The organism is Actinoplanes palleronii, from assembly GCF_016862315.1.
Taxonomy (GTDB): Bacteria; Actinomycetota; Actinomycetes; order Mycobacteriales; family Micromonosporaceae; genus Actinoplanes; species Actinoplanes palleronii.
On sequence record NZ_BOMS01000157.1, the window covers coordinates 1 to 57116 of the forward strand.

General features: G+C 72.5%; 53 protein-coding genes (1 of these 53 running past the window's edge). 23 read left to right on the forward strand and 30 right to left on the reverse strand.

Annotation, left to right across the window (positions count from 1 at the left end):
• The first annotated feature begins 610 nt into the window (after positions 1-610).
• The 3 genes from Apa02nite_RS44005 (at position 611) to Apa02nite_RS44015 (ending at position 1966) form a co-directional block, all read left to right on the forward strand.
• Entirely contained in the window at positions 611-916 is a 306-nt protein-coding gene (locus tag Apa02nite_RS44005) for a GlsB/YeaQ/YmgE family stress response membrane protein (RefSeq protein ID WP_203830429.1), read from the forward strand.
• A 94-nt stretch (positions 917-1010) separates the two neighbouring features.
• On the forward strand, positions 1011-1472 hold the full coding sequence (locus Apa02nite_RS44010) for a YdeI/OmpD-associated family protein (protein WP_203830430.1): 462 nt from the start codon (positions 1011-1013) through the stop codon (positions 1470-1472).
• 62 nt (positions 1473-1534) lie between these two features.
• Entirely contained in the window at positions 1535-1966 is a 432-nt protein-coding gene (locus tag Apa02nite_RS44015; RefSeq protein ID WP_239164984.1) for a response regulator, read from the forward strand.
• Here Apa02nite_RS44015 and Apa02nite_RS44020 read toward each other — a convergent pair.
• The 4 genes from Apa02nite_RS44020 to Apa02nite_RS44035 form a co-directional block, all read right to left on the reverse strand.
• Positions 1963-2943, reverse strand: coding sequence for an acetamidase/formamidase family protein (locus Apa02nite_RS44020; RefSeq protein ID WP_203830432.1), 981 nt, complete (start codon positions 2941-2943; stop codon positions 1963-1965). The genes Apa02nite_RS44015 and Apa02nite_RS44020 overlap by 4 nt on opposite strands.
• Complete coding sequence (locus Apa02nite_RS44025) at positions 2936-4345, reverse strand: APC family permease (RefSeq protein ID WP_203830433.1); 1410 nt, start codon at positions 4343-4345, stop codon at positions 2936-2938. Before Apa02nite_RS44025 ends, Apa02nite_RS44020 begins: the two co-directional genes overlap by 8 nt.
• A gap of 89 nt (positions 4346-4434) precedes the next feature.
• Positions 4435-4773 (reverse strand): hypothetical protein, encoded by a 339-nt coding sequence (locus Apa02nite_RS44030; protein WP_203830434.1) that lies wholly within the window; start codon positions 4771-4773, stop codon positions 4435-4437.
• Positions 4774-5133: 360 nt separating this feature from the next.
• The gene (locus Apa02nite_RS44035; protein ID WP_239164985.1) at positions 5134-5706 is read right to left on the reverse strand and encodes a TetR/AcrR family transcriptional regulator; all 573 of its coding nucleotides are present in this window, start codon (positions 5704-5706) and stop codon (positions 5134-5136) included.
• Between the two features lie 89 nt (positions 5707-5795).
• On the opposite strand from Apa02nite_RS44035, the gene Apa02nite_RS44040 reads away from it, so the two are divergent.
• Positions 5796-6641 carry a CE1 family esterase gene (locus tag Apa02nite_RS44040; RefSeq protein ID WP_203830436.1) on the forward strand — a complete coding sequence of 282 codons (846 nt, stop codon included), beginning with the start codon at positions 5796-5798 and terminating at the stop codon, positions 6639-6641.
• A gap of 614 nt (positions 6642-7255) precedes the next feature.
• On the opposite strand, the gene Apa02nite_RS44045 is transcribed toward Apa02nite_RS44040, so the two are convergent.
• Positions 7256-8122 (reverse strand): alpha/beta hydrolase fold domain-containing protein, encoded by an 867-nt coding sequence (locus Apa02nite_RS44045; protein WP_203830437.1) that lies wholly within the window; start codon positions 8120-8122, stop codon positions 7256-7258.
• An 82-nt stretch (positions 8123-8204) separates the two neighbouring features.
• Between Apa02nite_RS44045 and Apa02nite_RS44050 the strand changes: the two genes are divergently transcribed.
• On the forward strand, positions 8205-10403 hold the full coding sequence (locus Apa02nite_RS44050) for a putative bifunctional diguanylate cyclase/phosphodiesterase (RefSeq protein ID WP_203830438.1): 2199 nt from the start codon (positions 8205-8207) through the stop codon (positions 10401-10403).
• A 35-nt stretch (positions 10404-10438) separates the two neighbouring features.
• On the opposite strand, the gene Apa02nite_RS44055 is transcribed toward Apa02nite_RS44050, so the two are convergent.
• Positions 10439-12358, reverse strand: coding sequence for an FAD-dependent oxidoreductase (locus Apa02nite_RS44055; RefSeq protein ID WP_203830439.1), 1920 nt, complete (start codon positions 12356-12358; stop codon positions 10439-10441).
• 244 nt (positions 12359-12602) lie between these two features.
• On the opposite strand from Apa02nite_RS44055, the gene Apa02nite_RS44060 reads away from it, so the two are divergent.
• Positions 12603-14438, forward strand: coding sequence for a sensor histidine kinase (locus Apa02nite_RS44060; protein ID WP_203830440.1), 1836 nt, complete (start codon positions 12603-12605; stop codon positions 14436-14438).
• Positions 14439-14486: 48 nt separating this feature from the next.
• Here the strand turns inward: Apa02nite_RS44060 and Apa02nite_RS44065 are convergent, their stop codons facing one another.
• The 6 genes from Apa02nite_RS44065 to Apa02nite_RS44085 form a co-directional block, all read right to left on the reverse strand.
• Entirely contained in the window at positions 14487-16241 is a 1755-nt protein-coding gene (locus Apa02nite_RS44065) for a hypothetical protein (RefSeq protein ID WP_203830441.1), read from the reverse strand.
• A 220-nt stretch (positions 16242-16461) separates the two neighbouring features.
• Positions 16462-17013 carry a hypothetical protein gene (locus Apa02nite_RS44070; RefSeq protein WP_203830442.1) on the reverse strand — a complete coding sequence of 184 codons (552 nt, stop codon included), beginning with the start codon at positions 17011-17013 and terminating at the stop codon, positions 16462-16464.
• 276 nt (positions 17014-17289) lie between these two features.
• Positions 17290-20589: a SpoIIE family protein phosphatase gene (locus Apa02nite_RS44075; RefSeq protein WP_239164986.1), complete on the reverse strand. Its 3300-nt coding sequence runs from the start codon at positions 20587-20589 to the stop codon at positions 17290-17292.
• A 3-nt stretch (positions 20590-20592) separates the two neighbouring features.
• The gene (locus Apa02nite_RS51625; RefSeq protein WP_239164987.1) at positions 20593-21060 is read right to left on the reverse strand and encodes a PAS domain-containing protein; all 468 of its coding nucleotides are present in this window, start codon (positions 21058-21060) and stop codon (positions 20593-20595) included.
• Between the two features lie 148 nt (positions 21061-21208).
• Positions 21209-23017, reverse strand: coding sequence for a Xaa-Pro dipeptidyl-peptidase (locus Apa02nite_RS44080; RefSeq protein WP_203830443.1), 1809 nt, complete (start codon positions 23015-23017; stop codon positions 21209-21211).
• Between the two features lie 22 nt (positions 23018-23039).
• A complete protein-coding gene (locus Apa02nite_RS44085; RefSeq protein WP_203830444.1) occupies positions 23040-23426 on the reverse strand; it encodes a hypothetical protein in 387 nt (128 codons plus the stop codon).
• Positions 23427-23748: 322 nt separating this feature from the next.
• Here Apa02nite_RS44085 and Apa02nite_RS44090 point away from each other — a divergent pair, with 322 nt between their 5' ends.
• A complete protein-coding gene (locus tag Apa02nite_RS44090) occupies positions 23749-24885 on the forward strand; it encodes an FUSC family protein (protein WP_203830445.1) in 1137 nt (378 codons plus the stop codon).
• 328 nt (positions 24886-25213) lie between these two features.
• Here Apa02nite_RS44090 and Apa02nite_RS44095 read toward each other — a convergent pair whose 3' ends face one another.
• Positions 25214-25537, reverse strand: coding sequence for an STAS domain-containing protein (locus Apa02nite_RS44095; protein ID WP_198171339.1), 324 nt, complete (start codon positions 25535-25537; stop codon positions 25214-25216).
• A 196-nt stretch (positions 25538-25733) separates the two neighbouring features.
• Here Apa02nite_RS44095 and Apa02nite_RS44100 point away from each other — a divergent pair, with 196 nt between their 5' ends.
• Complete coding sequence (locus tag Apa02nite_RS44100; protein WP_203830446.1) at positions 25734-26489, forward strand: SigB/SigF/SigG family RNA polymerase sigma factor; 756 nt, start codon at positions 25734-25736, stop codon at positions 26487-26489.
• 2 nt (positions 26490-26491) lie between these two features.
• On the opposite strand, the gene Apa02nite_RS44105 is transcribed toward Apa02nite_RS44100, so the two are convergent.
• Positions 26492-27184, reverse strand: a complete 693-nt coding sequence (locus tag Apa02nite_RS44105; protein ID WP_203830447.1) for a GAP family protein — start codon at positions 27182-27184, stop codon at positions 26492-26494.
• A gap of 116 nt (positions 27185-27300) precedes the next feature.
• On the opposite strand from Apa02nite_RS44105, the gene Apa02nite_RS44110 reads away from it, so the two are divergent.
• The 3 genes from Apa02nite_RS44110 to Apa02nite_RS44125 all read left to right on the forward strand — a co-directional run bounded on the left by Apa02nite_RS44110 (position 27301) and on the right by Apa02nite_RS44125 (position 30120).
• Positions 27301-28464 (forward strand): sensor histidine kinase, encoded by a 1164-nt coding sequence (locus Apa02nite_RS44110; protein WP_203830448.1) that lies wholly within the window; start codon positions 27301-27303, stop codon positions 28462-28464.
• Positions 28461-29099 carry a response regulator gene (locus tag Apa02nite_RS44115; RefSeq protein ID WP_203830449.1) on the forward strand — a complete coding sequence of 213 codons (639 nt, stop codon included), beginning with the start codon at positions 28461-28463 and terminating at the stop codon, positions 29097-29099. The genes Apa02nite_RS44110 and Apa02nite_RS44115 overlap by 4 nt, the downstream gene beginning before the upstream one ends.
• A 400-nt stretch (positions 29100-29499) precedes the next feature.
• Positions 29500-30120 carry a TetR/AcrR family transcriptional regulator gene (locus tag Apa02nite_RS44125; protein ID WP_203830450.1) on the forward strand — a complete coding sequence of 207 codons (621 nt, stop codon included), beginning with the start codon at positions 29500-29502 and terminating at the stop codon, positions 30118-30120.
• Here the strand turns inward: Apa02nite_RS44125 and Apa02nite_RS44130 are convergent.
• A complete protein-coding gene (locus tag Apa02nite_RS44130; protein ID WP_203830451.1) occupies positions 30114-30794 on the reverse strand; it encodes a response regulator transcription factor in 681 nt (226 codons plus the stop codon). The two genes, Apa02nite_RS44125 and Apa02nite_RS44130, sit on opposite strands and share 7 nt — an antisense overlap.
• Before the next feature lie 118 nt (positions 30795-30912).
• Here Apa02nite_RS44130 and Apa02nite_RS44135 point away from each other — a divergent pair, with 118 nt between their 5' ends.
• From Apa02nite_RS44135 to Apa02nite_RS44145, 3 genes are read left to right on the forward strand one after another with little or no spacing between them, the layout of a single operon-like run.
• Positions 30913-32682, forward strand: coding sequence for a flavin-containing monooxygenase (locus Apa02nite_RS44135; RefSeq protein ID WP_203830452.1), 1770 nt, complete (start codon positions 30913-30915; stop codon positions 32680-32682).
• Positions 32670-34157: an NHL repeat-containing protein gene (locus Apa02nite_RS44140; protein WP_203830453.1), complete on the forward strand. Its 1488-nt coding sequence runs from the start codon at positions 32670-32672 to the stop codon at positions 34155-34157. The genes Apa02nite_RS44135 and Apa02nite_RS44140 overlap by 13 nt, the downstream gene beginning before the upstream one ends.
• On the forward strand, positions 34154-35611 hold the full coding sequence (locus Apa02nite_RS44145) for an MDR family MFS transporter (protein WP_203830454.1): 1458 nt from the start codon (positions 34154-34156) through the stop codon (positions 35609-35611). Before Apa02nite_RS44140 ends, Apa02nite_RS44145 begins: the two co-directional genes overlap by 4 nt.
• A 129-nt stretch (positions 35612-35740) precedes the next feature.
• On the opposite strand, the gene Apa02nite_RS44150 is transcribed toward Apa02nite_RS44145, so the two are convergent.
• The 6 genes from Apa02nite_RS44150 to Apa02nite_RS44175 all read right to left on the reverse strand — a co-directional run bounded on the left by Apa02nite_RS44150 (position 35741) and on the right by Apa02nite_RS44175 (position 42402).
• Positions 35741-36745 (reverse strand): hypothetical protein, encoded by a 1005-nt coding sequence (locus Apa02nite_RS44150; protein ID WP_203830455.1) that lies wholly within the window; start codon positions 36743-36745, stop codon positions 35741-35743.
• On the reverse strand, positions 36742-37098 hold the full coding sequence (locus Apa02nite_RS44155) for a GntR family transcriptional regulator (RefSeq protein WP_203830456.1): 357 nt from the start codon (positions 37096-37098) through the stop codon (positions 36742-36744). The genes Apa02nite_RS44150 and Apa02nite_RS44155 overlap by 4 nt, the downstream gene beginning before the upstream one ends.
• A gap of 79 nt (positions 37099-37177) precedes the next feature.
• Positions 37178-37924 carry a L,D-transpeptidase family protein gene (locus Apa02nite_RS44160; RefSeq protein ID WP_239164988.1) on the reverse strand — a complete coding sequence of 249 codons (747 nt, stop codon included), beginning with the start codon at positions 37922-37924 and terminating at the stop codon, positions 37178-37180.
• Between the two features lie 34 nt (positions 37925-37958).
• The gene (locus Apa02nite_RS44165; RefSeq protein ID WP_239164989.1) at positions 37959-38792 is read right to left on the reverse strand and encodes an SAM-dependent methyltransferase; all 834 of its coding nucleotides are present in this window, start codon (positions 38790-38792) and stop codon (positions 37959-37961) included.
• A gap of 712 nt (positions 38793-39504) precedes the next feature.
• Entirely contained in the window at positions 39505-41322 is a 1818-nt protein-coding gene (locus Apa02nite_RS44170; protein WP_203830457.1) for a rhamnogalacturonan lyase, read from the reverse strand.
• Between the two features lie 138 nt (positions 41323-41460).
• Positions 41461-42402, reverse strand: coding sequence for an RNA polymerase subunit sigma-70 (locus Apa02nite_RS44175; RefSeq protein WP_203830458.1), 942 nt, complete (start codon positions 42400-42402; stop codon positions 41461-41463).
• A gap of 102 nt (positions 42403-42504) precedes the next feature.
• On the opposite strand from Apa02nite_RS44175, the gene Apa02nite_RS44180 reads away from it, so the two are divergent.
• The 3 genes from Apa02nite_RS44180 to Apa02nite_RS44190 are packed head-to-tail and all read left to right on the forward strand — an operon-like array spanning position 42505 to position 44691.
• A complete protein-coding gene (locus Apa02nite_RS44180; RefSeq protein ID WP_203830459.1) occupies positions 42505-43062 on the forward strand; it encodes a dihydrofolate reductase family protein in 558 nt (185 codons plus the stop codon).
• Positions 43063-43120: 58 nt separating this feature from the next.
• Positions 43121-43492: a YciI family protein gene (locus Apa02nite_RS44185; protein WP_203830460.1), complete on the forward strand. Its 372-nt coding sequence runs from the start codon at positions 43121-43123 to the stop codon at positions 43490-43492.
• Positions 43480-44691: an RNA polymerase sigma factor gene (locus Apa02nite_RS44190; protein ID WP_239164990.1), complete on the forward strand. Its 1212-nt coding sequence runs from the start codon at positions 43480-43482 to the stop codon at positions 44689-44691. The genes Apa02nite_RS44185 and Apa02nite_RS44190 overlap by 13 nt, the downstream gene beginning before the upstream one ends.
• A gap of 174 nt (positions 44692-44865) precedes the next feature.
• Here Apa02nite_RS44190 and Apa02nite_RS44195 read toward each other — a convergent pair whose 3' ends face one another.
• Positions 44866-45630 carry an alpha/beta fold hydrolase gene (locus Apa02nite_RS44195; RefSeq protein WP_203830461.1) on the reverse strand — a complete coding sequence of 255 codons (765 nt, stop codon included), beginning with the start codon at positions 45628-45630 and terminating at the stop codon, positions 44866-44868.
• A complete protein-coding gene (locus Apa02nite_RS44200; RefSeq protein ID WP_203830462.1) occupies positions 45627-46367 on the reverse strand; it encodes an SAM-dependent methyltransferase in 741 nt (246 codons plus the stop codon). The genes Apa02nite_RS44195 and Apa02nite_RS44200 overlap by 4 nt, the downstream gene beginning before the upstream one ends.
• A 91-nt stretch (positions 46368-46458) precedes the next feature.
• Here Apa02nite_RS44200 and Apa02nite_RS44205 point away from each other — a divergent pair, with 91 nt between their 5' ends.
• The 3 genes from Apa02nite_RS44205 (at position 46459) to Apa02nite_RS44215 (ending at position 49818) form a co-directional block, all read left to right on the forward strand.
• A complete protein-coding gene (locus Apa02nite_RS44205; RefSeq protein WP_203830463.1) occupies positions 46459-48168 on the forward strand; it encodes a metallophosphoesterase in 1710 nt (569 codons plus the stop codon).
• A 325-nt stretch (positions 48169-48493) separates the two neighbouring features.
• Positions 48494-49150: an SRPBCC family protein gene (locus Apa02nite_RS44210; RefSeq protein ID WP_203830464.1), complete on the forward strand. Its 657-nt coding sequence runs from the start codon at positions 48494-48496 to the stop codon at positions 49148-49150.
• Positions 49147-49818, forward strand: coding sequence for a DUF4166 domain-containing protein (locus tag Apa02nite_RS44215; protein ID WP_203830465.1), 672 nt, complete (start codon positions 49147-49149; stop codon positions 49816-49818). The genes Apa02nite_RS44210 and Apa02nite_RS44215 overlap by 4 nt, the downstream gene beginning before the upstream one ends.
• A 9-nt stretch (positions 49819-49827) precedes the next feature.
• Here Apa02nite_RS44215 and Apa02nite_RS44220 read toward each other — a convergent pair whose 3' ends face one another.
• The gene (locus Apa02nite_RS44220; RefSeq protein ID WP_239164991.1) at positions 49828-50790 is read right to left on the reverse strand and encodes an aldo/keto reductase; all 963 of its coding nucleotides are present in this window, start codon (positions 50788-50790) and stop codon (positions 49828-49830) included.
• 105 nt (positions 50791-50895) lie between these two features.
• Between Apa02nite_RS44220 and Apa02nite_RS44225 the strand changes: the two genes are divergently transcribed.
• Positions 50896-51504, forward strand: a complete 609-nt coding sequence (locus Apa02nite_RS44225; RefSeq protein WP_203830466.1) for a TetR/AcrR family transcriptional regulator — start codon at positions 50896-50898, stop codon at positions 51502-51504.
• Here Apa02nite_RS44225 and Apa02nite_RS44230 read toward each other — a convergent pair.
• The 3 genes from Apa02nite_RS44230 to Apa02nite_RS44240 form a co-directional block, all read right to left on the reverse strand.
• Positions 51480-52028: a GerMN domain-containing protein gene (locus Apa02nite_RS44230; protein ID WP_239164992.1), complete on the reverse strand. Its 549-nt coding sequence runs from the start codon at positions 52026-52028 to the stop codon at positions 51480-51482. The genes Apa02nite_RS44225 and Apa02nite_RS44230 overlap by 25 nt on opposite strands.
• Positions 52029-52099: 71 nt before the next feature.
• Complete coding sequence (locus tag Apa02nite_RS44235; RefSeq protein WP_203830468.1) at positions 52100-53467, reverse strand: sensor histidine kinase; 1368 nt, start codon at positions 53465-53467, stop codon at positions 52100-52102.
• Positions 53464-54141: a response regulator transcription factor gene (locus Apa02nite_RS44240; protein ID WP_203830469.1), complete on the reverse strand. Its 678-nt coding sequence runs from the start codon at positions 54139-54141 to the stop codon at positions 53464-53466. Before Apa02nite_RS44240 ends, Apa02nite_RS44235 begins: the two co-directional genes overlap by 4 nt.
• A gap of 121 nt (positions 54142-54262) precedes the next feature.
• Here Apa02nite_RS44240 and Apa02nite_RS44245 point away from each other — a divergent pair, with 121 nt between their 5' ends.
• Both Apa02nite_RS44245 and Apa02nite_RS44250 read left to right on the forward strand, forming a co-directional pair.
• Positions 54263-54550 carry a GlsB/YeaQ/YmgE family stress response membrane protein gene (locus tag Apa02nite_RS44245; protein WP_203830470.1) on the forward strand — a complete coding sequence of 96 codons (288 nt, stop codon included), beginning with the start codon at positions 54263-54265 and terminating at the stop codon, positions 54548-54550.
• Positions 54547-54921: an STAS domain-containing protein gene (locus Apa02nite_RS44250; protein WP_203830471.1), complete on the forward strand. Its 375-nt coding sequence runs from the start codon at positions 54547-54549 to the stop codon at positions 54919-54921. The genes Apa02nite_RS44245 and Apa02nite_RS44250 overlap by 4 nt, the downstream gene beginning before the upstream one ends.
• Positions 54922-54946: 25 nt before the next feature.
• On the opposite strand, the gene Apa02nite_RS44255 is transcribed toward Apa02nite_RS44250, so the two are convergent.
• The 3 genes from Apa02nite_RS44255 to Apa02nite_RS44265 form a co-directional block, all read right to left on the reverse strand.
• Positions 54947-55213 carry a hypothetical protein gene (locus Apa02nite_RS44255; protein WP_203830472.1) on the reverse strand — a complete coding sequence of 89 codons (267 nt, stop codon included), beginning with the start codon at positions 55211-55213 and terminating at the stop codon, positions 54947-54949.
• 1045 nt (positions 55214-56258) lie between these two features.
• Positions 56259-56822, reverse strand: coding sequence for a copper resistance CopC family protein (locus tag Apa02nite_RS44260; protein ID WP_373873093.1), 564 nt, complete (start codon positions 56820-56822; stop codon positions 56259-56261).
• 125 nt (positions 56823-56947) lie between these two features.
• Positions 56948-57116, reverse strand: the final stretch of a protein-coding gene (locus tag Apa02nite_RS44265; protein WP_203830482.1) for a Dyp-type peroxidase. It continues 1019 nt past the right edge of the window; 169 of the gene's 1188 nt are visible here — the last part of the coding sequence; the start codon falls outside the window, past its right edge; the stop codon is at positions 56948-56950.

The following is a 57116-nucleotide window of genomic DNA, read 5'->3' on the forward strand; positions in this document are numbered from 1 at the left end:
CCCCCGGCCGGGGCCGGTTACATCCCGGCCGGGGCCGGTTACATCCCGGCCGGGGCCGGTTACATCCCGGCCGGGGCCGGTTACATCCCGGCCGCGAGCGCACGGCCGGGTACTCGCCGGTAGCCGATCACCCGCGCCACTGCCCGGACCGGGATGACCTCGCGGGCCGGGCAGTTCCGGCCGCCAACGGCCCATCAAGATCAACTTACGCTGAGCGGCATTGACGCATCGCCAGCTGGCACTTGGAGCTGTCACAACAGGCGGGACACACCCCTCACCACCAGCTGGCGCTCAGCGCCGTTTGGACGGGCGGGAGGCGGCTGTCAGCGCCAGCTGGGATCGCTTGCGGCAGGTTGCCGAGGCCGACTGGTGGGACAGGGCCGTCTGGTGGGACAGGGCCGGCTGGTGGGATTGCTTGCCGGCTGGTGGGACGTAAAGGGGAACGGCGGGCCAGGGACTGCTGGCTGGGCTGGGTGGCTGGTCCGGTGTCGGTGCATCAGACCGTGCGGGTAGTGGTGACGGCGGTCTATCGGCTCGTGGTGGCTGGGAGACCGCGTTTGACTCGGGCGTCACCATGGGCATGGTCAAGAGGCGACATCGGGAGGACGTAGTGGACGCTCAGGATTATCTGGTGGCGATCGTGTTCGGCGCGATCATCGGGGTGGTGGCACGGATCGTGCTGCCGGGGCGGCAGAGCATCGGGCTGATCCCGACCGTGTTGATCGGCATGGGCGCGGCGGTCGCCGGGACCTGGGCCGCTGATCGGTGGGACCTGCACAGTGACAAGCTGTTCACGGTGACCGGTCGCACGTTCGACTGGGCCGTGGTGGGGGTGCAGGTCGGCATCGCGGTCGTCGGGGTCGCCATCGCGGCGGTCATGACCAAGGCGTTCTCGACCGACCGCGACCGCGACTGAGCACCGACGGCGAGAAGTGGTAACGACCCGCATCCGGAGACCGGACGAGCGGAGACCGGCAGCGGGCTCGGCTGCGACTGACTACCGTGTCAGCGTGGCAGAGACTGTGAAGCTGAGCCTGACCCTGGAGTCGCGTGGGCCCGCGGGTGCCTTCGTGCTCTCCGACGAGCAGGTCACCGCCGTCGGTGACGGGCGTAAGGCGTTCCCGGTGCAGGTCACCGTGAACGGGGTGACGCTGCCGCTGCGGCTGGCCCGGATGGGTGGGGAGAACCTCATCGGGCTGGCCAAGGCGGCGCGGGCGCAGGCCGGGGTGGAGATCGGCACGACCTACCAGGTGGAGATCTCCGCCGAGTCCGGCGAGCGGACCGTGGAGACTCCGGCCGAGCTCGCGTCCGCGCTGGCCGGCGACCCGGAGGCGGCCGCCGCGTACGAAAAACTGGCTTATTCGCACCGCAAGGAGTTCGTCCGCTGGATCACCGGGGCGAAGCGCGACGCGACCCGGGCCCAGCGGGTCACCAAGACCGTCGAGATGCTCCGGGCCGGCGAGCACCGATAAAAGGTGGAAAACGACTGGAGTTGGGTACTACAGCGGCCGTGGTAGGCCCTCGACCCCTGCATGTGCTCATCGTCGACGACGACGAGGCTGACGTCCTGCTGATCGAGGAGGCTCTCGAGACCGCTCTCGTCCCGCCGGTCACCTCCCGGGTCGCCGACGGGCGGCAGGCTGTCGACTTCCTGCGCCGGCGTGGCTACTACGAGCAGGCGCGCCGGCCCGACCTGGTGCTGCTCGACCTGAACATGCCGCGGATGAACGGCCACGAGGTGCTGGCCGAGCTCAAGGGCGACGCCGATCTGTGCTCGATCCCGGTCGTGGTGCTGACCACCTCCAGCGCGGCCGAGGAGATTCAGGCCAGTTATGCCGAGCACGCCAGCGCGGTGGTCACCAAACCGCTCGATCTGCCGTCGTTCGAGGCGGTCGTCCGTACGATAAATGATTTTTATCTGGACGTGGCCGCCCTCCCGCACCGCTACCCGCTGCGCCTGGCCTAGACAGCCCGGAGCCGGTCGTGGACGCCGCCGTAGGCCACCGCGCCGTTGAGGTAGCGCTTGTCGATGGCCCCGCTCATCACGTACTGCGGGTCGACGACGTTGCCGGCCCGGGCGTGCGTGGTCTGCGAGACCAGCTGGTACGCGTCGAGCAGGTCCAGCCCGGTCAGCTGCGCCACGTGGCGTACCAGATCTTCTTGACTGATCCGGAACGCGTCCTCGAGCGGCCGCGCCGCGCCCAGCGACACCAGCTGCGTGTCGGTCTCCAGCCGCGGCGTGCCGGTCGGGACTCCGGAGATCACCTCGACCACGATGGTCACGTCCATGGCCACCTCGACCGCGACCCCGCAGACCTCGCCGTCGCCCTGCCGGGCGTGCCCGTCGCCGAGCGCGAGCAGCGCGCCGGGCACGTTCACCCCGAGGTAGAGCGTGGCGCCCGGGCCGAGCAGCGGCGTGTCCAGGTTGCCGCCGTGCACGTCCGGGACGATGGTCTGGCGGACCTCGCCGGCGGCCGGCGCCACCCCGACCGTGCCGAGCATCGGGGCCAGCGGCAGGTCCACCGCGTAGGCACTGTTGCGGGCCTGGTAGCGAACCGTCTGCCGGTCCAGGTCGATGTCGTAGAGCCAGACCCGCTCGTCGAGAGGAGCTTGCAGGGTACGGGTGAGCCCGGTCGACGTGAGCGCCCCGAAGTGCGGGAACGTCGAGGAGATCCCGACCGGCGCGGACGGGGTCAGCGACACCACGTGCACGGCCAGGGTGTCCCCCGGCTGCGCCCCCTGCACGTGCAGCGGCCCGGTGACCGGGTTCAGGTACGGGAACTCGCACACCCGGCTGGGCAGGTCGTCCACGGTGCGCACCTTGCCGCCGAAACAGTCCAGCGTGCGCAGCGTGATCGGGGTGCCCGGCTTGACCTCGCCGATCGCCTCCCGGCCGCCGAACGTGTAGCCGTAGTGACCCGGTTCCGCGTCGAAGTCAGACATGTTCCGTCACCGCCCGGTTCGTCGGAGTGTTGTCGTCGCCGGCCGGAACCTCCGGCAGGGCCGGCCGGCGCCCGGTGGCGAGCAGGAAGATCAGTACGAGGGCGCCGATCCCGAGCCAGATCAGGCCGACCTTCTGGGCCAGCAGCTGGGCGTGCAGGATCACCGCGATCAGCACCCCGGCGCCGAGCACCGGGATGACCACGTTACGCAGCACGCCGCCCTGGCGGCCGTTCTTGACCCAGTCCCAGATCACGCAGACGTGCAGCACGATGAACGCGATCATCGCCCCGAAGTTGACCATGGCGCTCATCAGGGTGATGCCGTCGTCACGGCCGGCCATCCAGACGCCGATGCCGAGCGAGACGACCGCGGTGGCCAGGATCGCGTTGGTCGGCACCGAGCGGGACACCGACACCCGGGCCAGGAACGCGGGCAGCTGCCGGTCGCGGGCCATCGCCATCAGCAGCCGGCTGGTGGCCACCTGGGCGACCATGTTGTTGGCCACGCCCCAGGCCAGCGCGGTGGCCAGCGCGGTCAGCGTGCCGAGCCAGGGCCCGCCGGCCACCTCGGCGGCGTCGTAGAAGGCCGAGCCGGCCGGGTCGCCGTTCGCGATCAGCCCGGCCGGGTCCGGCACCAGCAACGCCGCGACCCAGGTCTGCGCGATGAACAGGGCGGCCACCAGGAGCAGCGAGGCGTACATCGCCCGGCGGACCGTGCGGGCCCCGTCGGCGGCGTCCTCGGCGAGCAGCCCGAGCGCGTCGAAGCCCAGATAGGACAGCATGCCGATGGAGACCGCGCCGAGGATCAGCGACCAGCTGAAGGTGGTGCCGTTGTAGAACGGGTCGAGGCTGAAGCCGTGACCCTTGCCGTCGGCGATCGCCGCCAGGCCGAAGCCCAGGAAGATCAGCAGGACGACCAGCTCGGCGGCGAGGAACAGCCAGTTGAGCAGCTTGGTGGTCCTGATGCCGAACACGTTGATCACGGTGTTCGCGACCACGAAGATGATCACCCAGGCCCCGATCGGCACACCCGGCACGATCGAGTTCATGCTCGCGCCGGCGACCAGGGACAGCAGCAGCGGGATGCACACGTAGTCGAGCAGGATGGCCCAGCCGGTCAGAAATCCGACGGCCGGAGCGATGGCCCGCCCGGCGTAGCCGTAGACCGACCCGGCGACCGGGTACTTCTCGACCATCACGCCGTACGAGGAGGCGGTGAGGATCATGGCGGCGGCGCCGACGACGTAGGCGAGCGCGATCATGCCGGCGCTGGCCTGGTAGACGCTGCCGAAGATGCCGAACGGCGCGATCACCACCATGAAGATCAGGCCGTAGGCGATCAGGTCACGTATGCGCAGCTCACGGCGCAACTGCTGCGGGTATCCGAACGTGGTGACGGGCATCCGGGCCGACGCTCCATGGGAGTGATGACGACAATCCAAAAGATCGACGTCAGTAAATACCCCGACGGCTCCGTCCCGCAAGGTCGGCGTCAGATGCTGCGCCGCCGCCAGGGCCAGCGGGCCGGCCGGCGGTAGAGCTCGTCGAGGCGGTCGTCGACGACGGTGCGGACCCCGGCGAGTGCGATGATCAGCATCTCCCGGATCCCGGCGCAGGTGCGGCAACTCTCCCGGTCGCACTCCTGGCGGTGCTCGAGCGCGGTCATCACCAGGCGCTGGGCGATCATCGCCGAGATGTGCGCACGCTGCGCCCACGGTGGGCGCTCGGCGATCGAGGCCCGCCACCGCTCGACGTCGGCGTCGGTGACGCCGTACTGCTCGGCTGCCGCACTGACCTGTTTCAACGAGTTCTGAACGTCAGCATCCGCCACACCGGCATCTTATCCGCCACAGTGGATTTAAAAGTTAACAGTTCAGAGCACCCGGCCGAGCTGGCGCCGCGAGCCGGCGCCGCGCGGTCTCCCCGGCCCGGCGCCGGACCGAAGGCCACCGCCGGCGCCGCGCCGCGAGACCGGCAAACCATCAAGACCTTTCGGGTACGCGATGAGCAGCCCGCGGGGCGGTCGCGAACACCGCCGGCCGGCACGACGAGGCGCAGTGGCCGTTCACGTCCCACCGCACGGTCATCGCACCTCCAACCGGAGCCGGGCCCAGCTGCGCGCCGCGTTGGAGGCGCTGCCGCGCGGCTGACGCAGTCAACATCGGCTGGAGGGGGCGCCGGCGCACGCCCGCTAGCGGGTTCTCAGGCCCTCCAGCAGGACGGTGAGGTAGCGCCGGGCGGTCGCCGCGCGCTCCTCGCCGTCCGCGGCCGGGTGCACCTGCGCCGCGAACATCACCCCGCACATCAGCGGCACCATGTCGGCCGTGGTCACACCGGGATCGGCGGCGCCGCTCGCGTGCGCGCGCCCCAGCAGCTCCCCGAACGCACCGGTCAGGCGCTGCTTCACCGCGGTCGTCTCGGGCAGCGCGTCACCCGGCGCGGCGAACACCGGCGACAGCGCCGGGTCGCCGACCTGGGCGTCGACCGCCGCGAACAGGAAGTCCCGCAAGGCCGTCCACGCGTCGTCGGCGGCCAACGCCCGGTCGGCGTGCCCGGCGAGGGCGGCGAGCCCTGGCGCCGCGACCGTCTCGAGCAGCGCCTCCGGGGTCGGGAAGTGCCGATAGACGGTGGCCACCCCGACCACGGCGATCCGGGCGACCTCGTTGAGCTGGATCGGGGTGCCCTCGTCGACGAGCCGGCGGCCGACCTCGACGATCCGGTGCCAGTTGCGGGCGGCGTCCTTGCGCAGCGGAGCGGTGGTCATGGTCACCAGGATAACCGGATGAGCTATCCGGTTGTGTTACGTTGAAACGGATGAGTCATCCACTTCAACGTGCCACCGGGAGACCGCAGATGCAGGACAGTGTCGAGATAGACGGCCGGACCCGGACGTACACCGTGCTCGGCCCGGCCGACGGCGCCCCGGGCCGGGCCCTGGTGCTGATCTACCACGGCTCGAAGCAGACCGGGACCAAGCACCGCGCGTTCACCGGCCGGATCTACGACCGGCTGGCCGACGGCGGCGGCGCGGTGGTGGTCTACCTGGACGGGTACCGCGGCAACTGGAACGACGCGCGCCGGTTGAGCTCGTTCCCGGCCCGTACCGCGAACGTCGACGACGTCGCCTTCACCCGCGCGGTGATCACCAAGCTGGCCGCCAGCCACCGGATCGACACCGCCCGGGTGGTCGCGGTCGGCTACTCCAACGGCGGCCAGCTGGTGATGCGCCTGGCCCACGAGGCCCCGGAGCTGCTCGCCGGGGCCGCGGTGATCGCCGCGACCATGCCCGGCCCGGACGACTTCCTGGCCGCCGGCGCGCCGCCGTCACCGCTGCCGATGCTGCTGATCCACGGCACGAAGGACCCGATCGTCGCGTATGCCGGCGGCGAGATGCGCTGGTGGGCGCGCACCCTGTTCCAGGTCGGCGGACGCAGCCGGTCCGCGCCGGACACCGCGGCCTACTTCGCCGCCCGCAACGGCATCACCGCCGACCCGGTCCGCACCACGCTGCCGGGCACCGGCCCCACGTCGGTCTCGCTCACGTCCTACCAGCAGCCGGGCCGGCCACCGGTCGCCCTCTACACCGTCCACGGCGGCGGCCACACCATCCCCGGCCCGCGCAACACCCCCGCGATCATGGGCCGCACCACCCACGACATCAACACCGCCGACCTCCTCGCCACCTTTTTCACCCCATAAACCCCTTTCTTGTACGCCGGGGAGCGCCCGCCCGCAGGCCACGAGGCAAGCCCCGCCCGTGCGGCCCCGCGACACCCCGGCCCACCCCGGACCGCGACGCGCCCCGCGGCCCCCGGCTGGTGCTGAGGGGTGTCTCCAGGGGTGCGAGGCACCCCTGAGCACCAGCCGAGGCCCGGAGCCACGCCGGCCCCCGGTGCGGCAGCGGTCTCGCGCCGCGCGCACCACGCATCGAGACACGTCACCGGCCCGGCTGGCGGTGAGGGGTGCCTCGCAGGCATTGAGGCGCCCCTGAGCACCAGCCGCCGACGCCCCGGCTGGCGGTGAGGGGTGTCTCGCGGCCCCGGAGACACCCCTGAGCGCCAGCCGGGGTCGTGAGGCGCGTTGTGGCCCGGGGTGGCAGCGGTCTCGCGCCGCGCGCACGGCGAATCGGGAGACGGCGGTGGGCCGGCTGGTGCGCAGGGGTGCCTCACATTCCTGGAGACACCCCTGGGGGCCAGCCGGGGACCGCGGGGCGCGCTGCGGCCGGGAGTGGGCCGGGGTGTTGCGGGGCCGCACGGGCGGGGCTTGGCTCGTGGCCTGCGGGCGGGCGCTCCCCGGCGTACCGAAAAGGGGGTTCAGGTGGACATGGTGGTGCGGATGTGGGTGAGGATCGCACGGCGGGCGGGGATGGCTTCCGGGACCGGGAGCAACGGGTAGACGTGCAGGGCGCCGGGCTGCTCGTGGTAGGTGAGCGGGGTGCCGGGTGGGAGGCGGTCGCGCAGGGTGCGGCAGTCGGCGAGGGTGATGTCGCGGGTGCCTACCAGGATCTGCAGGGGTGGCAGGTTCGACAGGTCGCCGTGCAGGGGGCTGAGGCGGGGGTCGGTCAGGTCGAGGCCGCCGGTCCAGGCGGCGGCGATCGGGCGCAGGCCGGGGCGGGCCAGCCATGGGTCGTGGGGTTCGATCGCTGCGATGCCCGGGTTGCTCATCGACAGGTCCAGCCACGGCGCGAGCAGGGTCAGCCCGGCCACCTGACCCGGGCAGGCCTGGGTGGTGAGCAGGGCCAGGCCGGCGCCGGCCGAGTCGCCGGCCAGGTAGCACGGGCCGGGGAGGGCGGTGACCAGCTTCGTGGTGAAGTCCAGGGCGGTCAGGCCGTCGTGCTGCGGGGCCAGGCCGTAGATCGGGACGTGGACGTCGCAGCCGGTCCGGGCGGCGATCTGCGCGATCAGGGACCAGTGCTGGCCGACGATCTCGCTGGTGTACGCGCCGCCGTGCAGGTACACCACGACGGGGCGGGTGCCCGGGTCGCGGGACGTGATCTCGTACACCGGGAAGCCGTGGGTGTCGGAGACCGTGACGTCGAAGCGGCGGGTGAGGGCGCGCGGTGGCGCCGACCGGCCCTTCGGCCGGCGCAGCACCGCCCGGCCGGCCTCCTCGGTGCGGAACTTGCGCTGGTAGGCGAGCCGCGTGAACGCGGCCACCCCGTGCATCTGCCAACTCGCCACCGCCCCACGCTGCCACCCCGGGCCCAAGTGATCAAGGGGCGGGGGTGCTCATCCAGGGACGGCCGCGGCCGAAAGTGAGGGGGTGCGGCGGGCGAACGTGTGGCGGGTCTGGGTGGCGGCGGGGGTCCTCGCGACCGCCGGCTACTACCTGCTGCCCGCCGACGGGCTGGCCGCGAACCTGTTCTACAACGCGATCGGGCTGCTCGCCACGCTGGTGATCCTGCTCGGTGTGCGGGTGCACCGGCCGCAGCGGCCCCACGTCTGGTACTGGCTCAGCGCCGGGCAGGCGGCCTCGGTGACCGGCGACCTGATCTGGGAGTACTACCGGTACGTGCTGCACCAGGAGCCGTATCCGTCGGTCGCCGACGTGTTCTACCTGGGCAGTTATCCGCTGCTCGCGGTCGGGCTGTGGCTGCTCGTGCGGGACCGGGAGCGCGGCGCCGGGCTGGCCGACGCGGTGATGGCCGGCATCGGCCTGGGACTCGCCCAGTGGATCTTCGTGGTGCACCCGGTGGCCGCGTCCTCGGCCGCGTCCGGGCTGTCCGGGATCATCGCGATCGCGTACCCGGCGGCCGACGTGCTGCTGCTGGTCATGCTCGCCCGGCTGCTCACCACCCGGGGCGGCACCACGCTCAGCACCCGGATGCTGGGCGCGGCCGCGTTCCTGCTGCTGGTCACGGACGCCGCCTACCTGGTGGTGAGCCTGCACGGCGGTGACACCGACGGTGACATGTTCTCCGCCGGGTGGCTGCTCGGGTACGTGCTCTGGGGCGCGGCCGCGCTGCACCCGTCGATGGCCGCGCCGGCCGCCGCCGGGTCCCGCCCGGAGCGCATCGGCTGGGCGCAGCTGGTGCTGCCGACCGGGTGCGCGCTGCTCGCCCCGGCGATGCTGTTCGTCCCCCAGGTCGGCGACGTGCTCGACCGGATCGCGATCGGCGCCAGCTCGGCGGTGCTGATCGCGCTGGCCGCCGCGCGGATGGCCGGGCTGATGCGCCAGGTCCAGGGCCAGTCCGCCGCGCTGCGGCAGCTCGCCCTGCACGACGACCTGACCGGGCTGCCCAACCGCCGGCACTTCGACCAGGTGCTGACCGACGCGGCCGGCGCCGGGCGGCCCCGGATCGTGTTCCTCGGGCTCAGCGGGTTCAAGGACATCAACGACGAGTTCGGCCGGCCGGTCGGCGACCGGGTGCTCACCGTCGTCGGGGAGCGGCTGCTCGCGGCGGTGCCGGACGGCGGGTTCCTGGCCCGGCTCGACGGCGACGAGTTCGCCCTGCTGGTGCCCGGTGACATGCCGGCCGAGCAGGTCGCGCACCGGATCCTCGCGGCGCTCACCGCCCCGGTGCCGGCCGGCGGGCACGAGCTGTTCGTCGGGGTGCATGTGGGCCTGGCCAAGGCCGCCGAGCCGGTGGAGGCGCTGCGCCGCGCCGAACGGGCGATGCACGCCGCGAAGAAGACCGGCGAGCCCTACCGGCACTGGTCGCCGGTGCTCGACGAACGCGACGGCGAGAACGCCCGGCTCGGCGCGGAACTGCAGGCCGCGCTGCACGCCGGCCAGTTCCGGGTGCACTACCAGCCGATCGTGGCGGTGCCCGAGGGCCGGGTCGTCGCGGTCGAGGCCCTGGTGCGCTGGCAGCATCCGCAGCGCGGGCTGATCGAGCCGGCCCGGTTCATCCCGGTCGCCGAGCAGACCGGCCTGATCGTCGACCTCGGCGCGTGGGTGCTGCGCGCCGCCTGCGAGCAGATGGTCCGCTGGCGCGCCCAGCACGGCGCGGACGCCCCGGACCGGATGAGCGTGAACGTGTCGGCCCGTCAGCTGGCCCGCCCGCAGTTCCCGGACGCCGTCGCCGCGATCCTGACCACCACCGGCCTGCCGCCGACCTGCCTGACCGTCGAGGTGACCGAGACCGCGGTGTTCGGCGGCGGGCACGCGGTCGCCGCGCTGCACCGGTTGCGGGCGCTCGGTGTCCGGATCGCGCTCGACGACTTCGGGACCGGGCACTCCTCGCTCGGGCTGCTGCACACCGTGCCGGTCGACGTCCTCAAGGTGGACAAGTCGTTCGTCGACCGGGTCACCGAGGCCGGCCGGCACGCGGTGATCGCGAAGGCGCTGATCCAGGTCAGCGACGGGCTCGGGTTGAGCGCGGTGGCCGAGGGGGTGGAGACCGCGGAGCAGGCCGACGCGCTCTACGCACTCGGGTACCGGCTGCTGCAGGGCTACTACTACGGGCGGCCGGCGCCGAGCCCCGATCTGCTGACACTGCACCCAACTGTCCGCGTTTGATCAGAGCCTTCATATCGTACGGAACAAGGCTCTCCTCAGCCCCGCGCGGACCTGGAGATGTGCTCGGCGGTCCGGGACGCCAACGCCATGATCGTGATCATCGGGTTGGTGCCGGACGCGGTCGGGAACGCCGACCCGTCGCCGATCCACACCCCGGGCGTGTCGTGCAGCTCGCCGCGCGGGTCGGCGACGCTGGTGGCCGGGTCGGCGCCCATCCGGCAGCTGCCCATCTGGTGCGCGGAGAACAGCACCGCCCCGCCGGCCCGCAACGGGATCTCCCGCGCCCGCGCGATGTACGCCTCCAGGTCCTCCCCCGCCGTCCACGGCGCCAGCCCGTGCCCGAGCACCCGCACCCCGCGCGCCCCGGCCGCGTGGTGCAGCCGGATCTGCGCCTCGATCGCCCGCCGGCTGTTGCGCACGTCCAGTTCGTCGTCGAGCGCATACCAGGCGGTCGTCTCCCCGGCCGCGTCGAGGGTGACCCGCCCGTGCCCGCGGTCACGGACCAGCCCGATGAACGACGCGTAGCCGCGGTAGCCGGCCATCACCTGCTTGTGCCCGGCGCCGGTGCTGAACGGGATCGCCGAGGCGCCCAGCCCGGTGCTGTACTGCACGCTCTCGATCAGGAAGCCGTGCCCGTCCTCGGCCGCCGCGAACTCGTTGACCAGCGCGGCCTGCGGCGGCCCCCACCAGCCCCGCATGTCGGTGCCGTAGTCGCCGAGGGTGACCGTGCACGGGTGCAGCCGCAGGTGGTCACCGGCCGCCGGGCCGCCGATCCCGGAGCGCAGCAGCACCCCCGGTGACTCCAGCGCGCCGGCGGCGAGCACCACGATCGGCGCGCGGACCGTGACCGTCGCCCGCCGCGCGCCGTCCGCGCTGGTCCAGTGACCGACCACGCCGGCGGCCCGGTGCTGCTCGACCAGGATCTTCTCGGCCCGGCAGCCGTCGACGATCCGCGCGCCGTGCTCGGTGACGGCCGGTTCCAGGTACACCTTCAGGGTGGAGCGTTTCGCGCCGGACGGGTCGCCGAAGCCGAGGTGCCCGGCGAGCGCCGGGTCGTGCCGTTTCTCGTCCCAGTTGCGGTACGCGGTGGCGAACGACCAGCCCAGCGCCGCGGCACCGCGCTGCATCGCCTCGTGCGCGGGGTTGAACTCCGAGCAGTGGTCGGTCACCGACAGCTCCCGCCAGACGGCGTCCAGGTGCTGGTCGAAGGCCAGGGTCGGGATGTCGCTCAGGCCGTGCCCGGCCCACTGGCCCCGGACCCGCGGGGTGGTCCGGATGCAGTTCGTCCAGTTGATCACGGTGCCGCCGCCGAGGCCGCTGCCGGCCATCAGGGTCACGTTCGCGTCGGCGGTCGGTGTCGGCCCGCCCCGCCGGTAGCAGTGCCGGTACGCGGCCAGCTCACCCTGATCGAAGTCGGCCTCGGTGTGATAGCGCCCGGCCTCCAGGACGACCACCCGGGCGCCGGTGGCGGCGAGCCGGCCGGCGATCAGGCCACCGCCCGCGCCGGAACCGATCACCACGACGTCGGCGTCCAGCTCGAGGTCACCTTCCGGGCGCAGCGGGGTGATCGCGGGCGGGTCGGCCGGCGGGACCGGGCCGGCCGGGCCGGGATAGCCGAGCCGGGCCCAGTTCGGGTTGCCGCCGCCGGCGTCGGTGAGACCGTAGGTGAGCAGCAGGATCAGGCTGATCAGCGGCGTCACCGGCGGCCCCAGCCCGGCCAGGATCTGCTCCCGGCGCACCGGCGGGGCGCTGCGGAAACCCTGCCCGGCCAGCACGTCGAGCAGGCCGCCGATCGCGTCGTGCTGCCCGGGTGCCAGGGCGGCGAGCACCGCCCGGTCGACGCCGAGGTCGGTGGCCCGGCGGGCCCAGAACCCGTCGGTGTCGCCGGGCGCGTCGACGGCGGGAACGACGGTGTCGCAGAGCAAGCGCAGCACCTGGATCTGGTCCGGGGTCACGACATCAATGTAGGCCGATCGGCGACCCGGACGGGGCGGTCGCGTGGGACTGCTGTGGTTTGTGTGTTTTGGCTTCTCCGGTCGTTCCCGTGCGACACGGATCGGCGCCCGGCCGGCATTCGGTCGCGCCCGGCCGCGGTCCCCCGGTGCCCCTCGCCGGCCCGGACTCGCCAAGATCGGCACCAGTGGCCCGGGCTGGCCGAAAAGCGGCAGACGACCCCGCACGGGGGCGTAGCGTCGCGCTGTGAGGTGGCATGGCCTGCCCGATATGCGGGCCGACCGCGGCGCGCGGACCCGGGTCGTCTCCCGGCGTTCGCTGCTGGTCCTGGTGCTCGTCGCGACGCTCGGCGTCGCGGCGACGCTGCTGGCCGCCACCGCGCTGCGCGGTGGCGAACGCCGGCTGGCCGACCGCGCCGCGGACCAGCAGGCCGGCTCCGCGGCGCAGGCCGTCACCGACGGGATCCGCCGCTACAGCGACTTCCTGACCAGCCTCTCCGCCGCTCTCGGCGCCCAGCAGCAACTGGAGGCCGCCGAGTTCCAGGCGATCACCGCGCCGATCAACCGGCGGATCCTGCCGGGTGTCGCCGGGGTCGCCTACGTGGTGGCGGCCACCGACCCGCAGATCCCGGCGGTGCAACGGTTCTGGCGCGACCGCGGGGTCACCGACCTGACCCTGCAGCCCGGCGCCGTGCTCGGCGGCCGGCACCTGTTCATCGTGCTCGGCCGCTCCGCCGACACCCTGCCGATCCCGCTCGGCGAGGACATGGCGACCGCGGGGGCGGCCGGCGCGGCGATGCGCGCCGCGGAGACCGACCGGCGGGTCGTGATCAGCGCCGCCTACCCGCTGCGCACCGACCGCGAGGTGCCGACCGGCCAGCGGCAGGACGGTTTCGTGCTGGCCGCCGCGGTCCGGGCCACCGCGCCCGCGCCGGACGCCGGGCACCTCCGCGGCTGGCTGCTGCTCGGCCTGCGCAGCGGCGAGTTCCTGCACGAGGCGGTCGGCAAGGTCGTCGGCCGGACCGCGGTGGTCGACCTGACCGACGCCGAGGCGCCCGGCCCGGCGCCGATCGCCGGGTGGCGGCCCGCCGAGGCGGCCGATCCCGCCCTGGCACCACGGACCCTGACCATCACCGCGCCCGGACGCACCTGGCAGCTGGCGATCAGCCCGACGATGCGCCTGATCGACCACCGCGGCATCCGGCCCAGCGTGATCGCCCTGATCGTCGGGTCCGTCCTCACCCTGCTGCTCACCGCGCTGACCGGGTCGATCGCCACCTCCCGGGACCGGGCCCGGCACCGGGTCGCGATGGCGACCGCCGCGCTGCGCACCGACATCGCCCGCCGCGAGGCGGTCGAGCAGCAGCTGCGCCGCCGCGAGGCCGAACTCGTCGGCTTCGCCGGGGTGATCGCCCACGACCTGCGCAACCCGCTCGCCCGGATCGCCGGGTACACCGACTTCCTGCGCGAGGAGGCCACCCGCTACCTGGAGGAGGACCACCGCGAATACCTGGAGCGGGTGCACGTCTGCGAGCAGCAGATGACCGTGCTCCTCGACGACCTGCTCGAATACGCCACCGCCGACAACCGGCCGCTGCAGGCCCGGCCGGTCGACCTGCACGCCCTGGTCCAGCAGGTGGTCCGGGACCGTCAGGAGTCGCCGGGCGCCCGGGAGGCCACCGTGATCGTCGACGCGCTGCCGACGGTCGACGGCGACCCGACCCTGCTGCAGCAGCTGTTCGACAACCTGATCGGCAACGCGGTCAAGTACACCCCGGCCGGCCGGACACCGTACGTGCGGATCGGCAGCCGGCCCGAGCCCGGTGACCGCTGGCGCATCGAAGTGTCCGACAACGGCATCGGGATCCCGGAGGAGCAGCGCGAGTCGGTCTTCGACGCGTTCACCCGCGCGGGCGGGAGCGAGGGGTTCCCGGGGACCGGGCTGGGGCTGGCCATCGTGCACCGGATCGTGGAACGGCACCACGGCGCGATCGGCGTGGACCCGAACCCGGACCAGGGCAGCTGCTTCTGGATCGTGATCCCGGCGGCCTCGGCCACGGTGACGGCGACCGCCGCCGTGTAGCGCCACGCGCGGTGGTAGCAGCCGCCGTGCAGCGCCACGCGCGTTTCTTCAGCGGCGCCAGGACTCCCTGATGTTGACCAGCAGCACCAGCAAGGCCGCCGCAAAAAACGCGAAATTAACGACATATCGTCCGTCGTGCCATAACAACACCAGCAACCCGGCCGCGATCCCGGCCAGCATCAGCCGCAGCAGCACCGCGAGCAGCTTGCTGCGCACCAGCCCCTCCACGGTCAGCAGCACCAGCAACAGCACCAGCGCGGTCTGCTTGCCGGCGATCGGCAGCGGCGACACCAGCGCGCCGAGCGCCCACAGGATCAGCGGCGTGCTCAGCACCGCCCACCAGGACCGGGCCCGCCCGAGGAACCCGGTGGCCGGCTCCATCGGCAACCGCCGGTGCAGCAGGTGCGCGTGCGGGTCCTCGACCACCGGCCAGACCGTGGCCATCCGGGCCTGCTCGTCGGCGAGGCGGGTGCGTTCCATCCGCAGCCCGAGCAGCTTCTGCTCGGCGGCCGCCAGCGACCGCACCTCGGGCGCGGCCGCGGACAGGCCGGCCGCCGCCACCGCGAGATCGTGGCGCATGCTGTCGATCTCGCGGTCCAGGGCCGCGAGCCGGTCATTGTTCCGTTTGGTACGGATCTCGGCCAGCTGCCGCTCCGCCGCCTGATTCGGTACGACCTTCGCCAGCCCCGCCCACCCGACCGGGTCGGCCCACGACTGCCGCACCGCGCCGTCCCGGCCGTACCGGGGACCGGCCGGCCCGCGTTCCCCGCCCAGCCGGTCGCGGGTGTCGCGCCCCCACAACCCGCGGAAGTCCCGCACCCACGGGGTGTCCTCACCGATCCGTACCGGCTGCCAGCTCTCGTCCTGGCCCGGCCCGATCGACCGGCCGTCGCCGCGCGCGTAGTCGACGTACGGGATCCCGACGTTCTGCCGGTCCTCGGCCGACCACGGCGCGAACAGCCGCGCCGACCAGCGCAGCGCGGTGACCAGCCCGCGCAGCTTCGGCGGCTTCACCGTGATCACGTAGTCGCCGGGCAGGTACGCCCCGGAGTGCGAGCCCGCGCCGGCGAACACCACCGGGTGCCGGTCCTCGGCGAACGTCAGGTCCGGGTCGTCCCAGCGCCGCCGCAGATCGTCACCGACCTCGTCGTGCGCCGAATACACCACCCAGCGCGCCGGCGGCAGCCCGTCCTGGTCGAGCACCCCGGTGCCGTCGAGATAGACCGTCACCTGCTCCCAGTCGCCCTCATGCTCGTTGACCCCGCCGAACGCCGACCGCCAGTTGTTGAAGCTGTAGAAGAACCAGTACTGACACACGATCCACGGGTCGTCGTGCAACACCCGGCCGTAGTAGACCGGCCGGTGCGGCTCCAGGTGGTCGCGCTGCAGCAGGAACGAGTGCGCCGCGCTGCCACCGGGCAGGCTGCCGCGGAACAGCAGCGAGAACCGGTTCAGCGTGTCCACCAGCCGGGCGGCCGGGCCGACCTGCGCCAGCCGGCTGGCCCGGGCCAGGTGCGGCGGGCGCTCACGCAGCGGGATGTGCGCGTGGTGTTTCTCCGAGTCGCCGATCCCGGACAGCGAATACCGCAGGCCCTGCTCGGCACCGCCGGCCGTGGCGAGACGCTCCAGGGTCAGCTGGCCCGGCGCCTCCACCCGGACCGGGTTCGCGCCCGCCTCGGCCCGCCACAGGCCGGCGCTGCCGACGTAGCGCTCCACCGAGACCGGGTAGAACCACTCCCCCTCGGTGAACCTGACCACCGGCTCGTAGGCACGCAGCAGGAGCAGATCGTCCTCGTCACCCACCCGGCCCGTCCCCCTCCCAGCACCCGTATACCGAGGTTATCCGTGGTCGCGGGCCGACGATGAGGGTGGGGGACGCCCGCCGCTCCCACAGCGCCACCGCCGTGATTCAGGCGGCACCGCGGCTTGACTCAGGCGGCACCGCGGCCTTGGCTCAGGCGGCACCGCGGCCTTGGCTCAGGCGGCGCCGCAGCCTTGGCTCAGGCGACACCGCGGCCTTGACTCAGGCGGTGCGCAGGGCGACCGCGACCGTGGCGAACAGGGCGACTCCCGACCCCACGCCGGCGATCAGCCCGACCGTCGCGGCCGAGGCGCCCGCCGCGTAGACCAGAAACCCGGCCAGCCCGAGAACCGTCATGGCCCCGCCCAGCCAGTGGTAGAGCGGCATCCGCCAGGCCCAGGCCAGGGCGAAGAAGTGCACACCGACCACCACCGCCACCCAGGCCACCGCGACCGCCGGCGCCTCGAACACCCGGTTGATCACGCTGAGCCCGCCGAACAGCGCGACCACCTCGGCGGCGACCACGTACCAGTACCGCCGGTCGGCGAACCCGGCGCCGCCACTGGACGTCACCGCCGTCGCGGCCCGGGTCCGCAGGTACAGCAGGACCGCCAGCACCACCGCGACCAGCACCCCGGCCACCCTGATCACCAACGGCCACGGCGCGGCCAGCCCACCGCTGTTGGCCACCACGAACACCGTGCCGAACGTCAGCGCCACGACCGACCCGGTGCGCAGCCCCGCCGGCCGCACCTCGCTCTTGATCCCCGTCATGGCCGCCATCATGCCGGTCCACACAGGAGCCGGCCACCCGCGGACTCGCCCGCACCCACCGCGGGAACCGGCGCCCCGGCCTGCCGAATCCGACCGGCTGGCGCCCAGGGGTGCCACAACGACCCCGACACACCCCCCAGCACCAGCCAGGCACCGCAACCCGGGCGACCGCCGCGAGGCGAGGCGGGACGGGGCGAGGCGGGACGGCGCGAGGCCCGGTGCCGTGCTGCTTCGCGCCGCGGCGGTCACCCGCTCGGGCTGCCATGCCGGAAGCGGTCAGACGCCGCGGCGTTCGATCGTCACCAGGGTGCCCACCGGGGACGTGCTGACGTGGACCTCGCCGTACGCGTTCATCAGGATCGCGCCGCGGCCCCGGTCACGCGCCGGGGGCCGGGCCCGCCAGCCGCCGAAGTCCTGCACCTCGACCCGGATCAGGTCGCCGAGCACCCGCAACCGCACCAGCACCTCGGGCCGGCTCGGCTGCTGCGCGTGCTCGACCGCGTTGTTGATCGCCTCCGTCGTCGCGACCTGCAGGTCGTACAAAATATCGGGGTCGATGTCCAAGACGTCCTTGAGATCGCGGCGGGCCGCGGCCGCCGCGGTCGGATCGAGAGGGTACGTCCACGCCACATCCACCGGCGCCAGATCGACGGCGGCCGGCACCGACGACGGCAGGCGGCGGACCGCGACCACCGCGACGTCGTCCTCCTGCGGCTGCCGGACCTGCGCCAGCACCGCCTCGACCAGCGCGCTCAGCGACGCCCCGGCGGCGAACTCGTCCTCACAGCGCCGCCGCAACCGCTCCAGACCGCTATCGATCAGCTCGGCAGGGCCATCTGCCAGCCCGTCGGTGAACAGCACCAGCTGATCACCGGGCCCGAGCAGCTCCGCATGCTCCCGGTAGTCCCCGCCGTCCTGGCCCAATGGCGCCCCGACCACGCCGGACAGTGACCTGGTCACCGCACCCGGCGCGGAGTGCAGCGGGGCGGGATGCCCGGCACTGCACCAGACCAACCGGCTGTCACCCGGGTCGACGGCGACGACCAGCAGCGTCGCGGCGAACGGAAAGCCCGGCAGCGTCACGGAGCGCGGTGCACCCGGCAGCGTCGCGGACAACGGGGCGCCCGGCGGCGTCGCGGGGAGCGGGGTGCTCAGCAGCTCGGACAGACCGGTGACGATCTGGGCCGGGGACTGCCCCGCCGCGACCCGGGAGCGGACCGCGGACCGCAGCAGCCCGCTGGCCACGGCGGCGGCCGGACCGTGCCCGGCCACGTCACCGACGCTGATCAGCAGGGTGCCGTCCGGGACGGCGAGCAGGTCGTACCAGTCGCCGCCGGCGCGGGTGGCCGCCGGGCGGTACGCGGTGTGCAGGGTCAGCCCGTCGGGGGCGGGCGCGTCGACCGGCAGGATGCTCTGCTGCAGGGCGAGGGTCATCAGGCGCTGCTGCTCCGGGTCGGCGGTGCTGCGAGCCAGCGCGCCGAGCATCGCCGCAGCCCTGTCGAGCAGCTCGCCCGGCGGCTCTGCATGATCAAAACTGACCGTGACCGCGCCGATCCGAACCCCGTCACGGTCGCGGATCTCGGCGGTTCGGGAGGAGAGCGGTCCGCTTCCGATCAGCGGCGACCCGCTGGCAGGAGACTCCGAAACGCTTCCCGACGACGGCGGCACCCGGCGCTCGCTCGCGAACGACAACGCCGGCCGGGCATCGTCACCGTCCAGCACGGTCACCGCCGAAACCGCGTTCGCCAACACCCGGACCAGCTCATTGGCCACCCGGAACGCCGCCTCCAGCGCCCGACCGGCAGCGATCGCCGCCGCCACCCCGGTCACCGCCGCGGTCTGCCGCCCCGGCGCCGCCCGCACACCCGCCAGTTCGAGGGTGCTGCGCACCCGCGCGATCAGCTCCCCGGCGTGGAACGGCTTGACCACATAGTCGTCGGCACCGGCCGCGAACCCCTCCACGCCGGACTCCTGACCGGCCCGCGCGGACAGCATCACCACCGGCAGATCCCGGGTCGCCTCGTCCCCGCGCAGCACCCGCACCAGCGCGAACCCGTCCAGCCGCGGCATCATCACGTCCGTGATCAGCAGGTCCGGCCGGTCCAGCCGGATCGCCTGCAGCGCCGCCTCCCCGTCGGTCACCGTCTGCACCCGCCAGCCCTGCGCGGCGAGCAGCCGCGCCAGGTAATCCCGCATGTCACCGTTGTCATCGGCGACCAGAATCCGCTTTCCGGTACGACCGTCCGCCACGATCGGAGTCCCCGCCGTCCACCCGGCGCTCACCGACACCGCCGCCCGCGCACCGGCCAGCCGATCCGGCACGGTCTCCAGCTCCGGTGCCCCGCCCGGCGCCACCGCGGCCCACGGCAGCACCACGTCGAACGTCGCGCCCCGCCCCGGAACGCTGCTCACCTCGACGTCGCCGCCCTCGAGCCGGGCCAGCTCCCGCACCAGCGCCAGCCCGATCCCGGTGCCCTCGTGACTGCGCGACCGGGCGCCGCGCACCCGGTGGAACCGGTCGAACAGCAGCGGCAGCTCGGCCGCGTCGATGCCGATGCCGGTGTCCGCGACCCGCAGCCGGATCCCGGCCGCATCCGCGACCAGCGACACCCGGATCTCCCCGACGAAGGTGAACTTCAGCGCGTTGGAGAGCAGATTCGTGACGATCTTCTCCCAGTGCGCGGGGTCGACGGCCACCGGGCGCGGCAGCGGCGGGCAGCGCACCACCAGCCGCAGCCCGGTCCGTTCCACCGCGGCCCGGAACACCCCGGCCAGGTCCGCGGTGAACGCGGCCAGATCCAGCACCCGCGGCGCCGTACCGGCCGTGCCGGCGCCGACGCCGACGCTGGCGAACGTCAGCAGTTCGTTGACCAGTGTCAACAGCCGGGTCGCGTTGCGCCGGGCGGTGTCCACCCGGGCGTGCTGCGCCGGGCCGAGCGGCTCGGCCCGGTCGGCGAGCGCGTCGGCCAGCGGACCCAGCATCAGCGTCAGCGGGGTCCGGAACTCGTGGCTGACGTTCGTGAAGAACTCGGTCTTCACCCGGTCCAGCTCGGCCAGCGCCGCCGCCCGGTCGCGTTCCTCCTGGTACGCCCGCGCGTTGCGCACCGCCACCGCCACCTGCTGGGCCAGCAACTGCACGAACGACAGGTACGTCTCGTCGGCCGCCCGGCTCGGGCTCAGCCCGGTCAGCAGCACCCCGACCGGCTGCGACCGGTCCGCTGACGGCAGCGGCTCGGCGACCGCGACCCGCACCGGATCGCCGAAAGCGCCGCCCGGCAGCAGGAACCGCTCCAACACGTCATCCACCGCGGCGCCCGACCCACCGGCCGCGGCTCGCAACCCCCAGGAGTCGTCACCGGCAGTGTCCAGGGGCACCGCATCGGGCAGGGCCGACGCGTCCGCGCCGACCGCGGCGTACCGGCGCAGCACCGCGCCGTCGCGCAGGTAGACCGCGGCGAACGGCACGTCGAGCGGGTGCTCCCCGATCACCGCGCAGAGCCGTTCGCAGGTCTGTTCCAGTCCGGTCCCGCCGGGCAGCGCCAGGTCCCGCAGCAGCCGCAGCCGCCGCTCCCCCACCACCTACTCGGTGACCTCGCTGCACACCGTCAGCACCCCGGCGGTCGAGCCGTCGTCGTCGCGGGCCGGCGCGTGCGAGACGCTGAAGTACGCCTCCTCGCGGAACCCGGCCCGGTCCAGCAGCAACTGCAGGGCCGGCACCCAGCTGGCCACCCCGGTCGCCATCGCCTCGTCGATCAGCGGGCCCAGCACGTCCCAGCCCTCGGCCAGGGTGATCCGCACGTCCAGGCCCAGCGCCGCCGGATGCTTGTCACCGATCAGCGCCGAATACGCGTCGTTGTAGAGCTGGGCCAGGTCCGGGCCCCAGAGCAGCAGCATCGGGTAGCGCGACGACAGCACCGTCCGGACGGCGGCCCGCAGGCTCTGCGACCAGCCGGCCACCGGGCCCAGCGCGGTGCCGGACCAGTCCAGCCGGGCCATCAGGTGGCCGGTCGTACCGCCGGCCGCGAACAACTCCTCGGGCGACGTCATCGAACCCGGCACCCCACACTCTTCACCAGAAGCTCCGGGGGTGGACTCTCGCACATCCCCGCCGAAACCACCCGGCGAGGGGCCGACGGTCGACCACGGTCACCAGGCATACGCCTGGGATTCCCCGAAGATCCGGCGGAAAACGCGGTCACGCCAGGCGCAACTCCAGCCTCGACAGGCCCGGCCGCACGCCGACCGTGGTGCCGGCCGGATACCGCAGCGTGTGATCGCGCTCGGTGGAGATCAGCACCACGCCGATCCGGTGCCCCGGCGCGAACACGTGATCGGTGGACTGCAGCTTCCAGCGGAACGTGTACGGCTTGCCGCCGACCACCGGCACGGACCGCGCCGGGGAGAGCCGGTTGCGCACGTCCAGCCAGCCTCGGGTGACAATTTCGTACGGGGTGGTCGCGGTCACGTACTCCCGCCGGTTGAAGCAGCCCGGATCGCCCTCGACACCGGGGCCGACACAGTCCTGCACGGTCAGCGTGCGCGTCCCGGCGTAGCGCTCGGCCGGCCCGTAGTCGACGAGAAGCGCCGTCAGGTACGGGGAGTCGCCGGCCAGGTCCGCCCGTACGGTGATCTCCGGCGTACCGGAAATGCGGGTTTCTCGTGTCAACGGAGCGAACAGATAGGTCAGGCGGTTCGGATCGGACACGGTCTCGTTGGCGGCCAAGTCCTCCGCGGTGCGTGCCGGGTTGTCGACGAACGTCTGCCGCGGACCCTGCCCGAGGCGCAACGACACCGGCCGGCTCGCCGGGATCGGCCAGGTCGCCGCGGTCCGCCACTGGTTCGGCGCCACCTCCACGTCGGCCATCGGCTGCCGCATCACCCCGGTGTCGATCCGGTAGAGCCAGTAGTCGAACCACTGATGCAAAGCGGTCAGCCAGGCGTCGCGGCGAATGTTGAACGGGTCGGTGTGCCCGGCCTGGTGCAGCCAGATCTTGCGCGGCACGTGATGCGCGGCGAGCGCGTCCCACCACTGACCGGCCTGCAGCGTGCGCACGTTGTCGTCGTGCAGCCCGTGCACCAGGAACACGCTGGCCCGGACCTTGTCCACGTCCCGCAGGTAGTTCCGCTCCGCCCAGAACGCGCTGTAGTCACCGGTCTCCCGGTCCTGCGCGCGCTCGATCTCGTCCATCACCCCGGCGCAGACCTCCGGGTTCGCCCTGGTCAGCACGGCCCGGGCCAGCACGTCGGTGTCCTCGCCCTGATAACCGCCGGGCGCGACGACACCGCCGTTGGCGCGGTAGTAGTCGTACCAGCTGGAGATCCCGGCGATCGGCACGATCGTCTCCAGACCCTTCACCCCGGTCGCCGCGACCGCGTTCGGCAGCGTCCCGTTGTAGGAGACCCCGATCATCCCGGTCCGGCCGGTCGACCAGTCCGCCCGGCGCGGCGTGCCGTCCTCGGCGAACGCCCGCGCCCGCCCGTTCAGCCAGTCGACGACCGCTTTCATGCCCAGCGTCTCGTTGCGCCCGCCGGAGGTCGGGCAGCCGTCCGACCCGCCGCTGCCCAGGCTGTCGGCGAAGACCACCGCGTAGCCGCGCGGCACGAAATAGTTGTCCAGGTACCCGGCGAAGGTGATCGTCTCGGCCCGGTCGGTGGTCCCGGTCGCGGTGAGACCGGCGGCGCCGCTCCGGTCGACATCGTCATGATTGGGTACGTCGTTGAGCCCGGCATAGTAGGGGCTGGCCTGGAAGATCACCGGAACCCGCAAGCCGGCGTCGCTGGCAGCCGGCCGGATGATCCGCACCGCCACCCGGTCGGGCTTGCCGTCGAAGTCACTGTCGACACCGGTCTGCACCCAGACGCGCTCCCGGATCGCCTGCGCGTAGTCGTGCACCGGTTGCGTGCCTGCCTGGGTACCTGGCGGATGCTTCTCCGACGGCGCGGCAGCGGCAGCCGCCGGGGTCAGCAGGACGGCGACAACGGCGAGCGACGCGACGATTCGCATCGCGCCACCATATCGCCAACCATCAATTCGTCGCAGCCCCGACCGGCTGCCGCGCGAACGTCCGCCACACCGCGGTCAGCAACAGCGCCCCGGCCGCCGCACCCAACGCCGGCTCACTGACCAGCAGGGCCAGCACACCCACCGCGATACCGGACCAAACCACCAGGCGCAGCCCCACGTCGAGCAGCGGAACGCCGGTCGGACGCTCCCGCGACCAGGTCGGCAGCAGCACCACGGCAGCCGCCACCGCAACCGCACCGAGGATCGCCGCGACGGTCAGCGCGGTCCGCGGCCAGCCCAGGTGGTGCCCGGCCACGTAGGCGCCGGAGAGCACACAGACCGCCCAGACCCGGCGCAGCAGCCAGCGGGCCGCGCCGCCCAGTGCCTCGTCACGCCCGTTCGTCGTCATCGCACTCCCCCGGTGGCCGTTTTCCGCTCCCGCGCCGCCTACCCAGAACGACACCCGTTCATGCCTCCACGGGCGAATCCGCTCCGCTCCCGAAACGCCGGACAGCCAACGCGATCGTCGCGGCCCCTCCCGCACCTGGCCCCCTCGGGGGTCACGACCGCTTAGGCATCCTAGGAACCTGGGTTGATATCCGCCGCCACTCACCCTTCCGACCCGCCCGCCCGCACCGGGCGTTCGCGACGACCGCGGCCGCCGTTCGGAAAGGAGTGGCATGCGCGACAACCCGTTACACCCCAGCCCGCCTCGGGTAGATCAACTTCCCATGATCATCCACCTGCGGCAGAGCTGGTCGCGTACCCGGAAAGCCCTGCCCGGGCGACTCAAACGCGGCGCACTGCCCACCATGGAGGCGGTGATCGCCGCGACCGCGGCGTGGATGGTCGCGTCCTGGCTGGTCGGCCACCCCGACCCGGTGCTCGCCCCGGCGACCGCGCTGATCGTGCTGAGCGAATCCCGCGGCGGCCGGCTACGCCAGTGCGTCGAGATCGTGCTCGGTGTCGCGGCCGGAGTCCTCGTCGCCGAACTCATGGTGCAAGCCCTGCACCCCGGCACCGGTGCGATCGTCGTCGTGCTGCTGCTGACCGTCGGCCCGATGGTCGCCTTCGGCGCGAGCAACACCCTGATCACCCAGGCCGCGGTCTCCGCGGTCTACCTGGTGGTGTCGGCCGAGCCGCCCGACCACCTGATCCCCTACCGGTTCGTCGACGCGCTGATCGGCGGCGCGGTGGCCGTGGTCGCGAGTCAGATCGTCGCCGCACACCGGCAGCTCGCCCCGCTGGTCACCGAGGCCCGGCAGTCCTTCGCCGACCTGGCCGACCTGCTCGACGACGTCGACGCCGCGGTGGCCGCCTGCGACGAGGACGCCGCGCAGCGCGCCCTCGACCGCGCCCGCCGGATGACCAGCTGCGTCCACCGCCTGGACGCCGCGGTGCTGGCCGCCACCGAAGCGGTCCAGGTCAGCCCGCGCCGGCAGCGGCGGCTCGCCCAGTTGCGCGCCGTCGCCGCGACGACCCGGCAGCTCGACCACGCGGTCGGCAACATCTGGGTGCTGTGCCGCAGCGCCAGCACCCTGACCCGGCTGCACTCGGCGACCCCGCCGGCGCTCAGCCGCGCCCTGCACGCGCTCAGCGCCGCCGTCCGGGCCGCCGGCGACGCCCTGATCGCCGATCTGAAGGAGCCCGACGACGCGGCCGCGCACGCCGCCCGCGCCGACGAGTTCGCGCTGACCGCCGTCCGGATCGCCGCCGGCCTGCTGGCCGCCGAACCCGACCTGCCGGTCACGATGATCGTCGGCCAGATCCGGGCCACCGCCATCGACCTGCTCCGCGGCACCGGCCAGCCCGACGCCGACGCCCTGACCCGCGTCGACAAAGCCCTGGGCCTGACCCCTCAGCACTGACCCCAGCTGGCCCTGACGGTCCCCTCCCGAGCCAGGACACAGCCGTCAGCACCAGCCAAGCCCGCAACCCGCGCAACCACCGGAACCCGGCTGGGCCTGGCGGCCCCTAACCGGGCCGCAAAACGGCCGTGAGAACCAGCCGGGACCGGGACCCGCGCAACCACCGGGACCCGGCTGGGCCTGGCGGCCCTTAACCGGGCCGCGAAACGGCCGTGAGGGCCAGCCGGGGCCGGGACTCGCGTAGCGGTCGTGACGGGGAGCGGGCGTCGCGGGCTCCCCGTCGTACCGTGGGAACTGAGGCGGTCTGGGAGGGGAGCGGACCTGGCGGTCAGGGGCGGACCAGGACCTCCGTCAGGCCGGTCATGGCCAGGACGCGGCGGGCCACCGGGCTCGGGTTCACCACCGCGAACCCGCAGCCCTGCTCCTGCGCGTAGTGGAACGCCCCGACCAGCACCCCCAGCGCGGACGAGTCCAGGAACGCCACCTCGGCCAGGTCCACCCGCACGTCCTCGACCTCGGGGGACTGCGCCTGGTCGAACAGCAGCGACTGGACCGTCGACGTGCAGGCGAGGTCGAGCTCGCCGCTGAGCGCGATCGTGACGACCCCGGACCGGCTGGTCAGGTGGTGACGCCAGAGGGGCGGCTGATCCACGTGACACCTCCAGAGGTGACGGCAACGACGGGCGACCGGCTAGGACCATGCTGCCCCATGCGGCCCGCTTCGCCATGATCGGCACCGGGTGGGGCGGACAATCACCGGCCCGGGTGACCCGGGGGTTTGCCGGGTGGGCGCGGGTGGGTACTGATTGTCATCTGCCGGTCCGGCAGCGAACGCAGGGAGCACTCCCATGATCGCCGCCGCAACCGCTCGGGCCAGTGAGCTCGTCCTCGCCATGACCGCCCTCCCCGTCGATGATCCGTTCCGGGCACGCGCGCGCGACCGGGCGATCGAGGCCTGGCTGCCGATGGCCCAGCACCTCGCGAACCGGTACGCCGGGCGCGGCGAGCCGACCGACGACCTGCGGCAGGTCGCGGTGATGGGCCTGATCAAGGCGGTCGACCGGTACGACGCGGAGCGCGGCATCGAGTTCGCCAGCTTCGCCATCCCGACCGTCGTCGGTGAGCTGAAGCGGCACTTCCGCGACCGGACCTGGTCGATCCGGGTGCCGCGCCGGCTGCAGGAGATGCGCCTGGCGATCACCGCGGCGAACAACGACCTGCGCCACGAGCTGGGCCGCTCCCCCACCGTCGCGGACATCGCCGGGCACCTCGGCGTCACCGAGGAGGCCGTGCTGGAGGGGCTGGAGGGTGCAAGGGCGTACACCTCGACAAGCCTGTCCACCCCGGCGAGCGAGGACGGCAACGTCACCCTCGGCGACACGCTCGGAACGGCGGAGAGCGGCTTCGACGAGGCCGACCTACGGCTCACCCTCGGGCCCGCCCTGGCCGGGCTGGACGAGCGGGACCGGAAGATCGTCGTGCTGCGCTTCTACGGGAGCCAGACGCAGGCCGAGATCGCCGCACAGCTCGGCATCTCCCAGATGCACGTCTCCCGGCTGCTCACCCGGGCCCTGCTGAAGTTGCGGGCCGGATTCGAGGGCTAGGTTCAGCCGGCAACGTGCGCGAGGCCGAGCCGCCCGGCGGCGTCGTAGGCGAGCAGGAATCCCACGATCCCGACGATCCACGACAGCGTGTTGCTGTTCGCCATCGCGTCGCTGATCCGTTTCAACGGCCCGGCCAGCCGTTCACCGAACGCCAGCCGAGCCGCCAGCAGGACCAGGGCCGGCGCCGTCATCAGCACGCAGTACCCGGCCATCACCGCCACGACCTGCCCGCCCGGCAGCTCCGCGGTGGTCAGCAGCCCGATCGCGGCCAGGTAGGGCAGCATCGTGGTCACCTCGGCGGCCGCCGCCGCGAGCCCCAGCCCGGCGACACCGCCGCGTTCCGACAGCACTCGTTCCCGCCAGCGCAGCAGCCGCCCGCCGCCGGCCGGCCGGTGCTTGCGGTCCAGCCGGAAACTCCAGAAGAACAGCGCGACCCCGGTGACCAGCTGACCCCACAGCACCGGTGTGCTGTCCAGCAACCGGCCGAGCTGCGGCAGGAACGCGTCGGCGCCCAGAGCCACCGCGACGCCCAGAGCGAAGTAGAACGCGGCGACCGTACCCAGGAAAATCAGCAGCCGCGCGGCCCGCACCGGCCCGGGGTTCAGCAGCAACCAGATCGGGATCAGCAGGGTGCCGAAGCTTGTCGAGTCGATCAGCGCGAGCGCGGCGAGCGATCCGAGGAGCGCGAGGTCCATGCCGCCACCCTGCGGGCGCGACACCCCGGGGCGCGTCCGCCGAAGGGTGGGCGGTCCACTCCGGCCTCAACCTTTTGATGTACGACGTGAGCCGCGTTCCGTGATGGGATGGCCCGGTGGGGCTGAAAGAGCGCTGGCGGGGCAGCACCCGGCTGCAGGACACCGGCGCGGCGGCGGGCACGTTCGCGGCCGGGGTCGCGTTCAACCTGGTCGGGCTGACCGACCTGTGGTCCCTGCCCAGCATCGGCGGACCGGCCTGGTGGCACACCGTGCCGCTGGCGGCCGGCTGCCTGGCCATGCTCGGCAAGCGCCGGCACCCGCTGCTCGCCCTCGGTGCCGGTGTCGCCGCGGTCGTCGCCGACACCCTGCTCGGCGGCAGCGTCGCGCTCGTCCTGGTGCTGTTCGACCTGCTGTTCTCGGCCGCGCTGTTCGCCTCGGCCCGGGCCCGGACGGCGGTGACCACCGTGGTGTTCGTGGCCATCGGCACGGCCGCGGTGGTCAGCGGGCTGGCCAGTGGGGAGTTCCGGATCGCCGTCTTCGTCGGGTTGCAGCTGACCACGCTGCTGTTCGTACCGCTATGGTGGGCCGCGAACATCCGCCAGCAGCGCGCGATCGGCCTGCTCGACGCGGAGCGTACGGCCCGCGAGGCGGTGCTCGCCGAACGCGCCGCGATGGCACATGACCTGCACGACGTGATCGCCGCGCACCTGTCCACCACGGCGATCCACTCCGGCGCGGCCCTGGCCCGGCCGCCGGACACCGGCCGGGACCGGGACACCCTGCGCGCCGTACGGACCAGCAGCCTGGCCGCCCTCGAGGAGATGCGCTCCATGATCATGCTGTTGCGGGCCGGCGATCCGGCGGCGCTCGACCCGACCCTGCCCGGCGGCCTGGACCGGCTGCCCGAACTGGTCGCGGCGGCCACCGCCGGCGGGCTGCGGATCGAGGCACGCACCCGGGACGTCCCGCAGGTGCCGGCCGTGGTGTCGCACACCGTCTACCGGATCGTGCGGGAGGCGCTGACCAACGCGGGCAAGCACGCGCCGGAGTCGCAGGTACGCCTCGACGTCCGCCCGGCCGGCGACACCGTGACGGTGACCGTCACCAACACGCTGACCCGCCGGGACGCGGTCGAGCCCGGGGTGCTGAGCTCGGGCACCGGGCTGCTGTCGATCCGGGAGCGGGCGGCGGTGCTGGGCGGCGAGCTCACCGCCGGCCGGGACGGCGACGTGTTCACGGTCCACGCGACGTTGCCCCTGCACCCGGCCAGCGTCTCGTGATCACCGTCCTGCTCGCTGACGACCACGCCGCGATCCGGGCCGGGATGCGGCTCATGCTCGAGCAGGCCGACGACATCGTGGTGGTCGGCGAGGCCGCCGACGGCGCGGTCGCGATCCGGCAGGCCGCGGCGCTGCGCCCGGACGTCGTCCTGATGGACATCCGGATGCCGGGCACCGACGGGATCACCGCGACCCGCGCGATCGTCGCGTCCGGGAGCGCCGACGTGCTGATCCTGACCACGTTCGACTTCGACGACTACCTGTTCGGCGCACTCCGGGCCGGCGCCGCCGGTTTCCTGCTCAAATCGGTCGAGCCGGCCGCCCTGGTCGACGCGGTGCGCCGGATCGCGGCCGGCGACGGCTTCCTGGCCCCGGAGGTGACCCGCCGCTTGCTGACCGCGTTCGTCGCCACCCCGCCCGCCGCGGCGCCACCCCCGGCCCTCGACGGCCTGACCGACCGTGAACACGACGTACTGGCCGCCCTCGGCCGCGGTCTGTCCAACGCGGACCTCGCGACAGCCCTGTCGATCAGCGAGGCGACCGCGAAGACCCACGTCTCCCGGGTCCTCGCCAAACTCGGCTGCACCTCCCGGGTCCAGGCCGCCATCCTCGCCAAAGAAGCCGGCCTGTCCTGACCCACGCAAGACCGCAGCCACTCCCGGCCGCAGCGCGCCCGAGACCCCGGCTGGTCCTCAGGGGTGTGTCCGAGCCTGCGAGGCACCCCTGAGGACCAGCCGGCAACCGGGAGGCGCGCTGCGGTCCGGAGCCGGCAGGGTGTCGCGGCGGCCTCACGGGCGGGACCCGGCTCGTAGCCTACGGACGGGCGCTCGGTATTCGTACCACATGGGGCTGAACGCGAGCGGACATCGGCCGGGAGGTCCGGCAGGAACAACCGGTCCCGGTCGATCTGACGGTGATCGCCCGGAACGGTGACGACGGCTGGCGGATCGCCCACCACCACGTGTCGCCCCGGTAATATCGCGGTCTGCCCGGGGCCGCCAGTGGAGACAGTCACCAGGATGGATGTCGGCGACGATGGAGGGAACCCGGCGGGTGGAGCACACCCGCCAGCGCATCATCGAGACCGCCGAGCGGCTCTTCGCCGAGCACGGCGTCTTCTCGATCTCCAACCGGCAGATCTCCGAGGCGGCCGATCAGGGCAACAACGCCGCGGTCAACTACCACTTCGGTACGAAGGCCGACCTGATCCGGGCGATCGTCCGGCAGCACGCCGAGGGGATGGACCGGATCCGCGGCGAGCTGCTGGCCCGGTACGACGGCAGCACCGAGCTGCGCGACTGGGTCGCCTGCGTGGTGCTGCCGGTCACCGGGCACCTGGCGGAGCTGGGCGCGCCGAGCTGGTACGCCCGCTTCGCCGCCCAGGTGATGACCGAACCGAAGCTGCGGGAGCTGGCCGCCACCGAGCTCGGCGAGGTCACCCTGCTCCGGGCGATCCACACGGCGCTGCACCGCTGCCTGCCCGAGCTGACGGCGGCGGTGTGCGCCGAACGGGACGACATGGCCCGTACGCTGCTCATGCACTTCTGCGCGCAGCGCGAACGCACCGCGGACCCGGACTGGCCGGCGACCGCGACCATCCTGATCGACGCGATCGTGGGGTTGTACCGGGCGCCGGTCAGCGGCGCCGCTCACTGACGCAGCGTGTACCCGAACCCGCGATGGGTGTGGATCAGCGCCGGCGGGGTCTCGTCGACCTTCTGCCGCAGCCGGGAGACCAGCCGCTCCACCGTGTTGTCGCCGCGGGACTCCTGCCAGACGTGCCGGGCCAGCTGCTCCTTGGAGAGCACCCGGCCGGCGTTGAGCATCAGGTGCCGCAGCAGCCGGTACTCGGCCGGCGTCAGGTCGAGCGGCCGGTCACCGCGCCGGCCCTGGCAGGTGATCTCGTCGAGCAGCAGGTCGCCGTGCCGCACCTCGGCCGTCGCCACCCGGCGGTCGCGCAGCAGCACCTGCACCCGGGCCAGCAGCTCGGCGTCGTGGAACGGCTTGGTGACGTAGTCCTCGACCTCGGTGCCGAGCACCGGGACCAGGGTGCCGAGGAACTCGCAGGCGGTGACACAGAGGACCGGCGGCCGGGGAGTCTCGGTGAAGTCCGGGCGGTCCTGGGCGAGCGCCGGCATGTCCGGGATCTCCACGTCCACCACGATCAGGTCGATGTGGTGCTCGCCGAGCAGCCGGAGCGCGGCGGCGCCGGTCGCGGCCGAGGTGACCAGGTAGCCGGCCAGGCTGAGCTGGGCGGTCAGCGAGCCGCGCAGGCCCGGTTCCGGCGCCACCACCAGCAGCCGAGATTCATGACTCTCCGTAGCGTTCATGACTACCCTTTCCGCCGCCGGAGTGCCCTGGGCCACATTCTAAGTCAAGCAGTTGCTTTAAATTCAGCGCTTGGGTTGGCTCTGACCACACCGGACGATCTCCGTGAAAGGGCCGTGTATGTCCTCCCACATCCCGCACCGTTACAAGGCCGACGAACTGGAGGCGCTGCGCGCCAGGTACCGGCTGGAGCGGGACCGCCGCGTCCGGCCCGAGGGTAACGGTCAGTATCGACGCGCAGCCGGTGAGTTCGGCTACTACGCCACCGATCCGTACACCGAGCGCACCGAGCGGGAGCCGGTCACCGACCGGGTCGAGGCCCTGGTCATCGGCGCCGGCTTCGGCGGGCTGCTGACCGGCGCGCGCCTGCGCCAGGCCGGCGTGCAGAGCCTGCGGATGCTCGACGAGGCCGGTGACTTCGGCGGCACCTGGTACTGGAACCGCTACCCCGGCGTGCACTGCGACATCGAGTCCACCGTGTACATGCCGCTGCTGGAGGAGGTCGGCTACGTCCCGAAGTGGCGGTACGCGCCGGGTGAGGAGATCCGCCAGCACGCCGTGGCGATCGCCAAGCAGTTCGACCTGTACGCCGACACCATGTTCCACACCCGGGTCACCGAGCTGCGCTGGGACGAGGCGGCCGCCGAGTGGACGGTGACCACGGACCGTGGTGACCAGTTCCGGGCCCGCTACGTGGTGATGTCGTCGGGCACCCTGACCCAGCCGAAGCTCCCCGGCATCCCCGGTGTCGAGGACTTCCAGGGCCACACGTTCCACACCAGCCGCTGGGACGCGTCCTACGACCTGACCGGCAAGCGGGTCGCCGTGGTCGGCACCGGAGCCACCGGCATCCAGGTCATCCCGCACGTCGCCGCGGAGGCCGATCACCTCTACGTCTTCCAGCGCACCCCGTCCACCGTCGACGTCCGCGGCAACCGCCCGATCGACCCGGCGTGGGGCGGCACCCTGGAGCCGGGCTGGCAGCGCGAACGGATGGAGAACTTCCTCACCCTGGTCACCGGCGGCCACGTCGCCGAGGACCTGATCGACGACGGCTGGACCAGCACCGCCCGGCTGCAGCGGCAGATGCTCACCGGCACCCGGGACAGCACCGTCTCGGACGAGGAGCGCGAGTACCACGACGAGCTCGCCGACTTCCGCAAGATGGACGAGATCCGGGCCCGCGTCGACGAGGTGGTCACCGACCCGGCCGTCGCCGAGCTGCTGAAGCCCTGGTACCGCTACATGTGCAAGCGGCCGACGTTCAGCGACTTCTACCTGCAGACGTTCAACCGCGACAACGTCACGCTGGTCGACACCGCCGACTTCGGCGGCATCTCCGCGATGACCGCGACCGGTGTGGTGGTCGGCGACCAGGAATACCCGGTCGACTGCATCATCTTCGCCACCGGTTTCGAGGTGGGCATCTCCGGCGTGCTCTCCGGCACGCTGCCGGTCTACGGCCGCGACGGGATGCCGCTGCTCGGCGCGTGGCGCAACGGCCCGCGCTCGCTGCACGGCTTCTACACGCACGGCTTCCCGAACCTGTTCCACCTCGGGTCGCTGCAGAACGCCGCCGCGGTCAACTTCACCCACGTGCTGCAGGAGCAGGCCACCCACATCGGCGCCCTGATCGGCGCGGCCACCGAGCAGAACGCCAAGTGGATCGAGCCGAGCCTGGAGGCCGAGGAGGGCTGGATCGCCACGATCCGGGAGACCGCGCCGAACAACTTCACCTTCCAGGCCGAGTGCACGCCGGGGTACTACAACGGCGAGGGCAAGCCGCGACCGGTGAACAACTCGTTCGGCCCGGGCCCGGTGGTCTTCCACGACCTGCTGCGCCGCTGGCGGGAGACCGGCGGGATGGACGAGGTGCTGTGCCGGGACTGACCCCGCTGCGCGGCACGAACGGGGTGACCCTCGGCCCGGACGGGCGGCTGTGGGTCGCCCAGTTCCTGGCCGGGCGGATCGCCGCGGTCGACCCGGCCACCGGCGACGTCGAGGTGATCGTCGCGCCGGACGGGCCGATCCAGGCGCCGGACGATCTCGCGTTCGGCACCGACGGCTCGCTCTACGTCGCCGACCTGGTGCCCGGCCGGGTCTGGCGGCGCTCGCCCGGCGGCGAGTTCCAGCTGGTCACCGACGAGGTGCGGCTGCCGAACGGGATCACCTGCGTCGGCGACCGGCTGTTCGTCAACGAGATGATCCCGGGCGGGCGGTTGCTCGAGCTGTTCACCGACGGCCGGCCGCCGGTGGTGCTGACCGGCTCGCTCGCGATGGGCAACGCCATGCAGGCCGGGCCGGACGGACGGCTCTACTACCCGCACATGATCACCGGCGAGGTGTGGCGGATCCCGGTCGACGGCGGGGACCCGGAACTCGTCGCCGAGGGCCTGCCCGAACCGGTCGCGGTCCGCTTCGACCGGGCCGGCGCGCTGCTGGTGCTGTCCCGGGACGCGGCCGGCACGGTCACCCGGCTCGACGGCGCGCGCCGCAGCCTGGTCACGACCGGGATCGTCGGGATGGACAACGCCACGTTCGACGACGAGAACCGGATGTTCGTGTCCAGCTACGCCGGCGGCGGGATCACCGAGGTGCGGCCGGACGGGCGGACCCGCGAGGTGGTGCCGGGCGGGCTCAACGGCCCGCACGGGGTCACCGTCGACCTGGCCGGGGCGGTGCATGCAGCCGATCACTACGGGATCGCCGGGCCGGACGCGTTCGCGCTGCACACGTTTGCCCACGGCATCGCCGCCTCCGCCGGGCTCTTCCATCTGACCAGCCAATACGGCCAGGTCAAGACGTTTGATCCCGGGTCCGGGTCCGCTCGTCTGCGCGCGGCGGGCCTCGATCGGCCAACCGGGCTTTCGGTACGACCTGACGGCGCCCTCGTGATCGCCGAAGCGGGTGCCGGGCGCGTGCTGGTCATCGACGCCGACGACGCGGTGGGCGTGCTCGCCGAAGGGCTGGGCCGGCCGGTGGACGTGGCGCTGGACTCCGACGGGCGCTGCTACGTCAGCGACGAGGAGCGCGGGAGCGTGTACCGGATCGACGCCGGTGTCCCGGTCGAGGTCGCGAGTGGACTGTCCGCGCCGCAGGGGCTGGCGATCAGCGGGGACGAGCTGTTCGTGGTCGAGACCGGTAACGGCCGGGTGCTCGCGATCGCCCTGGACGGCTCCTCGACGCGGATCGTCGCGGAAGGGCTGGCGGTCGGGGCTTCCGGCCGTACCGAAGAACCGGTGTTGACCGCCCACGGTCTGCCAGGTGTGCCGCGGCCGTTCGCCGGACTCGCCGCGGGCCCGGGCGGAACCTTGCACCTGGCCGCCGACGGCCTGGTCCTTCAGCTACCCGTGGGGATCTCATGAGTGACACCAGCGCGCCGGAGCGGCGGCAGATCCTCGAGGCGCTCAGCGCGCTGCTGCTCGCGCTGTTCGTGTCCACCCTGGCCAGCACGGTCGTCGCCACCGCGCTCCCCCGGATGCTGCACGACCTGCACGGCTCGCCGACCCAATACACCTGGGTGGTCACCGCGACCCTGCTCGCCGCGACCGCGGCCACCCCGATCTGGGGCAAACTCGCCGACCTGTTCAGCAAGAAGACGCTGATCCAGATCGCCACCGTGGTCTTCATCGCCGGCTCGGTGGCGGCCGGGCTGGCACAGACCGGCGGGCAGCTGATCGCCGCCCGGGCGCTGCAGGGCATCGGCGTCGGCGGCCTGCAACCCCTGGTGCAGATCGCGATCGGCGCGATGATCCCGCCCCGCGAGCGCGGCCGGTACGCCGGCTACCAATCCAGCGTCACCGCGATCTCCACGATCGGCGGGCCGCTGCTCGGCGGGTTCCTGGTCGACACGTCCTGGCTGGGCTGGCGGTGGTGCTTCTTCATCGGCGTGCCGTTCGCCCTGATCGCCCTGGTCCTGCTCCAGCTGACCCTGCGCCTGCCGGTGCTCCGCCGGGACAACGTGAAGATCGACTACTGGGGCGCCACGCTGATCACCGCGGGGGTCAGCCTGCTGCTGATCTGGGTGTCGTTCGTCGGTGACAGCTTCGCCTGGGCGTCCTGGCAGACCGGCGTGATGGTCGGCGGGACGCTGGTGCTGCTGGTGCTGGCCGCGTGGGTGGAGACCCGGGCCGCCGAACCGGTCGTACCGCCCCGGATCGTCCGGCAGCGCACCACCGCGCTGGCCATCCTCGGCAGCCTCGCGGCCGGCACCGCAATGTACGGTGCGGCCGTCTTCCTCAGCCAGTACTTCCAGGTCAGCCGCGGCCACACGCCGACCGAGGCGGGCCTGCTCAGCATCCCGATGATGGCCGGCATCCTGGTCTCGTCGATCCTGGCCGGCCGCTCGATCAGCAAGCACGGCAGGCTGAAGCCGTTCCTGGTCGGCGGCGCGATCAGCCTGGCCACCGGCTTCGCCGGGCTCGGCCTGCTCGACGCGAGCACGCCGCTGCCGTGGATCTCGGTGGCGATGGTGCTGATCGGTGCCGGTGTCGGCATGACCCTGCAGAACTTCGTGCTGGTGGTGCAGAACGCGGTGCCGCTCTCGGACATCGGCGCGGCGAGCGCGACGGTGTCGTTCTTCCGGTCGCTGGGCGGGACGATCGGGGTGGCGGTGCTGGGCGCGATCCTGGCCCGGCAGGTGGCTTCGGGGACGGCTGCCGGGGTGCCGGCCCCGATCGCTTACGGCGACGCGACCGGGCACGTGTTCGCGATCTCAGCGGGGGTGGCACTGCTCGGTGTGGTGGCGGCGGTCCTGTTGAAACCGGTCACCCTGCGCACGAGCCTGGACAAGCCGGCACCGTCACCGACCGCCCGCTGACCCGGGGCTGCGCGCGGCATCGCGCCCGCCGTGAGCCGCCGCCGCGGTGCGGTTGCGGTCCCCGGCTGGCGCTGAGGGGTGTGTCGAGGCCGTGGTGACACCCCTGAGCGCCAGCCGGAGACCCCGCGCTCACCGCCGGGAGCGGTCCGCGAGAGTGTTCAGCAGCGCGGCGCCGGTGGCCGCGTCGTCCACGGTGATCACCAGCGACCGGCCCCCGGTCCGCTCCACGAGCAGGCCGGGGCCCGACCGGAGCACCACCCCGATCCGCCCGCCGCGGCCCACCCGCCAGCCCCAGCCACCGAACTGCCGGATCGGGTCGACCTCGGTGACCGAGGCCCGCTCCACCTCGTCCGCCGGGATGTGGGTGCCGGGCCAGCCCAGCAGCGACCGCACCGTCAGCCCGGTCGCGTCGACCCGCACCGTGTAGGCGAACATCACCGCGAACACCACCACCAGCAGTACCGGCACGACCAGCAGGGCCCATTCGCGCAGCACCGCGGCGAGCACCGTGGTGCCGACGACCACGACGGCGCCGATGGCCGGGCCGGGACCGCCGTCGGCACGGCGGATCCAGACGGCTCGTTCGTCCTGGGCCAACGGCACGCGCGGGGCGTCCGCGGCCACCGGGGTGGTCGCCGGCGCGGGCCGGTCCGGACCGGTGAGCAGCGCCGCGACGGCGGCCGGCACCAGCGGGAGGACGATCACGGCGGCGAGCGTCCACCCGCCCAGCCGTGCCTGGCTCGCGTCCGGCAGGTCGCGCTGGGTGCCGGTCACGAACAGCAGCAGGCTCGCACCGAACCCGCCGAGCCAGACCGTCGACGCCGCGACCATCCGCCGGGTCATCGCGGCGGCACCACCGAACAGGCCGATCGCGCCGAAGCCGGCGCATCCCAGGATCACCGTGGCCACCAGCGGGAACACCAGCCCGGACAACGACGTGAAGCCGTCCGGCGCGGCGGCGCCCGGCCCCCAGTGTGAGGCGAGCGGGTCCGGCAGGGTGTCCCGCCAGGACCACACGACGGCGAGCGCCACCGCGACGACCACCAGCGCGAACAGCGACGACCACAGCACCACCCGCCGGGCTCGCGGCTGCCAGGATCGGTCGTCGAGGGTGGGAACGATTCGGGTCATCATCGGTTCATGGCCTCCTTGACGAGCACGGTCAGGGTCTCGGTGGAGAGTTTCGCCTCGCGGGCCACCCGCACCAGGGCGGTCAGCGCCTGCTCGACCGGGGAGAGGTCGGTTGCGGCGCGGGCGGCGACCACCGCGCCCCGCCCGCGACGCAGCTCGATCAGCCCCTCGTCGCGCAGTTGCTGGTACGCCTTGAGCACGGTGTGCACGTTGAGATCCAGCGACTCGGCCAGCTCCCGCGCGGACGGCAGCCGGTCACCGGGGGTGAGCTCGCCGCGGGCCGCGGCGAGGTGTGCCTGCGTGACGAGCTGGGTGTAGAGCGGTTCGTCGCTCGCCGGGTCGATCCTCCAGAGCATGGTCCTGACACTACTTGTTCTATGCCAACTAGAACAAGCAATCTCCGCGACTTGTTCTATGCCAGATAGAACAAGTCTTCTACGCGCGGGTGAGTGCCGACGCGGGGGCCATCACGATGCGCGGGTGCCGGGCCGGGTCGAGCCACCTCAGCAGGCGGGCCACGTTCGCCCGGCTCACCGACACACACCCGGCGGTCGAGCCCTTGCCGCTGGCGTGCAGGAACACCGCCGACCCGCCGCCGATCCGGGACGGTGTGCTCGTCACGTACTCGCCGCGCTCGGCGTCCCAGTGCACCCCGGCCGGGCGGTTGAAATTGATCACCGCGGCGTAGGCGTACTGGGTCGGGTACGCGGCGAGGCGTTCCGCCTGGGAGATGCGCCAGGTGCGGTTCTTCGACGCCGACGGCTGGAAGACGTTGTACGTCCGCGGGTCCCGCCGGTCACCCACCCAGTAGTCGTTCCCATCCACCTTCCGGTACGGCAACCGCGTCCCCGGGTCGGCCCGCACCCCGAACGCCCGCGTGATGGTGAACGTCCCGGCCGGTGTCTGCCCGGTGTCCTGGACGCGTTGCGACGCCCACGCCCACCCGCCGTACCCGGTCCTGGCGGTCATCGCCGCGAAGACCTGCCGCCACTTACCGTCGGTCCCGCGCTGATAGGCGCGCAGCGTCGCCCGGGTCGAGCCCCAGCTCGTCCCGGACACCACGATCACCTGCCGGGCGTTGCCGAGGTGGGTGAGCCCGGCCGGGATCGCCGCCACGGCCGGGGACGCGGGAATCACCACCATCGTCACCAGCAGGGCCAGGACCGCCGCGATTCTCCGCACAGCGGATCAGCCTGGGTGATCACCGATGGCTGGGTCAAGGTTTGCGGCCGACAGCCGTCCAGATGTTGATGTCGGAGCGCGGCGGGATCTCCACGCCCGGCTCCGGTCGCCACTCGCTGGCCGGCACCACGCCGGGCTCGACCAGCTCGAGCCCGTCGAACAACCCGGTGAATTCGTCCCGCCCGCGCGTCCACACGTCCGATTTCCCCTGCTCGACAAGTTGCCGATACAGCGCCTGCTGCTCCGGAGTCCCGAAGTCGGACGTCGCATGCGTGGCCACCAGATAACTGCCCGGCGGCAGTGCGGCCAGCAGCCGCCGCACGATTGCCTCAGCCACGCCGTCACCGTGCAGGAAATGCAGCACCGCGATCAGCATCAGCCCGACCGGCTGGCCCAGATCGAGCGTCGCATTCAGCACCGGATCGGCGAGAATCGACTCCGGATCGTTCAGATCGGCCTCGAGATAGGCCGTCCGCCCTTCCGGAGCGCTGTCCAGCAGAGCCCGCGCATGCACCGTGACCAGCGGATCGTTGTCCACATAGACCACTCGGCTGTCCGGCGCCCACCGCTGCGCCACCGCATGGGTGTTCCCCGCGGTCGGCAGCCCGGTCCCGATGTCCAGGAACTGCCGAATCCCCGCCTCCGCGGCCAAGAACCGGGTGGCCCGCCCCAGCAGCGCCCGATTGGCCAGCGCCCCGAGCCGCACTTTCGGGAACAGCCGCTCCAACTCGTCCCCGGAAGCCCGATCCGCGGCAAAATTGTCCGCCCCGCCGAGCCAGTAGTCATACCGCCGGGCCGGATGCGCCACCCCCGGCGCCAGCCCCGCCGCCGCCGCACTAACCTCGTCCACAGTGGAACCATAATTCACAAACGCCTTTGGTACGACCTACACCTCCCCAACCGCACTGCCCCGTCCCGTGGCTGAACGCGACGCCGCCGGCCCCTCCGGACCGCGACGCCGCATCCGGGCTGATGCGCCCCCTCCCGGAAACCCAGCGCCCCGCACCCCCACCGACTACGGGTGAACTTCAGGGGCGGCCGAGCTCCGCGTGGGGCCGGGTTCGGGGGCGGTGGCGGTCCGCGGTCGGGCTGTGCGTGCGCTCACCGCCCCCAGGCGGGCGGCAGCCGCACGCAATCCGGCAATGCGGACTCTCCCCGCCCGGACCACCCGGACCACCCGGAACGCCCGGACCGCCCGGACCGCCCGGACCGCCCGGACCGCCCGGAACGCCCGGAACGCCCGCGCCGCCCGCGTGCTCCGGGTTGCCGGCTGGTCACGGCGGCCCCTATCGGGGTCGGATAACGGCGCTCACGGCCAGCCGGGAGTGGCACGCGATGGTCAGCGCGGTTGCGCGGGCCGGCCTGCCGGGTGACCGATGGTGTGTGTGAAGTTCGGGTGCGGAGCGCACCCGAACTTCACACGCACAAGGGTTGACCTTGACCACACGCGGACGTCGCCCCGGAGGGCTTCGCGTTCTGGACGCGCCAGCGGCCAGCGAAGCCCGCAGGGGTCCCGGCGGGAGCGGCGATCTGTACCCCGGCGGACGCACGACATCTTGAATTTGATCTTTAAGCGAACCTCAGCCGATGGCGAACGACGGGTGCGGCGGCTGGTTGTAGGCGGTGTTCTGCCAGGCCACGGCCTCGCGGTACATGCGGTCCTGCATCAGGGAGACGTGCGAGATGCTCGTGGCGTCCGTTGTGGAATAGATGCGCAGGGCGGTGTTGTTCGTGGTCGGCCAGATGACCTCCTCGCGCCAGTCGCCGAGGATGTCGGCCTGGAGCGACGGGGTGGCCTTGGTGCTGTTGTTGGAGTGGACGTCGCTCGCGGTCAGCAGCCTGGTGTCGGCGCTGGTGCCGTACTTGTCGATGTGGGTGCCGTCGAGCAGTTCGCGCTGGGCGTCGCCGTCCCACCAGATGACGAAGTTGGCGCTGGACGGTTTGCGGCCGATGTTCTGGCCGGACGTGTTGAAGAGGCCGGAGACCGCGGACGACCAGGACTCCGCGCCGGGGCTGCCGGCGTAGATGTCGTCGGAGACGCCGCGGCCGTTGTCGCAGCCGCACGACGCGTTCGACCAGATGATCTGGCCGGTGCGGGCGTCGGCCATCCAGGCGGCGAGCTTCGTGGTGCCCTCGTCGACCTTGAAGATCTCCAGGCCGGAGCGGCTCGGGATCAGGTCGCCGACGTGGTACGCGTCGCCGTGCCCCTGACCGTTCACCCACAGCCCGGCACCGTTGTCGTCGATGGCCATCGCGCCGTACAGGATCTCGTCCTTGCCGTCCGCGTCGACGTCGGCGATGGAGAGCTGGTGGTTGCCCTGACCGGTCCAGGCGGAACCGTTCGTGGACGAGTTGCTGTCGAACGTCCAGCGCCGGGTCAGCGCGCCGTTGCGGTAGTCCCAGGCCACCACGACCGAGCGGGTGTAGTAGCCGCGGGCCATGATGATGCTCGGGTACGAGCCGGTCACGTACGCGGTGCCGGCCAGGAACCGGTCGACCCGGTTGCCGTAGCTGTCACCCCAGGACGAGACGGTGCCCCGCGGCACCACGTAGTCGGCGGTGGCCATCGCCTTGCCGGTCTGTCCGTTGAAGACGGTCAGGTACTCCGGGCCGGACAGCACGTATCCCGACGAGTTGCGATAGTCGGCGCTGGAGCTGCCGATCACCACGCCGGTGCCGTCGGTGGTGCCGTCGGCGGTCTTCATCACCACCTCGGCCTTGCCGTCCGAGTCGTAGTCGAACACCTGGAACTGGGTGTAGTGCGCGCCGGCCCGGATGTTCCTGCCGAGGTTGAGCCGCCACAGCCGGGTGCCGTTGAGCTTGTACGCGTCGATGTAGACGTTGCCGGTGTAGCCGGACTGGGAGTTGTCCTTGGCGTTCGACGGGTCCCACTTGAGGACGATCTCGTACGACCCGTCGCCGTCCAGGTCACCGACCGACGCGTCGTTGGCGGAGTACGTGTACGCCACCCCGTCCGGCGTCGTCCCACCGGCCGGCACCTGGATCGGCACGTCCTGGTACGCCGCCGCCAGCGCCACGGCCGGAGTGGCAGCGGCGAGAGTCTCGGCGCCGGCCACCACCGGACGTACCGTGTACGACGCGCCGACCGGCGCACCGGTGTCGGTGAAGTTGGTGCCGGACGTGGTCTTCACCAGCGTCCCGCCGCGATACACGTGGAACGCGACGCCGGCCGGGTCGGCCTGCAGCAACCGCCAGGACAGGAAGTTGCCGGTCGGGGTGCGCAGGCTGATCAGCCCGCGGTCGAGGTTGTCGGTCGTGACCGCCGGGGAGGCGGCTTCGGCCGGGGACGCGGCTTCGGCGGCGGGAACGCCGCCGACGGCCAGCAGCACCGCAGCGGCGGCCGCGGTCATACCGGACAGCATTCTGATTCGGGGCATGGGGGATCCCAACGTGGATGGGGGACTGGGGATGAGGCGATGCGCTGACGGGGATTCAGCACACCTACCAGTTAACCGGACCGTAACTTTTGACAGGCCGATGCTATCGATGAAGGCAAATGGGTGCAACGCCTCGCGTCAGCGGGAATACGCTTTCCCATCACCCGGCAGCAGGAACACGCCAACCACGGCCGGGTCGACGAACGTGACACAGCGTCGGATCAGCCCGCCCGCGACGGTGAACAGCTGCACCGAGTGCGGTTTCCGTTCCGGGGTGAACGCGGCCAGCGCCAGGCCCCCGTTCGCCGGTACCGGCACCATCTGCCACCCGGCGCCGTGCATGCCGAAGACCCGCTCGATGAACTGCCGGTAGTGGACCCGCCCGGCCAGCCAGAGCGCTACCGGCGGCATCTCCAGCACCACGTCGTCGGCGAGCAACCGGGTCAGCCGGGGCACGTCGGCCGCCTCGAACGCGGCCAGGTAGCGCTCCACCACGGCGCGCTCGCCGGGATCCACCGGTTCGCGCAACTCGTTGATGTCGGGCGCGGCCGCCCGGAGCGTGACCCGGGCCCGCTGCAGACTGCTGTTCACCGAAGCGACACTGCTGTCCAGGATCTGCGCCACCTCGGCGGCCGGCATCCGCAGCACGTCCCGCAGCAGCAGCGCCGCGCGCTGCCGGGCGGGCAGCAGTTGCAGAGCCGCGACCAGAGCCAGCCGCAGCCCGGCACGCTGCTGGGCGGCGTCCGCCGGGTCACCGAGCCGGGCGTCCGGGAACGGCTGCAGCCACGGGATGTCCCGGCGCGGGGTGAGCGCCACGTGCGGGTCGTCGCCGGCTGGGCCGAGCCCGCTCGGCAACGGGCGCCGGGTCCGGCCCTCCAGCGCGGTCAGGCACGCGTTGGTGGCGATCCGGTAGAGCCACGTGCGCACCGAGGCCTGCCGGGGGTCGTACCGGTCGGCGGCCCGCCACGCCCGCACCATGGTCTCCTGGACGACGTCCTCGGCCTCGTGGAACGAACCGAGCATCCGGTAGCAGTGCGCGAGCAGGTCACCGCGGAACTCTTCGTGCCGATCGAGGCTCACCGGAAACTCCCTGCCACTGGGGCGATGAGTTCGCCGCCCGGCGCCGGTAGATACCGGGTGAGCGGCCCGGAACCGAGCCGCCACGAGCAGAGGGAGCCCCTGATGGGCGACATCATCGTCATCGCATTCTGCACGCTGGACGGCGTGGCATCCGACCCGGACGGCCGCGGCGGTACCTCGCACGGCGGCTGGGCCTTCCGGCACGGGACCGGCCCGGTCAGCGACGACAGGTTCGGTCTCGGCCCGCGGATGGACCAGGGCGTTCACCTGTACGGGCGGAAGACCTGGGAGAACTTCGCCAAGGTCTGGCCGTCCCGGGAGGGCGACTACGCCAGGCGGATGAACGCCGTACCCAAGGCCGTCGCGACCCGGACCGGCATCGACGCCGCCGCCTGGCCGCACTCGCAAGCCATCGACGGCGACGCGGTCACCTGGGCCAAGGCCGAACGGGCCGATCGCGACATCGTGGTGATCGGCAGTCTCAGCGTGGTGCACGCACTGGCCGCCGCCGACCTGGTCGACGAGTACCGGCTGGTGACCTTCCCGATCGTCACGGGGTCGGGCGATCCGCTCTTCGCCGCCGGCCGGCCCGCCGAGTTCCGGTTCACGCTCGTCGAGCCGGGTGACGTCACCACGCTGACGATTCTTCGCCGCGCCTGACGATCCTGACCGGGCTCGCTCGTCATCCTGGTGATACTCGACCTGAGAGGAGACGACAATGCGCTACGCACTGTTGATGCACTACGGCGAGCCGGCCCCGGGCGAACTCGACCAAGCAGTGATCGCCGAGGCCCAGCAGGCCTTCGCCGCGTACGCGACGGCGCTGGAAGAGGCCGGCGTGCTGCGCTCCGCGGACGTGCTCCGGCCCTCCGACACCACCACCACGGTGACCCGCCGTGACGGCGGGCTGCGGGTGCAGGACGGCCCGTTCGCCGAGACCAAGGAGGCCCTCGCCGGGTTGTTCCTGGTCGACGTGCCCGATTTGGACGCCGCGATCGGCTGGGCCGAGAAGTGCCCGGGCAGCCAGTGGGGCGTCATCGAGATCCGGCCGGTCGCGACCGCGTTCCTGAACGGCCGGTGGGCGAGCTGACAACGGCGTCCCGGGCGGCGTGCTCCGCCGCCCGGGACAGCTACGGCCGCCTCCTCGCCCTCCTGGCCGCGTCGACGAACGACCTCGCCGCCGCCGAGGACGCGCTCGCCGACGCGTTCGAGCAGGCGGTCCGGACCTGGCCGGAGCGGGGCGTGCCGGCCAACCCGGACGGGTGGCTGCTCACCGTGGCCCGCAACCGGCTGCGGGACCTGTGGAAGTCGGCCGGCTTCCAGCGCACGGTCGCCCTGGACACGGCGCTCGACGTGACCGCGCCGGCCGCCGATCCGGAGGCGATCCCGGACCGGCGCCTGGAACTGATGCTGGTCTGCGCGCACCCGGCGATCGACAGCACGGTGCACACCCCGCTGATGCTCAACACCGTGCTCGGCTGCACCGCCGAGCAGATCGGCCGGGCGTTCTCGATGCCGGCCACCACGATGGCCACCCGGCTGGTCCGGGCCAAACGGCGGATCAAGGCGGCCGGCATCCCGTTCCGCATCCCGGACCGCGGCGACCTGCCGGACCGGATGACCGCCGTGCTGGAAGCGGTCTACGGCGTGCACGTGATCGACTGGGGTACCACCGGCCCGCAGGAACGCCCGCTGCCCACCGAGGCGGTGCACCTCGCCGAGGTGCTGACCACGCTGGTCCCCGCGGACCCCGAAGCGCACGGGCTGGCCGCGCTGATCCAGCTCTCCACCGCCCGGTCCGCGGCCCGGCTCGACGAGCGGGGCCGGTTCGTGCCGCTCGCCGATCAGGACCCGGCGTCGTGGGACCGGTCGCTGATCGACCGCGCGCACCGGCACCTGCGCGCCGCGCACGCCCGCGGGCAGCTCGGCCGCTTCCAGCTCGAAGCGGCGATCCAGGCGGTGCACTGCGCGCGAACCGCCACCGCCCCGACCGACTGGGAGTCGCTGCTCGGCCTGCACCGGGTACTCCAGGAGATCGCCCCGTCGCGGGGTGGTGCCGTCGCGCTGGCCGCGGTCACCGCCGAGGTGCACGGCCCGGCCGCGGGGCTCGCGCTGCTCACCGACCCGGGCCGCTTCCAGCCGGCCTGGGTCACCCGCGCCCACCTGCTCGCCCGACTCGGCCGGACCACCGAGGCACGGGCCGCCTATGACACCGCGATCAGCCTCACCCACGACCCGGCCGAACGCGACCACCTGAAACGCCGCGCCGCCCGCCCACCGAGCGTGTGAAGTTTGGGCGCGCTCCGCACCAAAAGTCCCCACGCAACCGCCAACCCACCGCGGCGTGTGAAGTTTCGGTGCGCTCCGCACCAAAAGTCCCCACACAACCGCCAACCCACCACTGCGTGTGAGGTTTCGGTGCGGAGCGCACCGAAAGTCCCCACGCTCGGCGGGCGTTTGTGATCAGCGCAGGAAGTCCTTGATCAGCGGGGCCACCTCGCCCGCGAACTCGTCGAAGAAGCCGTGTCGGCCCTCGTGCAGGTGGAGCTCCGCGTGCGGGATGCGACCGGCGAGCAGTGCGGCGTTCGCGGTCGGGACCATGTGGTCGTCGCTGCCGTGCAGGACCAGCGTCGGCGCCGTGATCTGCGGCAACAGCTCCCACGCGCCGTGCCGGTTGCTGGCGCGCAGATGCGCGCGGCTCTCCGCGGCACTCATCGCAGGATCGCCGAACAGATGGCTGCGACCGGTCCAGTCGTCGGTGTAGAACAGCTCGCGCAATGCCTGCAGCCGAGACGCCAGAACCGGATCGGCCAGGCGGCGGCGCACCGAAGCTGACCGTTCCTGAGCATGTACCCCGCCGGGTGACGTGCACGCGAGCACCAGCCGGGAGACCAGATCGGGGTGCCGGGCGGCGAGGAACTGCGCGACCCGGCCGCCCATCGACGTGCCGTAGACCGCGGCCGGCCCGCCCCCGGCCCCGGTCAGCACGGCCGCCGCGTCGTCGGCGAACCCGGCCGTGCTCCACTCGCCGACCGGGCCGCGGCTGGAGCCCGTCCCGCGATAGTCGAAAGTGATCACTCGGAAGCGATCCTCGAACGCCTCCCGCAGCCCCGTCCACCACACGTGCGAGTTCGCCTGCCCGGACAGCAGGAGCAGAACCGGCCCGTCCATCTGCCCACTGACCTGCACCGCGAGCGGAAAACCGTCCCCGGTCACCAGAACACTCATGCCCCCAATGATCGACCCACCGCGCCGTACGCGTCGATGAAGTCCCCCTCGGCCCGCCACCGCGTGATCGGCACCAGCCCGGGTTCGATCAGCGGCAGCCCGTCGAAGCAGCTCGCCAGCTCGTCCGGGCCGCGCAGGATGTACGGCACCCCACCACTCTCCGCGAGCCGTTTCGCCCCTTCCACCACGGCCGGCGTGGTGTTCGTGCCGTCCCACAGCACGAAATGGCTGCCCGGCGCGGTGCCGGCGAGCGTGCGCGACACGATGGAGCGCACCACGTCCAGATCCGGCTCGTAACCGAGCACCCCCATGAACATCACCGCGACCGGCTGGCTGAAGTCGAGCTCCGCCTCGGCCAGGATCCGCTCCGGCTCGTGGTAGTCGGCGTGGAGGTAGGAACCGGTGCCCAGCCGGCGGGCGTGCGCGAGCACCAGCGGATCGTTGTCCACGTAGACGACGCGGGCCGCCGGGGCCACCTCGTGGGTGTTCTGCATGGTCGGCAGCCCGGTCCCGATGTCCAGGAACTGCCGGATCCCGGCCTCCTCGGCCAGATACCGCACCACCCGGATCAGGAAGCGCCGCGACTCGCGCGCCATCACCGCGATCTCCGGGTAGACCCGTACGACCGCGTCGCCCGCGGCCCGATCGGCGGGGAAGTTGTCCGTCCCGCCCATCCAGTAGTTCCAGATCCGCGCCGCGTGCGGCACGTCCGTCTGCAGCTCCGACTCCGTAGTCATGCCCGTCGATGGTACGCACGAGCCCGGTGCCGGACACGGATTCACGTTCTGGATACTCCTCCCAGCACTCAGGGAAGGAACCGGCGAACCCATGGTCAATGGACCCGAGCAGGCAGCGCCCACCCCGGCGCACCGGCCGCGCGACACCACCCCGGCCGAACTCGGCTTCACCCCGGCCTCCCCGGTCGCCTGGCTGTCACCGGTCCAGCTGGCCGGCACCGGGCTGCGGGTCGCGCTCTCCTCGATCCAGGGCGGCTACCTGGACAAACGCGAGCTACAGGCGTCCTTCCCGGACGAGGTGCACCGAGAGACCGGCCCGGACGGGGACTGCTGGATCGACTTCGTGGCCGACCTCGGCGACGGGTTCGACGCCACCTACTCGATCGCGTACCTGCTGGCCCAGCCGCAGCTCACCGTCGGTGAGCACGTGCTGCCACGGGGCCGGGCGCTGATCCTCGGCGGTGACGAGGTCTACCCGACGCCGAACGCGGAACGGTACGAGAACCGAATGGTCGGGCCGTACCACGCCGCGCTGCCCGCGGTGGCGCCCGGCGAGGACCACCCGAACATGTACGCGCTGCCCGGCAACCACGACTGGTACGACGGGCTCACCGCGTTCCTGCGCCTGTTCACCGGCACCCGGCGGACCGGGATCGGTGGCTGGCGGCTGCCGCAGCACCGGTCGTACTTCGCCGTGGAGCTGCCCGGCGACTGGTGGCTGCTGGCCGTGGACGACCAGGACTCCACGTACATCGACGACCCGCAGCTGGCCTACTTCAGCCGGGTGGCGGCGAACTTCGGCCCGCAGACCAAGGTGATCGTCGCGTCGGCCAGCCCGACCTGGGTGCAGGGCGACGACGTGCCCGGGGTCTACGCGTCGCTGGACTACTTCGTCCGGTCGGTGATCGCGCCCACCGAGGCGCAGGTCCGGGTGATGCTCTCCGGCGACTGGCACCACTACGCGCGCTACGGCAACGACGAGCGCGAGCTGATCACCTGTGGCGGCGGTGGCGCGTACCTCTTCCCGACCCACCAGCTGCCGGAGACGATCGAGGTGCCGCCCGCGGACCTGCCGTCGCCGACGCCCCGGGAGACGTTCAGCCTGCGCTCGCGGTTCCCCGGCAAGCGGCTGTCCCAGGCGTACGCGGCAAGCATCTTCGCCCGCCTCCCCAAGGACAACCCGAGCTTCATCGCCATGGTCGGCACCCTGCACACCGCGATCCTGCTGGCCGCGAGCGGCGTCATCAAGAGCGACTTCGGCAGCCCGCTGCAGAAGTTCGCCCTGGTCCCGCTGGTGTTCCTGATGTCGCTGGTGATGGCCGGGACCTACGCCTTCGCCCACCTGAGCGACTCGGTCCTCGGCGGCTTGCGGCGCCGGGTGCTGGGCGTCCTGCACGGCATCGCCCACCTGGGCCTGGCCGCGCTCGGCACCTGGGCCTGGTGGATCCTGCCGCTGCACGCCTGGCCGTGGCCCTGGTCGCTGATCGCCGAGATCGGCATCTACGGCGTGCTCTCCGGCCTGGCCGCCACCGAGCTGGTCGCCGTCTACCTGCTGATCGCCGCCCGCTTCAACGTGAACCTCAACGAGCTGTTCTCCGCACAGGGCATCGTCGACTCGAAGTCGTTCCTGCGCCTGCACGTCGCCGCCGACGGCACGCTGACCATCTATCCGATCGGCGTCCGCAAGGTCTCCCGCAGCTGGCGCGTCACCCCGGAGGGCCAGCCGCACGAGTCCTGGCTGGCCCCGCAGGACAAACTGCACGCCCGCCTCATCGAAAACCCGATCGTTCTCAAACCCTGAACCCCATTTGGTACGGATACGGAGCGCCCGCCCGCAGGCTACGAGCCGAGTCCCGTGACGGTCTCGCGCGACACTGCGGCCCGCTCCGGACCGCAGCGCGCCTCCCGATTCCGGCTGGCTCCCAGGGGTGTCTCAGCGTCGCTGAGACACCCCTGGGAGCCAGCCCACTCCAGAACCGGCCCAGCTCGCTGTCGCCGGCTGGGTCTGAGGGGTGCCTCAGGGGTGCCGAGGCACCCCTGAGCGCCAGCCGAAAACCGTAGCCTCTTGAGCGGTCGCTCAAATCTGCTAGGTTTGAGCGGTCGCTCAAACCTGTGGGAGGTGTGTCGTGGCCAGGATCTATGTCGAGACGATCATCGCTGCGCCGATGGAGCGGATCTGGGCGGCGACGCAGGATCACCGGCAGCATCCGCGGTGGGACGCGCGGTTCGGGCGGATCGATCCGGTGCAGGGCAGCGAGCCGGCCGCGTTCACCTACGCCACCGCCGTGCTGCCCGGCGTGGAGATCGCCGGCTACGGCGTGCACAGCGGCGAGCGGCAGCGCGACGGCGGCGAGGCGGTGTCGTCGCTGCGGTTCGGCTCGGCGGACCGGCGGTCACCGATCCGGGAGGGCGCCGGGTACTGGCGGTACGTCCCGGTCGCCGGCGGGGTGCGGTTCCTGACCGGTTATGCCTATCGGACGCGATGGGGACGCGCGGGCCGGCTGGTTGATCTCGCCTTCGGGCCGGTGTTCGGCTGGGCGACGGCCTGGTCCTTCGATCGGCTGCGGCTCTGGCTCGAGCACGGCGTCACACCGGAACGAGCCCGCCGGAACGCCGTCGTCGAGTGCCTGCTGCGCGCCGCGCTGGTCGCCGCCGCGCCGGCGGCCGGTCGGCCCCTTCTTGTGCTGGTCGCGGCGGGGCTGGCGATCGGCTTCCCGCCGTACCGGAAAACTCCAGCGGCCCGGCGGTGCCGCCGGCGTCCCGGAAAGGACGGACCTCGATGACCTCGGTCTTCCAAGAGACGCTGCGGGACGACTTCGACCGCCTGCACCCCCGGCTGCAACGGCGGTTCGGTGTTGACGGCGGCCGCGACCAGGGCTGCGTCGGCACCGGCGTGATGGACCGGGTCTGGCGTGGCGCCGCGTTCACCACGCCGTTCCTGTATCTCGGCACGCTGCGGCACATCCTGTTCCCGGAGACCGGGACCGGCATCCCGTTCACCATCGAGAACTACGCATACCAGGACACCTACCGCCGGCCGACGCTGACGTTCGTGCGCACGTTCCAGGTCCGGCCGCACCGGCGGCGGCGCTTCGACGCGACGATGGTCTATGACCCGCGCCGGGCGGTGCTCGTCGACTACCTGGGCACCACCCAGCATCTCGCGGTCGACCTCGACGTCTCCGTGGACAGTGCCGGCGGGCTGCGGCTGCGCAGCGGCCCGCAGACGTTCCGCGGCGGGATCGGCTGCCCGCCGGCGATCTCCGGTGACGCCGAGGTGCACGAGTGGTGGGACACGAAGGCCGAACGCTTCCGGATCCGGGTGACCGTGACCAACCGCCGGTTCGGGCCGCTGTTCGGCTACCACGGCAGTTTCACCGCGGCGTACGTCCCGGCCGGCCACCCGGTCCCGGCCGCGGTCCGCCCGTTGCGGGAGAACCCGCGGGCCTGACGGTCCTGGTCAGACCCAGGTCGGCACGGTGCCGCCGGCGTAGCGGGCGCCGAACCCGCCGGTCGGCAGGATCTCGTGCAGGGCGGCCAGGTCGGCCGGGGTCAGCCGCAGGTCGGCTGCCGCGGTGTTCTCCTCCACCCGGGCCACGCTGCGGGTGCCCGGGATCGGCACCACGTGCTCGCCCCGGGTGAGCAGCCACGCCAGGGCCAGCTGTGACACTGTCGCGCCCTTGGCCTCGGCCAGCTCGCCGAGCTGCCGGACGGCTTCGAGGTTCTTCTCGTAGTTGCCGGGCTGCCAGCGCGGGTCGGTGTTGCGCATGTCGGTCGGGTCGTACTCCCCGGCCGGCTTGGCGGCGCCGGTCAGGAAGCCCCGGCCGAGCGGCGAGTAGGCCACGAAACCGATGCCGAGCTCGTCGAGGACTCCGAAGAGCTGCTCGGCGTCCCGCTCGAACAGCGAATACTCGGTCTGCAGCACGGAGACCGGCTGCACCGCGTGCGCCTTGCGGATGGTCTCCGCGCCGGCCTCGCTGAGCCCGAAGTACTTGACCTTCCCGGCGTCGATGAACTCCTTGACCACGCCGGCCACGTCCTCGATCGGCACGGTCGGGTCGACCCGGTGCTGGTAGAGCACGTCGATGTGGTCGACGCCGAGGTACCGCAGGCTGTTCTCGACGACCTCGCGGATGTGGTCCGGCCGGCTGTCGAAGCCGTAGTCGCGGGTGAAGCCGAACTTGGTGGCGATCACGATCTCGTCGCGGAAGTCCTTGACCGCCCGGCCGACGACCTTCTCGTTCTCGCCCCAGCCGTACAGCTCGGCGGTGTCGAAGAACGTCACGCCGAGGTCGTGGGCGCGGCGGATGGTGTCGACGCCCTCCTGCTCGTCGCCGGGGCCGTAGGCCAGGTTGATGCCCATGGCGCCGTAGCCGATCGCGGAGACCGCGAGGCCCTGCTGTCCGAGGGTGCGCTGCTGCATGGTGAGACCTTTCCAGCGTACGGGTCAAACCGAACGGTTCGGTTCGACCATACGACGGCGAACCGCGAATGCCAAACCAAACGGTTCGGTTGGTAATCTCGTGCCATGGCCGCCACGATCAGCACCGACTCCACCGGCGACCGGATCGTCGCCGCGGCCACCACCGAGTTCGCCCAGCACGGCGTCGCGGGCGCCCGGATCGAACGGATCGCCAAGACCGCCCGCACCAGCAAGGAGCGGGTGTACGCCTACTTCCGCAGCAAAGAGGCGCTCTACCAGCACGTTCTCAGCCGGGAGCTGGCCACGGTGGCCGAGGCGACCCGCCTGGACCCGCGGGATCTCGCCGGGTACGCCGGGCGGATCCACGACTACTTCATGCGCTATCCGGAACGGCTGCGGCTGATGACCTGGGGCCGGATGCGCCAGTGCCTGCCCGGCGAGGTCGCGCTGGACGACCCGATCCAGCGGTCGGTCGGCTACAAGATCGAGCTGATCCGCGAGGCGCAGCGGGCCGGGCATCTCGATCCGTCCTGGGAGCCGCTCGACATCCTGGTGTTCGTGAACCAGATCGCGATGTCGTGGGCGGATCAGCCCGACCTGGTCCCGGCCGATGTGGACCGGGCGGCGTTCCTGGCCGCGCGGCGGGCCGCGGTGGTCACCGCCGTGGAGCGGCTCTTCCCGAGCTCCGCTCAGGGGCCGATCAGCTCGCGGTAGTCGGCGCCGGTCAGGGGGCCGTCCGACAGTGAGCCGTCTCCGCGTGGCACGCGCAGCGGCTGCCCGCCCTGGGTGAAGACCACCGAGCCGATGTCCGCCCGGGACGTCAGGGTGCAGACGATCTGGGCGTACCCCAGAAGCTCGTCGCTCCGCCCGCTGCCCGCATCCGGCTCGGCGACCTCGACCACCGCTCCCCCGCCGGCGGCGCCGACCCGCACGGTCAGTGACGTGCCGGCGAGCGCCGACGACAGCCCGGCCTGCCGTTCGGTCGCGGTCGGGCCGGCGACCAGGTCGGTCAGCTGCCGCTGGGCGGTCGGCGCGCCACTGACCCGGCGGACGGTCTGTGCCAGGCTGCCGTCCCGCACCAGGCAGAGCACCTCGGCGACCTCACCGGCCGAGCCGGACTCCGCCGGTGACGGGGAGGTGGCGGTGAGCGGGCGCCGGGGCAGGGTGACCTCGTGCGGCTCGTCCTGGGCCGGCACCCCGCACGCCGCCACACCGAGCAGGGTCAGCAGGCTCAGCACGGCGCGGCTCCACCGCGTCGGGCGCCGCCGCGCAGCTCCAGGCGTCAGACGCTCCCGGGCAGTGCCGGGCATCAGACGCTCCCCGGAAGTTCGAGCCGGAAGCGGGCGCCGCCGCCGGGGCGGTCCGAGACTTGGGCCCGGCCGCCGTGGGCGGCCGCGTGCTCGGCGACGATGGCCAGGCCGAGCCCGGTCCCGTCACCCGCACCGCGCGCACCGGCGGCCGGCCCGCGGACGAACCTGTCGAAGATCGTCGGCCGGTCCACCTCGTCGATGCCCGGCCCGGCGTCGTCCACCTCGAGGAAGAAGTCGTCCGAGGCGAGGCCGTCAGATGTCCGGCCCGCTCGCACTGCCACCGGGCCGCCGCCATACCTGATCGCGTTGTCGATCAGGTTGCCGAGCGCCTGCTCCACCCGCCGCCGGTCCACGGTCCAGACCTCCGGCGTCCCGGGCACGATCGCCACCAGGTCCGCCTCCAGCCCGCGGGACCGGCAGATCCCGCGCAGCAGCTCGGCGATCACCACCGGCTCCCGGTGCACCGGCTGGTCGCTGCGGGCCAGCTCGAGCAGGTCGTTGACCAGGGCCTGGAACCGTTCCACCTCGGCCGCGATCAGGCCGACCGCCGACGCGGACCGCTCGTCGAGGCGGTCCTTGCGCCGCTCCAGCACGCTCACCGCGGCCTCCAGGGTCTGCAACGGCGACCGCAGCTCGTGGCTCACGTCCGCGGCGAACCGGCGGTCCCGTTCCCGGCGCCGGCTCAGCTGGCCGGCCATGTCGTTGAACGCCTCGGAGAGCACCGCCAGGTCCGGTTCGGTGTCCGGGTCGAGCCGGGTGGCGAGGTCACCGGCGGCGATGCCGCGGGCCGCTCCGGCGACGGCGGCGAGCGGGCGCAGGGCGTGCCGGGTGACGTACCAGCCGACCGCGGCGCCACCGGCCGCCACCATGATCGCGACGGCGGTCAGCACCAGGGCGAGCAGTTGCAGCGTACGTTCCAGCTCCCGCAGCGAGACGATCTCGTAGAACGTCATGTCCCCGGGCAGCGGCACCCCGATGATCAGCGCGGGCTGCCCGTCCCGGCTGACCCGTTGCGCCCCGGCCTGCCCGCCCGCCGTCATCGCCTGCAGCCGCGCCGGAACCGTCGTCTCGCTCACCGGCTCGGCGCTGCGCGAGTACCACCGGCCGTCGCGGTGCAGCAGCACGTACCGGTCGGCGCCGGTGTCCAGCCCGCGCAGCACCTCGCCCAGCTCGGGATCCGCGCCGGCCACGTCGGCGGTGACGATGGCCGCGTCGAAGTACGTGGCCCGCACCGCAGTGCGCTCCCGCTCGGCGAAGAGCGTGTTGCGGATCAGCTCGTACGACACCACCGTCACGCAGGCGGACAGCAGCAGCGCGCCGATCGCGAAGGCGGCGCTGACCCGGGCGCGCAGTCCGATCGGTGTCACGGCTGGAGCTTGTAGCCCAGGCCGCGGACGGTCACCAGGTGCCGGGGCCGGGCGGTGTCCGCCTCGATCTTCTGCCGCAACCGCCCCACGTGCACGTCGACCACCCGTTCGTCGCCGAACTCGTACTCCCAGACCCGCTGCAGCAGCTGCTGACGGGAGAGCACCAGGCCGGGGTGCTCGGCCAGCTCGCAGAGCAGCCGGAACTCGGTGCGGGTGACGGCCACCGCCACGCCGTCGAGTCGCACCTCGCCGGCCTCCGGGCGGATCTCCAGCGCGCCGAAGGTGAGCACGCTGGTGACCGGGGCGAGCACCGTACGGGCCCGGCGGCGCAGCGCCCGCAACCGCGCGGCCAGCTCCTTGACCCGGACCGGTTTGACCACGTAGTCGTCCGCGCCGGCCTCCAGCGCCGCGACGATGTCGTGGGTGTCGTCACGTGCGCTGACCACCACGATCGGCACGTCGTCGTCGCGGCGCAACTGCCGGATGCACTCGTACCCGTCCATCCCGGGCAGCATCAGGTCGACGAGCACGGTGTCGGCTCTGCGGCGGCGCTGCTCGGCGATGCCCTCCTCGCCGGTGGCGACCGCGTACGCGGTGTACCCCTCGTCCTCCAGCGCCATGGTCAGCGAGAGGCGGATCCGGTCGTCGTCCTCGATCAGCAGCACCGCGGTCATACCCGCATGATGCCGCGCGTTCCGCCGGTGAGCCCGTCGGTCGGCTCATGACGGGAGTTTGTCACGTAACTGTCATGGCGATGGGCCGGTACCGCCATGCCAGCCGGGCAGCGTGTGACCCATGACCGCAGTCAGTCTCGTCACCGCGGTGACCATCGGCCTGGTCACCGGTCTCGTCGGCCGGCTCGTGACGACGCACCGCCGCGGCGCACCGCTCTGGCTGCCGCCGGCCGTCGGGATCGGCGCGGCCGTGTTCGCCACCGTGGTGCTCCGGATGGCGGACGCCGGCGCGACCGGCCCGACCACCGTCGAGGTGCTGCTGCAGGTGGTGTTCGCCGCCGCCGGCGTCGCCCTGGTCGCGATCACCACCGACCGGGCCCACTACGACCGGACCGGGGGTGCCCGATGACCGCGGTGGCCGGCGACGGCGTGCTGACGCTGCGGCACCTGGACGAGCTGCGCGCCACCGTGGTGGCGCCGCTGTCCGACCTCGATCAGCAGATCGTCGAGGTGGTGCGTCCGGTGGTGATGGCCGCCGCCACGGCCGGGCGGCACGTGGTGCTGGACCTGCAGGGCGTGGGCGTCGTCGACTCGGCCGGGCTCGGTCTGCTGGTCCGCGCGCACCGGGAGGCCCGGAGTCACGGCGCGTCGCTGCTGCTCGTGGCTCCGTCCCGATTCGTCCAGACGGTGCTGCACACCATGCGCCTGGACGGGGTCTTCCCGACCTTCCCCGACCAGCCGCAGGCGCTGGAGTGCCTCGGCGGCACCCCGGCCGCCTAGAGATCAACCGTCATCTCCGCCGGGGTCATCTCCGCCGGGTCATGGCCACCGCGGTCGCGACGGCTGCGGCGACCACCAGGCCGGTGATCAGGACGCCGACCGCGCCCCAGACCACCATCAACACCGAGAGGCCTGCCCACACCAGGCCTGCGATCACCGCCAGGGTGGCGATGGTCACCGTTCGCAAAGGCTTGCGCGTACGGCGGATCGGCGTGACTTCCTCGCCGGTCAGCCGCGCCACGATCTGATCGAATTCCCGCCGCGTGTCTCTGGTGGACAACTGGAGGATCACCGCCCGTCATCGCGATCCCGGTGTCCGCCGCAGCGGCGGTACCGTTCCCCCAATAGAACTACTCGATCGCCGCAACGTCTACGACACGAACCATGACGCTTTCATGACGGCACCTCGTCCCCGCGCCGCAATCAGCCCCTGACCAGCCGACGGACGCAGCGCGATCCCGGCCAGAACCACACTGATCAGAAAGTTCCGGCCCCGTCGCGCCCGCCGTGCGCGCGGCCCCCACACACGTCCCGACCACCGGCTGGCCCTCACGGCCGCATCGAGCAAGCCATAACGGCCATGACAGCCGGCCGCACTAGCCCAGTGCCGGTGGCCGGTGACCGGATGCCGGAGGCCGGAGGCCGGAGGCCGCAGGCGCGAATCACGCCGGCCACAGTGTGCGCACGGCCCCTGCACACGTCCCGATCGCCGGCTGGTGCTCAGGGGTGCCTCCCCGCCCCCGAGGCACCCCTGAGCACCAGCCACGAACGCGACGGCCGAGGCAGCAGCACCGGACGGCGACGCGCGGCAGCCGGGGCGGCATCCCCGGACCGCAGCACGAGACGGCCGCCATCCCCGGACCGCAGCACGAGACGGCAGCCCGGGGCGGCGGCGCGGGAGACCGGGCTGCGGGCGTGCCCGATGCCCGATGCCCGATCGGATCCGTGCACCGCCCGGGGAGGGCGGCGGGAGTCCGCAGTGCCAGATTGCGTGCGCGCACCGCCCACCTGGGGGCGGTAAATGCACGCACAACCCGATCGCGGACCGCTACCGCCCCGAACCCGGCCCAACGCGTACTCCTACCGCCCCACCAACATCAAGCGCGGACCACTACCGCCCCACCACCATCAAGCCCGGACCGCTACCGCCCCGCCACCATCGAGCCCGGACCGCTGCCGCCCCGCCACCATTGAGTGCGGACCGCTGCCGCCCACGCTGACCCTGCAAGCGACGCTGAGCGACTGAACATCCCCGGCATGCGACGCCACCACCCACCTGCGCCCGAATACGTCGGACACCACTTCACGACGGAGAGCTTTTCGCGGCGCGCTCCTTGTCACCGGGGTGGTGGGCGGCGCTTCCGGGCGTACCAGAAAATGGCGGCGGCAAGCAGCAAGCCGGCGGCGATCAGGGAGATCAGCGGACCTGTGCCGCCGCCGGAGGAGTCCGGGGGCGCGGCCGCGACCGGAGCCGCGGCGGACAGTGCGGCGGCGGGGTGGGCCGGGTCGGCGAGGGTGAAGGGGTAGGAACCCTGGACCGTGTGGCCGTCCGCGGAGACCACCCGGTAGGCGACCAGGTAAGCACCATTGCCGAGCGTCTGACCGATAGTGATCGTCGCCGACGCGCCGTCGATGGTCGGCGCGGCGGCCGGGACCGGTTGCCGCGCGGCGTCGCTGACCACGATCGTCGTGTAGTCGGGGTTGAGGCGCTCACTGAACCGCAGCGTCACGCTGGCCGGTGCGGCGGTCAGCGTCGCCTCCTTCGCCGGGTCGGCCGCGACAAGCTGCGCGTGCGCCCAGGCCGGCGAGCCGGGCACCAGCACCGCGACCAGCACAGCAAGCGCGGCCAGCAGCCGCGTCACGACCGCGCCCGCCCGCCGCGGCACAGCGGCCTCCCGCAACACGACACCACCCGCCCGCCCCGGCGCAGCAGACTCCCGCAGCACGACACCACCCGCCTGCCCCGGCGCAGCAGACACCCGCCACACGACACCACCCGCCCGCCTCCGCGCAGCGGGGTTTTGCCTCATGACAGCACCTGCTCGCCGATCCAGCCGTTCTCGGCGCAGCCCGGGGGTATCGCGAAGACTGCTGAGCCGATGGGGGTGATCCATTCGTTGAGCAGGTCTTTTTCGGCCAGGCGGCGCTGGATCGGGACGTATTGGCGGGTGATGTCGCGCTGGTAGGCCGCGAAG

Bases quoted from the DNA above. Each gene is read 5' to 3' on its own strand.
- Apa02nite_RS44220 (WP_239164991.1), bottom strand. From the start codon at position 50,790: ATGCAGCAGCGCACCCTCGGACAGCAGGGCCTCGCGGTCTCCGCGATC.
- Apa02nite_RS44215 (WP_203830465.1), top strand. From the start codon at position 49,147: ATGACCTCGGTCTTCCAAGAGACGCTGCGGGACGACTTCGACCGCCTG.
- Apa02nite_RS44145 (WP_203830454.1), top strand. From the start codon at position 34,154: ATGAGTGACACCAGCGCGCCGGAGCGGCGGCAGATCCTCGAGGCGCTC.
- Apa02nite_RS44070 (WP_203830442.1), bottom strand. From the start codon at position 17,013: ATGACGGGGATCAAGAGCGAGGTGCGGCCGGCGGGGCTGCGCACCGGG.
- Apa02nite_RS44085 (WP_203830444.1), bottom strand. From the start codon at position 23,426: ATGACGACGAACGGGCGTGACGAGGCACTGGGCGGCGCGGCCCGCTGG.
- Apa02nite_RS44170 (WP_203830457.1), bottom strand. From the start codon at position 41,322: ATGCCCCGAATCAGAATGCTGTCCGGTATGACCGCGGCCGCCGCTGCG.
- Apa02nite_RS44105 (WP_203830447.1), bottom strand. From the start codon at position 27,184: ATGGACCTCGCGCTCCTCGGATCGCTCGCCGCGCTCGCGCTGATCGAC.
- Apa02nite_RS44130 (WP_203830451.1), bottom strand. From the start codon at position 30,794: ATGAACGCTACGGAGAGTCATGAATCTCGGCTGCTGGTGGTGGCGCCG.
- Apa02nite_RS44025 (WP_203830433.1), bottom strand. From the start codon at position 4,345: ATGCCCGTCACCACGTTCGGATACCCGCAGCAGTTGCGCCGTGAGCTG.
- Apa02nite_RS44090 (WP_203830445.1), top strand. From the start codon at position 23,749: ATGATCATCCACCTGCGGCAGAGCTGGTCGCGTACCCGGAAAGCCCTG.
- Apa02nite_RS44225 (WP_203830466.1), top strand. From the start codon at position 50,896: ATGGCCGCCACGATCAGCACCGACTCCACCGGCGACCGGATCGTCGCC.
- Apa02nite_RS44020 (WP_203830432.1), bottom strand. From the start codon at position 2,943: ATGTCTGACTTCGACGCGGAACCGGGTCACTACGGCTACACGTTCGGC.
- Apa02nite_RS44155 (WP_203830456.1), bottom strand. From the start codon at position 37,098: ATGCTCTGGAGGATCGACCCGGCGAGCGACGAACCGCTCTACACCCAG.
- Apa02nite_RS44035 (WP_239164985.1), bottom strand. From the start codon at position 5,706: ATGACCACCGCTCCGCTGCGCAAGGACGCCGCCCGCAACTGGCACCGG.
- Apa02nite_RS44180 (WP_203830459.1), top strand. From the start codon at position 42,505: ATGGGCGACATCATCGTCATCGCATTCTGCACGCTGGACGGCGTGGCA.
- Apa02nite_RS44150 (WP_203830455.1), bottom strand. From the start codon at position 36,745: ATGATGACCCGAATCGTTCCCACCCTCGACGACCGATCCTGGCAGCCG.
- Apa02nite_RS44200 (WP_203830462.1), bottom strand. From the start codon at position 46,367: ATGACTACGGAGTCGGAGCTGCAGACGGACGTGCCGCACGCGGCGCGG.
- Apa02nite_RS44195 (WP_203830461.1), bottom strand. From the start codon at position 45,630: ATGAGTGTTCTGGTGACCGGGGACGGTTTTCCGCTCGCGGTGCAGGTC.
- Apa02nite_RS44245 (WP_203830470.1), top strand. From the start codon at position 54,263: ATGACCGCAGTCAGTCTCGTCACCGCGGTGACCATCGGCCTGGTCACC.
- Apa02nite_RS44125 (WP_203830450.1), top strand. From the start codon at position 29,500: ATGGAGGGAACCCGGCGGGTGGAGCACACCCGCCAGCGCATCATCGAG.
- Apa02nite_RS44080 (WP_203830443.1), bottom strand. From the start codon at position 23,017: ATGCGAATCGTCGCGTCGCTCGCCGTTGTCGCCGTCCTGCTGACCCCG.
- Apa02nite_RS44185 (WP_203830460.1), top strand. From the start codon at position 43,121: ATGCGCTACGCACTGTTGATGCACTACGGCGAGCCGGCCCCGGGCGAA.
- Apa02nite_RS51625 (WP_239164987.1), bottom strand. From the start codon at position 21,060: ATGACGTCGCCCGAGGAGTTGTTCGCGGCCGGCGGTACGACCGGCCAC.
- Apa02nite_RS44250 (WP_203830471.1), top strand. From the start codon at position 54,547: ATGACCGCGGTGGCCGGCGACGGCGTGCTGACGCTGCGGCACCTGGAC.
- Apa02nite_RS44100 (WP_203830446.1), top strand. From the start codon at position 25,734: ATGATCGCCGCCGCAACCGCTCGGGCCAGTGAGCTCGTCCTCGCCATG.
- Apa02nite_RS44040 (WP_203830436.1), top strand. From the start codon at position 5,796: ATGCAGGACAGTGTCGAGATAGACGGCCGGACCCGGACGTACACCGTG.
- Apa02nite_RS44240 (WP_203830469.1), bottom strand. From the start codon at position 54,141: ATGACCGCGGTGCTGCTGATCGAGGACGACGACCGGATCCGCCTCTCG.
- Apa02nite_RS44135 (WP_203830452.1), top strand. From the start codon at position 30,913: ATGTCCTCCCACATCCCGCACCGTTACAAGGCCGACGAACTGGAGGCG.
- Apa02nite_RS44205 (WP_203830463.1), top strand. From the start codon at position 46,459: ATGGTCAATGGACCCGAGCAGGCAGCGCCCACCCCGGCGCACCGGCCG.